Source organism: Streptomyces sp. NPDC046915 (genome assembly GCF_040644935.1).
Classification (GTDB): Bacteria; Actinomycetota; Actinomycetes; order Streptomycetales; family Streptomycetaceae; genus Streptomyces.
In genome coordinates this window covers 167498-217628 of the sequence record NZ_JBEYXB010000006.1, presented here as the reverse complement: position 1 = coordinate 217628, position 50131 = coordinate 167498, and the positions used below count along the sequence as shown (strand labels likewise).

Annotated in this window: 82 protein-coding genes (2 of these 82 cut by a window edge); 10 read left to right on the top strand and 72 right to left on the bottom strand. The window is 69.4% G+C overall.

The window, feature by feature from the left end; genetic code table 11:
- The 12 genes from ABZ915_RS17770 to ABZ915_RS17715 form a co-directional block, all read right to left on the bottom strand.
- Positions 1-46, bottom strand: the 5' portion of a protein-coding gene (locus ABZ915_RS17770; RefSeq protein WP_361803157.1) for a hypothetical protein. Its footprint begins 413 nt before the window's first position; only the first 46 of its 459 coding nucleotides appear in the window; the start codon lies at positions 44-46; its stop codon lies off the left edge, out of view.
- A gap of 1 nt (position 47) precedes the next feature.
- The gene (locus tag ABZ915_RS17765; RefSeq protein ID WP_361803155.1) at positions 48-590 is read right to left on the bottom strand and encodes a head-tail connector protein; all 543 of its coding nucleotides are present in this window, start codon (positions 588-590) and stop codon (positions 48-50) included.
- 12 nt (positions 591-602) lie between these two features.
- A complete protein-coding gene (locus ABZ915_RS17760) occupies positions 603-2741 on the bottom strand; it encodes a hypothetical protein (RefSeq protein WP_361803152.1) in 2139 nt (712 codons plus the stop codon).
- A 48-nt stretch (positions 2742-2789) separates the two neighbouring features.
- The gene (locus tag ABZ915_RS17755; protein WP_361803149.1) at positions 2790-3068 is read right to left on the bottom strand and encodes a hypothetical protein; all 279 of its coding nucleotides are present in this window, start codon (positions 3066-3068) and stop codon (positions 2790-2792) included.
- Complete coding sequence (locus ABZ915_RS17750) at positions 3065-3751, bottom strand: hypothetical protein (RefSeq protein WP_361803146.1); 687 nt, start codon at positions 3749-3751, stop codon at positions 3065-3067. Before ABZ915_RS17750 ends, ABZ915_RS17755 begins: the two co-directional genes overlap by 4 nt.
- Positions 3748-4248, bottom strand: a complete 501-nt coding sequence (locus ABZ915_RS17745) for a hypothetical protein (protein ID WP_361803143.1) — start codon at positions 4246-4248, stop codon at positions 3748-3750. The genes ABZ915_RS17750 and ABZ915_RS17745 overlap by 4 nt, the downstream gene beginning before the upstream one ends.
- 11 nt (positions 4249-4259) lie before the next feature.
- Complete coding sequence (locus ABZ915_RS17740; RefSeq protein WP_361803140.1) at positions 4260-4715, bottom strand: endonuclease VII domain-containing protein; 456 nt, start codon at positions 4713-4715, stop codon at positions 4260-4262.
- A gap of 146 nt (positions 4716-4861) precedes the next feature.
- Complete coding sequence (locus ABZ915_RS17735; protein ID WP_361803137.1) at positions 4862-6250, bottom strand: phage major capsid protein; 1389 nt, start codon at positions 6248-6250, stop codon at positions 4862-4864.
- A 139-nt stretch (positions 6251-6389) separates the two neighbouring features.
- On the bottom strand, positions 6390-7436 hold the full coding sequence (locus tag ABZ915_RS17730) for an HK97 family phage prohead protease (RefSeq protein WP_361803134.1): 1047 nt from the start codon (positions 7434-7436) through the stop codon (positions 6390-6392).
- Positions 7429-8676, bottom strand: coding sequence for a phage portal protein (locus ABZ915_RS17725; RefSeq protein ID WP_361803131.1), 1248 nt, complete (start codon positions 8674-8676; stop codon positions 7429-7431). Before ABZ915_RS17725 ends, ABZ915_RS17730 begins: the two co-directional genes overlap by 8 nt.
- Before the next feature lie 15 nt (positions 8677-8691).
- Entirely contained in the window at positions 8692-10293 is a 1602-nt protein-coding gene (locus ABZ915_RS17720) for a hypothetical protein (RefSeq protein ID WP_361803129.1), read from the bottom strand.
- Positions 10293-10697: a hypothetical protein gene (locus tag ABZ915_RS17715; RefSeq protein ID WP_361803126.1), complete on the bottom strand. Its 405-nt coding sequence runs from the start codon at positions 10695-10697 to the stop codon at positions 10293-10295. Before ABZ915_RS17715 ends, ABZ915_RS17720 begins: the two co-directional genes overlap by 1 nt.
- Positions 10698-10930: 233 nt before the next feature.
- Here ABZ915_RS17715 and ABZ915_RS17710 point away from each other — a divergent pair, with 233 nt between their 5' ends.
- On the top strand, positions 10931-11389 hold the full coding sequence (locus ABZ915_RS17710; RefSeq protein WP_361803123.1) for a hypothetical protein: 459 nt from the start codon (positions 10931-10933) through the stop codon (positions 11387-11389).
- Between the two features lie 306 nt (positions 11390-11695).
- On the opposite strand, the gene ABZ915_RS17705 is transcribed toward ABZ915_RS17710, so the two are convergent.
- From ABZ915_RS17705 to ABZ915_RS17605, 21 genes are all read right to left on the bottom strand, one after another.
- On the bottom strand, positions 11696-12085 hold the full coding sequence (locus ABZ915_RS17705; protein ID WP_361803120.1) for a hypothetical protein: 390 nt from the start codon (positions 12083-12085) through the stop codon (positions 11696-11698).
- Between the two features lie 11 nt (positions 12086-12096).
- On the bottom strand, positions 12097-12324 hold the full coding sequence (locus tag ABZ915_RS17700) for a helix-turn-helix domain-containing protein (RefSeq protein ID WP_361803117.1): 228 nt from the start codon (positions 12322-12324) through the stop codon (positions 12097-12099).
- A gap of 135 nt (positions 12325-12459) precedes the next feature.
- Positions 12460-12645: a hypothetical protein gene (locus ABZ915_RS17695; RefSeq protein ID WP_361803114.1), complete on the bottom strand. Its 186-nt coding sequence runs from the start codon at positions 12643-12645 to the stop codon at positions 12460-12462.
- A gap of 8 nt (positions 12646-12653) precedes the next feature.
- A complete protein-coding gene (locus ABZ915_RS17690; protein WP_361803111.1) occupies positions 12654-13148 on the bottom strand; it encodes a hypothetical protein in 495 nt (164 codons plus the stop codon).
- Positions 13145-13318 carry a hypothetical protein gene (locus ABZ915_RS17685; protein WP_361803108.1) on the bottom strand — a complete coding sequence of 58 codons (174 nt, stop codon included), beginning with the start codon at positions 13316-13318 and terminating at the stop codon, positions 13145-13147. The genes ABZ915_RS17690 and ABZ915_RS17685 overlap by 4 nt, the downstream gene beginning before the upstream one ends.
- A gap of 86 nt (positions 13319-13404) precedes the next feature.
- A complete protein-coding gene (locus tag ABZ915_RS17680) occupies positions 13405-13590 on the bottom strand; it encodes a hypothetical protein (RefSeq protein WP_361803105.1) in 186 nt (61 codons plus the stop codon).
- Positions 13591-13592: 2 nt separating this feature from the next.
- Positions 13593-13784 carry a hypothetical protein gene (locus ABZ915_RS17675; protein WP_361803102.1) on the bottom strand — a complete coding sequence of 64 codons (192 nt, stop codon included), beginning with the start codon at positions 13782-13784 and terminating at the stop codon, positions 13593-13595.
- A 207-nt stretch (positions 13785-13991) separates the two neighbouring features.
- On the bottom strand, positions 13992-14402 hold the full coding sequence (locus ABZ915_RS17670; RefSeq protein ID WP_361803099.1) for a hypothetical protein: 411 nt from the start codon (positions 14400-14402) through the stop codon (positions 13992-13994).
- Positions 14403-14613: 211 nt separating this feature from the next.
- The gene (locus tag ABZ915_RS17665; RefSeq protein ID WP_361803096.1) at positions 14614-16821 is read right to left on the bottom strand and encodes a hypothetical protein; all 2208 of its coding nucleotides are present in this window, start codon (positions 16819-16821) and stop codon (positions 14614-14616) included.
- A gap of 61 nt (positions 16822-16882) precedes the next feature.
- Complete coding sequence (locus tag ABZ915_RS17660) at positions 16883-17461, bottom strand: hypothetical protein (protein WP_361803093.1); 579 nt, start codon at positions 17459-17461, stop codon at positions 16883-16885.
- Between the two features lie 17 nt (positions 17462-17478).
- Positions 17479-17718: a hypothetical protein gene (locus tag ABZ915_RS17655; RefSeq protein ID WP_361803090.1), complete on the bottom strand. Its 240-nt coding sequence runs from the start codon at positions 17716-17718 to the stop codon at positions 17479-17481.
- A 19-nt stretch (positions 17719-17737) separates the two neighbouring features.
- Positions 17738-19078, bottom strand: a complete 1341-nt coding sequence (locus ABZ915_RS17650; RefSeq protein WP_361803087.1) for a hypothetical protein — start codon at positions 19076-19078, stop codon at positions 17738-17740.
- A 28-nt stretch (positions 19079-19106) separates the two neighbouring features.
- Entirely contained in the window at positions 19107-19298 is a 192-nt protein-coding gene (locus ABZ915_RS17645; protein ID WP_361803084.1) for a hypothetical protein, read from the bottom strand.
- Between the two features lie 5 nt (positions 19299-19303).
- Positions 19304-19489 (bottom strand): hypothetical protein, encoded by a 186-nt coding sequence (locus tag ABZ915_RS17640; RefSeq protein ID WP_361803081.1) that lies wholly within the window; start codon positions 19487-19489, stop codon positions 19304-19306.
- Positions 19489-19647, bottom strand: coding sequence for a hypothetical protein (locus ABZ915_RS17635; RefSeq protein WP_361803078.1), 159 nt, complete (start codon positions 19645-19647; stop codon positions 19489-19491). Before ABZ915_RS17635 ends, ABZ915_RS17640 begins: the two co-directional genes overlap by 1 nt.
- Positions 19648-19675: 28 nt before the next feature.
- A complete protein-coding gene (locus ABZ915_RS17630; RefSeq protein ID WP_361803075.1) occupies positions 19676-20020 on the bottom strand; it encodes a ParB/RepB/Spo0J family partition protein in 345 nt (114 codons plus the stop codon).
- Positions 20020-20220 (bottom strand): hypothetical protein, encoded by a 201-nt coding sequence (locus ABZ915_RS17625; protein WP_361803072.1) that lies wholly within the window; start codon positions 20218-20220, stop codon positions 20020-20022. The genes ABZ915_RS17630 and ABZ915_RS17625 overlap by 1 nt, the downstream gene beginning before the upstream one ends.
- 49 nt (positions 20221-20269) lie before the next feature.
- Entirely contained in the window at positions 20270-20653 is a 384-nt protein-coding gene (locus ABZ915_RS17620; protein ID WP_361803069.1) for a hypothetical protein, read from the bottom strand.
- A 245-nt stretch (positions 20654-20898) separates the two neighbouring features.
- Positions 20899-21117 carry a hypothetical protein gene (locus ABZ915_RS17615; RefSeq protein WP_361803066.1) on the bottom strand — a complete coding sequence of 73 codons (219 nt, stop codon included), beginning with the start codon at positions 21115-21117 and terminating at the stop codon, positions 20899-20901.
- A complete protein-coding gene (locus ABZ915_RS17610; RefSeq protein WP_361803859.1) occupies positions 21114-21311 on the bottom strand; it encodes a hypothetical protein in 198 nt (65 codons plus the stop codon). Before ABZ915_RS17610 ends, ABZ915_RS17615 begins: the two co-directional genes overlap by 4 nt.
- 41 nt (positions 21312-21352) lie before the next feature.
- A complete protein-coding gene (locus ABZ915_RS17605; protein WP_361803064.1) occupies positions 21353-21805 on the bottom strand; it encodes a hypothetical protein in 453 nt (150 codons plus the stop codon).
- 639 nt (positions 21806-22444) lie between these two features.
- Between ABZ915_RS17605 and ABZ915_RS17600 the strand changes: the two genes are divergently transcribed.
- The 3 genes from ABZ915_RS17600 to ABZ915_RS17590 are packed head-to-tail and all read left to right on the top strand — an operon-like array spanning position 22445 to position 23641.
- On the top strand, positions 22445-23071 hold the full coding sequence (locus ABZ915_RS17600) for an NUDIX domain-containing protein (RefSeq protein WP_361803061.1): 627 nt from the start codon (positions 22445-22447) through the stop codon (positions 23069-23071).
- Positions 23068-23475 carry an NUDIX hydrolase gene (locus ABZ915_RS17595; RefSeq protein ID WP_361803058.1) on the top strand — a complete coding sequence of 136 codons (408 nt, stop codon included), beginning with the start codon at positions 23068-23070 and terminating at the stop codon, positions 23473-23475. The genes ABZ915_RS17600 and ABZ915_RS17595 overlap by 4 nt, the downstream gene beginning before the upstream one ends.
- A gap of 7 nt (positions 23476-23482) precedes the next feature.
- On the top strand, positions 23483-23641 hold the full coding sequence (locus tag ABZ915_RS17590) for a hypothetical protein (protein ID WP_361803055.1): 159 nt from the start codon (positions 23483-23485) through the stop codon (positions 23639-23641).
- Positions 23642-23687: 46 nt separating this feature from the next.
- On the opposite strand, the gene ABZ915_RS17585 is transcribed toward ABZ915_RS17590, so the two are convergent.
- From ABZ915_RS17585 to ABZ915_RS17420, 34 genes are all read right to left on the bottom strand, one after another.
- Positions 23688-23879: a hypothetical protein gene (locus ABZ915_RS17585; RefSeq protein ID WP_361803052.1), complete on the bottom strand. Its 192-nt coding sequence runs from the start codon at positions 23877-23879 to the stop codon at positions 23688-23690.
- On the bottom strand, positions 23876-24484 hold the full coding sequence (locus tag ABZ915_RS17580) for a hypothetical protein (protein WP_361803049.1): 609 nt from the start codon (positions 24482-24484) through the stop codon (positions 23876-23878). The genes ABZ915_RS17585 and ABZ915_RS17580 overlap by 4 nt, the downstream gene beginning before the upstream one ends.
- A gap of 31 nt (positions 24485-24515) precedes the next feature.
- Positions 24516-24740 (bottom strand): helix-turn-helix transcriptional regulator, encoded by a 225-nt coding sequence (locus ABZ915_RS17575; protein WP_361803046.1) that lies wholly within the window; start codon positions 24738-24740, stop codon positions 24516-24518.
- A 43-nt stretch (positions 24741-24783) separates the two neighbouring features.
- Positions 24784-25053, bottom strand: a complete 270-nt coding sequence (locus ABZ915_RS17570) for a helix-turn-helix transcriptional regulator (protein WP_361803043.1) — start codon at positions 25051-25053, stop codon at positions 24784-24786.
- Entirely contained in the window at positions 25050-25229 is a 180-nt protein-coding gene (locus ABZ915_RS17565) for a hypothetical protein (RefSeq protein ID WP_361803040.1), read from the bottom strand. Before ABZ915_RS17565 ends, ABZ915_RS17570 begins: the two co-directional genes overlap by 4 nt.
- Complete coding sequence (locus ABZ915_RS17560) at positions 25226-25408, bottom strand: hypothetical protein (RefSeq protein WP_361803037.1); 183 nt, start codon at positions 25406-25408, stop codon at positions 25226-25228. The genes ABZ915_RS17565 and ABZ915_RS17560 overlap by 4 nt, the downstream gene beginning before the upstream one ends.
- On the bottom strand, positions 25405-25632 hold the full coding sequence (locus ABZ915_RS17555) for a hypothetical protein (protein WP_361803034.1): 228 nt from the start codon (positions 25630-25632) through the stop codon (positions 25405-25407). The genes ABZ915_RS17560 and ABZ915_RS17555 overlap by 4 nt, the downstream gene beginning before the upstream one ends.
- A gap of 171 nt (positions 25633-25803) precedes the next feature.
- Complete coding sequence (locus tag ABZ915_RS17550; RefSeq protein WP_361803031.1) at positions 25804-26784, bottom strand: hypothetical protein; 981 nt, start codon at positions 26782-26784, stop codon at positions 25804-25806.
- Positions 26785-26873: 89 nt separating this feature from the next.
- Positions 26874-27512: a hypothetical protein gene (locus tag ABZ915_RS17545; protein ID WP_361803028.1), complete on the bottom strand. Its 639-nt coding sequence runs from the start codon at positions 27510-27512 to the stop codon at positions 26874-26876.
- Positions 27513-27554: 42 nt separating this feature from the next.
- Entirely contained in the window at positions 27555-27758 is a 204-nt protein-coding gene (locus tag ABZ915_RS17540) for a hypothetical protein (RefSeq protein WP_361803025.1), read from the bottom strand.
- Positions 27759-27792: 34 nt separating this feature from the next.
- The gene (locus ABZ915_RS17535) at positions 27793-28125 is read right to left on the bottom strand and encodes a hypothetical protein (RefSeq protein WP_361803022.1); all 333 of its coding nucleotides are present in this window, start codon (positions 28123-28125) and stop codon (positions 27793-27795) included.
- A gap of 30 nt (positions 28126-28155) precedes the next feature.
- Entirely contained in the window at positions 28156-28431 is a 276-nt protein-coding gene (locus ABZ915_RS17530) for a helix-turn-helix domain-containing protein (RefSeq protein ID WP_361803019.1), read from the bottom strand.
- Positions 28428-28835 (bottom strand): hypothetical protein, encoded by a 408-nt coding sequence (locus tag ABZ915_RS17525; RefSeq protein WP_361803016.1) that lies wholly within the window; start codon positions 28833-28835, stop codon positions 28428-28430. The genes ABZ915_RS17530 and ABZ915_RS17525 overlap by 4 nt, the downstream gene beginning before the upstream one ends.
- Entirely contained in the window at positions 28832-29449 is a 618-nt protein-coding gene (locus tag ABZ915_RS17520; RefSeq protein ID WP_361803013.1) for a hypothetical protein, read from the bottom strand. The genes ABZ915_RS17525 and ABZ915_RS17520 overlap by 4 nt, the downstream gene beginning before the upstream one ends.
- Positions 29446-30402, bottom strand: coding sequence for a hypothetical protein (locus ABZ915_RS17515; protein ID WP_361803010.1), 957 nt, complete (start codon positions 30400-30402; stop codon positions 29446-29448). The genes ABZ915_RS17520 and ABZ915_RS17515 overlap by 4 nt, the downstream gene beginning before the upstream one ends.
- A gap of 36 nt (positions 30403-30438) precedes the next feature.
- Positions 30439-31530, bottom strand: a complete 1092-nt coding sequence (locus ABZ915_RS17510; RefSeq protein WP_361803007.1) for a hypothetical protein — start codon at positions 31528-31530, stop codon at positions 30439-30441.
- 86 nt (positions 31531-31616) lie between these two features.
- Positions 31617-32411 carry a hypothetical protein gene (locus tag ABZ915_RS17505; RefSeq protein ID WP_361803005.1) on the bottom strand — a complete coding sequence of 265 codons (795 nt, stop codon included), beginning with the start codon at positions 32409-32411 and terminating at the stop codon, positions 31617-31619.
- Positions 32408-33805 (bottom strand): DNA cytosine methyltransferase, encoded by a 1398-nt coding sequence (locus ABZ915_RS17500; protein ID WP_361803002.1) that lies wholly within the window; start codon positions 33803-33805, stop codon positions 32408-32410. Before ABZ915_RS17500 ends, ABZ915_RS17505 begins: the two co-directional genes overlap by 4 nt.
- Positions 33805-34776 carry a hypothetical protein gene (locus ABZ915_RS17495; protein WP_361802999.1) on the bottom strand — a complete coding sequence of 324 codons (972 nt, stop codon included), beginning with the start codon at positions 34774-34776 and terminating at the stop codon, positions 33805-33807. Before ABZ915_RS17495 ends, ABZ915_RS17500 begins: the two co-directional genes overlap by 1 nt.
- On the bottom strand, positions 34773-34919 hold the full coding sequence (locus tag ABZ915_RS17490) for a hypothetical protein (RefSeq protein WP_361802996.1): 147 nt from the start codon (positions 34917-34919) through the stop codon (positions 34773-34775). The genes ABZ915_RS17495 and ABZ915_RS17490 overlap by 4 nt, the downstream gene beginning before the upstream one ends.
- Positions 34919-35044 (bottom strand): hypothetical protein, encoded by a 126-nt coding sequence (locus tag ABZ915_RS17485; RefSeq protein WP_361802993.1) that lies wholly within the window; start codon positions 35042-35044, stop codon positions 34919-34921. Before ABZ915_RS17485 ends, ABZ915_RS17490 begins: the two co-directional genes overlap by 1 nt.
- The gene (locus ABZ915_RS17480) at positions 35044-35412 is read right to left on the bottom strand and encodes a hypothetical protein (protein ID WP_361802990.1); all 369 of its coding nucleotides are present in this window, start codon (positions 35410-35412) and stop codon (positions 35044-35046) included. The genes ABZ915_RS17485 and ABZ915_RS17480 overlap by 1 nt, the downstream gene beginning before the upstream one ends.
- On the bottom strand, positions 35409-35813 hold the full coding sequence (locus tag ABZ915_RS17475; protein WP_361802987.1) for a DUF4326 domain-containing protein: 405 nt from the start codon (positions 35811-35813) through the stop codon (positions 35409-35411). The genes ABZ915_RS17480 and ABZ915_RS17475 overlap by 4 nt, the downstream gene beginning before the upstream one ends.
- A complete protein-coding gene (locus ABZ915_RS17470) occupies positions 35810-36148 on the bottom strand; it encodes a hypothetical protein (protein WP_361802984.1) in 339 nt (112 codons plus the stop codon). Before ABZ915_RS17470 ends, ABZ915_RS17475 begins: the two co-directional genes overlap by 4 nt.
- A gap of 68 nt (positions 36149-36216) precedes the next feature.
- A complete protein-coding gene (locus ABZ915_RS17465) occupies positions 36217-36990 on the bottom strand; it encodes an ATP-binding protein (protein WP_361802981.1) in 774 nt (257 codons plus the stop codon).
- On the bottom strand, positions 36987-37823 hold the full coding sequence (locus tag ABZ915_RS17460) for a PD-(D/E)XK nuclease-like domain-containing protein (RefSeq protein ID WP_361802978.1): 837 nt from the start codon (positions 37821-37823) through the stop codon (positions 36987-36989). The genes ABZ915_RS17465 and ABZ915_RS17460 overlap by 4 nt, the downstream gene beginning before the upstream one ends.
- On the bottom strand, positions 37820-38170 hold the full coding sequence (locus ABZ915_RS17455) for a hypothetical protein (protein ID WP_361802975.1): 351 nt from the start codon (positions 38168-38170) through the stop codon (positions 37820-37822). Before ABZ915_RS17455 ends, ABZ915_RS17460 begins: the two co-directional genes overlap by 4 nt.
- Before the next feature lie 202 nt (positions 38171-38372).
- The gene (locus ABZ915_RS17450) at positions 38373-38609 is read right to left on the bottom strand and encodes a hypothetical protein (RefSeq protein ID WP_361802972.1); all 237 of its coding nucleotides are present in this window, start codon (positions 38607-38609) and stop codon (positions 38373-38375) included.
- Positions 38606-38908: a hypothetical protein gene (locus tag ABZ915_RS17445; protein WP_361802969.1), complete on the bottom strand. Its 303-nt coding sequence runs from the start codon at positions 38906-38908 to the stop codon at positions 38606-38608. The genes ABZ915_RS17450 and ABZ915_RS17445 overlap by 4 nt, the downstream gene beginning before the upstream one ends.
- Entirely contained in the window at positions 38908-39102 is a 195-nt protein-coding gene (locus ABZ915_RS17440) for a hypothetical protein (protein WP_361802967.1), read from the bottom strand. Before ABZ915_RS17440 ends, ABZ915_RS17445 begins: the two co-directional genes overlap by 1 nt.
- On the bottom strand, positions 39099-39872 hold the full coding sequence (locus ABZ915_RS17435) for a hypothetical protein (RefSeq protein ID WP_361802964.1): 774 nt from the start codon (positions 39870-39872) through the stop codon (positions 39099-39101). Before ABZ915_RS17435 ends, ABZ915_RS17440 begins: the two co-directional genes overlap by 4 nt.
- Positions 39865-40050: a hypothetical protein gene (locus ABZ915_RS17430; RefSeq protein WP_361802961.1), complete on the bottom strand. Its 186-nt coding sequence runs from the start codon at positions 40048-40050 to the stop codon at positions 39865-39867. The genes ABZ915_RS17435 and ABZ915_RS17430 overlap by 8 nt, the downstream gene beginning before the upstream one ends.
- Entirely contained in the window at positions 40047-40406 is a 360-nt protein-coding gene (locus tag ABZ915_RS17425; protein ID WP_361802958.1) for a hypothetical protein, read from the bottom strand. The genes ABZ915_RS17430 and ABZ915_RS17425 overlap by 4 nt, the downstream gene beginning before the upstream one ends.
- Before the next feature lie 80 nt (positions 40407-40486).
- Positions 40487-40774: a hypothetical protein gene (locus ABZ915_RS17420; protein ID WP_361802956.1), complete on the bottom strand. Its 288-nt coding sequence runs from the start codon at positions 40772-40774 to the stop codon at positions 40487-40489.
- Between the two features lie 525 nt (positions 40775-41299).
- Between ABZ915_RS17420 and ABZ915_RS17415 the strand changes: the two genes are divergently transcribed.
- The 3 genes from ABZ915_RS17415 (at position 41300) to ABZ915_RS17405 (ending at position 43708) form a co-directional block, all read left to right on the top strand.
- Entirely contained in the window at positions 41300-41737 is a 438-nt protein-coding gene (locus tag ABZ915_RS17415) for a hypothetical protein (RefSeq protein WP_361802953.1), read from the top strand.
- 158 nt (positions 41738-41895) lie between these two features.
- A complete protein-coding gene (locus ABZ915_RS17410; RefSeq protein WP_361802950.1) occupies positions 41896-42339 on the top strand; it encodes a hypothetical protein in 444 nt (147 codons plus the stop codon).
- Between the two features lie 16 nt (positions 42340-42355).
- A complete protein-coding gene (locus tag ABZ915_RS17405; protein ID WP_361802947.1) occupies positions 42356-43708 on the top strand; it encodes a site-specific integrase in 1353 nt (450 codons plus the stop codon).
- Between the two features lie 75 nt (positions 43709-43783).
- Here the strand turns inward: ABZ915_RS17405 and ABZ915_RS17400 are convergent, their stop codons facing one another.
- A complete protein-coding gene (locus ABZ915_RS17400; protein WP_361802944.1) occupies positions 43784-45673 on the bottom strand; it encodes a rhamnogalacturonan lyase in 1890 nt (629 codons plus the stop codon).
- A 37-nt stretch (positions 45674-45710) separates the two neighbouring features.
- Positions 45711-46679, bottom strand: coding sequence for a YafY family protein (locus tag ABZ915_RS17395; protein WP_361802941.1), 969 nt, complete (start codon positions 46677-46679; stop codon positions 45711-45713).
- Between the two features lie 39 nt (positions 46680-46718).
- On the opposite strand from ABZ915_RS17395, the gene ABZ915_RS17390 reads away from it, so the two are divergent.
- Together ABZ915_RS17390 and ABZ915_RS17385 are read left to right on the top strand one after the other, a co-directional pair.
- Complete coding sequence (locus tag ABZ915_RS17390; protein WP_361802938.1) at positions 46719-47198, top strand: hypothetical protein; 480 nt, start codon at positions 46719-46721, stop codon at positions 47196-47198.
- On the top strand, positions 47195-47677 hold the full coding sequence (locus ABZ915_RS17385; protein ID WP_361802935.1) for a hypothetical protein: 483 nt from the start codon (positions 47195-47197) through the stop codon (positions 47675-47677). The genes ABZ915_RS17390 and ABZ915_RS17385 overlap by 4 nt, the downstream gene beginning before the upstream one ends.
- Here ABZ915_RS17385 and ABZ915_RS17380 read toward each other — a convergent pair.
- From ABZ915_RS17380 to ABZ915_RS17370, 3 genes are all read right to left on the bottom strand, one after another.
- The gene (locus ABZ915_RS17380; RefSeq protein WP_361802932.1) at positions 47640-48389 is read right to left on the bottom strand and encodes a class I SAM-dependent methyltransferase; all 750 of its coding nucleotides are present in this window, start codon (positions 48387-48389) and stop codon (positions 47640-47642) included. The two genes, ABZ915_RS17385 and ABZ915_RS17380, sit on opposite strands and share 38 nt — an antisense overlap.
- Positions 48390-48394: 5 nt before the next feature.
- The gene (locus tag ABZ915_RS17375; RefSeq protein ID WP_361802929.1) at positions 48395-48700 is read right to left on the bottom strand and encodes a 4a-hydroxytetrahydrobiopterin dehydratase; all 306 of its coding nucleotides are present in this window, start codon (positions 48698-48700) and stop codon (positions 48395-48397) included.
- Positions 48701-48906: 206 nt separating this feature from the next.
- Positions 48907-49983 (bottom strand): ADP-ribosylglycohydrolase family protein, encoded by a 1077-nt coding sequence (locus ABZ915_RS17370; RefSeq protein ID WP_361802926.1) that lies wholly within the window; start codon positions 49981-49983, stop codon positions 48907-48909.
- A 29-nt stretch (positions 49984-50012) separates the two neighbouring features.
- Here ABZ915_RS17370 and ABZ915_RS17365 point away from each other — a divergent pair, with 29 nt between their 5' ends.
- A protein-coding gene (locus ABZ915_RS17365) for a helix-turn-helix transcriptional regulator (RefSeq protein ID WP_361802923.1) crosses the window boundary here: on the top strand, positions 50013-50131 show its beginning. It continues 748 nt past the right edge of the window; 119 of the gene's 867 nt are visible here — the first part of the coding sequence; it begins with the start codon at positions 50013-50015; its stop codon lies beyond the right edge, outside the window.

Here is a 50131-nt window from a genome sequence, read left to right as displayed (position 1 = left end):
TGACCAGAGCGTCCAGGGCGTCCGGGAGCTTAGAGGCCCATGCCATCTCAGGCCACCCCCGGAAGCTGCGGACCGAGAAGTTCTATGGCGCGCCGCGGGATCGCGAAGCCGCGGCCAGCCACATAGTTGTCCGCGTCGCCGCCAAGCTGCACGCCCATGGTGCCCCGCTGCGTTTCCCACAGATGCTGAATGATGATCAACCCTGCAAGCCGGTAGTTCGCCGGAACCGCCGCCATGCCGGCCTGATAGGCAGCCAGCACCGAGCCCGTGACCGAGGAGCCCGACAGGAGCGTCACCAGCCCCGACTCGCCGTCCACATGCATCGAACCGACGTCCCAGCTCTGCAAACCGTCCAGCGACGTCAGCGACGTCAGTGAAACCGCCGGCACAGACCGCAGCAGGAACGACCGAGCACTGCCCGCGAAGTCCAGCTGGTCGACGACCGTCCGCTGCTCGACAACCTGGCCCAACTGCTCCTCAACGGCTGCGGTGGCCGCATCGATGTAGGTCTGCAGTTCCACGTCCGCCGCCGTGTCCGAGGCGCTGATGTTCAGCTGAGCCTTTGCCGCAGCCAGCGTCACGATCGCCACGACATCCCCCTCTCAGACCGCATACCAACCCCAGGAGGTGCCGTTGTAGAGCGCCTGCACGCGCAGCGTCTGCCCAGTGGTAACCGTGGCCGTGGCGGACCCCGTGCCACTGCTGGTGTAGATCAGCTGGCTGCTCGTCGTCGCCACCGTCAGCGCGTTCGCGCCCACGTTCTTGAGGACGTACTCGACGGGGCAGAAGTCCGCGGCTGGCAGCGTCCCCGTGAACCCGGCCGATGCCGTGTCGCAGACCAGTACCCGGTCAATCGGGCTGCACGTGAACGCGCCCGTCTTCCGCTTGATCGCCCTGGGAACCTGGCCATCGACCAGCTCGATCCCGGTTGGATACTGCGTGCTGACGCCGCCCTCGGTGAACAGACCAGTGAGGACGATCCGGCCGAGCGCGCCGTTCACCGCGCTGCTGGAACTGCCCGCAATGTTCGGCGTGCCCGACTCGGTGCTGATGTTGGCATAGATCGTCGGGCCTACGCCCTGGGAGCCGACACCCATGATGTACAGCTCGTGCGTGCACGCCTCGATGGACGCGCTGATGACGTGCATCGAGTGGACCGAGCCCACCGACCCCGCGTAAGAGCCGACGACGACCAACCCGGCCCAGCAGTACAGCGCCATGTAGCGGTCTGCCATCGTGTGCTCGGTCACGAAACAGGCGTAGGTGTAGCCACCACCGCAAGAGATGTTGCGGGCGATGACGTGGTCGTTGTTGCCCGGCGCTGGCAGCAGCAGCCCGACGGACAGGCCGACACCGAAGGTGCCGGGCGAGGAGTAATCGTTGCCGGGCACGACGCCCGCGGTGCCGTAGCCCACGTTCTCGACGTGGGCGTTGGCGACACCCCACAGGTTCGCAGCGCCGTAGGTGAGGCCGTAGGCGGAGTGCGTGGTCAGGATCGCCAGATCCTTGATCACCGCCTGCATGTTGGAGAAGACCGCGCCGCCCGAGTTTCCGCCGTACCCTGAGGCTTCGTTCGGGCCGCAGATCACGGCCGGGTTGCCGTGCGCGTTGATGTCGGTGGTCTGCGCGCTCGACGAGGAGTACACCCCAAAGCTGATCAGGCAGGACCCGGAGAACTGCGGCGCAGTCTGCTGCCAATGCCGGACCGCCGCGGCGCCGTCGGTCTCGCCGCGGAACTCCAGAATCTTCTTGTTACCGGCGACCGCGTAGGGGCCGAAGACGATCTGCCCGTTTCCGCTCTTGCTGGTGTTCAGCGCCCCGGCGACGATGTACGGCCGCGGGGGCACGTACACCTGCGCGTAGGTGTGCCCGGCCGCCAGGTAGGCCTCCGCCGCGTCCACGGCGGCCTGGATCGCCGAGGTGTCGTCGGTCCCCCAGATGACTACCGCGCCGGAGACGGCGCCGCCGGAGGCGTTCGCTGCGGTGAGGGTAATCTGCGTGGCGCTCTGACGGCTGGCAACAGTGGTGACCAGCGTGGTGACCCCGGTTGGGCCGGCGTTCTTCACCGAGATCGCCTTGCCGACAACCGAGGTCGGCCAGTTCGCGGTCGAACTGGTCAGCACCGCCGACCCAGACGCCATCGCACCATCCGTGACGACCTGCGCATCCCCCGCCGCACCGTAGACGCTGGCGGTGACGTCGAACACCCACGGTTTCGACGACGAGAACCGCGCATCGTCCCCCGCCGCCACCGTGCCCGCCGTTGTGCCCACCGACAGGACGGCCGCGCCCCCAAGCCCAAGGTTCGAACGACCAGCAGCCTTATCTGGAACGTCGCCCAAGTTCTGGGACTTCGCCAAGTAGGCGCCCGCAATGGTCGATGCGTCGATCAGAGTCGAATAGTTGCCCGCCACCGGATCCGGCACCACCACGTCGGCGAGCTTCACACTGAGGCTGGCCTTCGGCAGGCTGATGTACCGCGTCCACGAAGGAGCGTTCGTCAAAACCGCCCGCACCGTATACGTCCACCCCGACGGAGACATACCCGTCGCGTCCGTCGCCACAAGGTCCACGGAGAACGCCCCGCCGACCAACTCGACCGGCGGCACCTCGCCGCCGAGCAGCACATCCTGACCAGCGATGGTGACCACGTCCGGGCCGCTGAAATACAGCTTGCCCTGGATAGCCGTCCCATCAGGAAGCGTCATCGGCTGACCAGAGGAGACGGTGACCTTTTCCACTCCAGCAGGCAGCGCCACAGCACACCTCCGATCAGCCGACGTCGACTGCTACTTGGTGTCGCCCTGCGGCTTCGCCCTCGGGGTGCGCCGCGACTTCGGCTCGGCCGTGTCCTCGGCCGGCTTCTCCGCCGCCGTGTTCTCGGGGAGCGTGGTCGCCAGCTTCGGCTTGTCCTCGCCGCCACCGTCGTCCTTCTTGGCGACGTCATGGTCGTACTGCGCCTTCAGGATGCGGGCCACTTCCTTCGCGTCCTGCGTGCGCCCCGATCGCACATAGGAGTCGTGCTCCTCGATCAGGGCCGCCTTGTACCGGTCGTCGACGCTGCTCATAGCTCCCTCACCTGCTCGATCTCTGGCAGCAGTGCGTAGTAGTCCTGCTTCAGCCGCCTCCGCAGAGGCGACCGTTGACGGGTGCGATGCTCCAGGCGGACATCCCACAGGGCCTCCGCCGGCTCCGCCCGATGCTTGGTGTCGTTGCCGCACAGCACCCGCGTACCGCCCTCGCCCGGGGCGGTCACGACGTAGTGGGCCTGCTGCACGCCGATCCCCGGCAGGGCCCGGAACAGCACGCGGATCGGGAACTGCGAATCGAGGTCGTCGCGCTCCCACATCGTCACCTCGGCGACGTCCTGCTGCGTCGCCGCGAGCAGAGTGCGGGTGTCGGCCGGGACCTGCGTGAGGATTTCGTCGGCGTCGATCCGCAGGAACCAGTCCCCCGGCTCCGCCATCGTCGACCCCAGCCGGAACATGAAGTCACGCTTCTCGACCTCGTTGCCCCACCACGGCTGACGGGGCGTATGAACCGTGCAGCCCATCCCTGCACCGGACGCTGTGTGCGCGATCGTCTCCGCCTGCTCGATCCCACTCGCCGGCTTGCGCACCGCGCCCGGGAAGCGGGCGTAAGGACCATCGACCGCGATCAGGTGGTCGCAGAGCCGGGCCACGGACGCCACGCACTCAGCCAGCCAGGAGGCGGGCTCCTCGTACCACGACAGCAGACCAATGATCCTCATGTGTGCACCCCCAGCCAGCCGCCCCGCGGATTCCTCAAGAAGATGCCGGGCTGTCCAGTCGCAACGCAGGCCGTACCGATGGCGTCATGGACCGTGCCCTCGGCGTGCCCGTTGCCGGCGTCGTGCACCACGCACACCGACCCGCGGGCCCCGACGTCCGCCCACAGCTTGATCTCCGCGAGACGGAACACCGGATCACTGTCGAGGATCACCAGCTGGGCGACCGCCATCTGCTCCGGTGTCGGTGTGGCCTGTTCCGGATCGGCCGGCGGTTGCCGCCACTCGGGGTCAGACTCAAAGCCCAGGTAGGTGCAGGCCGAGAGGTCCAGGTGACCAGTGACGCGGCCGATACCGACCCCGGTCTCCAGAACCTGCACCGGCTGCAGCATCCGCTGCAGGAGACCGACGAAGCGACAGAAGTCCTGTTCCGGCGACCACTCGTCCCAGGAGAGCCAGCCAAGCTCGGCATGCGGGGTGAACTGTTTCTCGTCCTGCATGCAGCCCCCTGTCAGTCGGAGGCTGCGGCCTCCAGGTAGTTCAGCACGCGACGGAACATCTCCGGCGAGTCACCGAAGCGACCAAGGAGCAGATTGTGATCGGGACACAGAAGGCCACGCACACGTCCGCTGTCGTGGCAATGATCGACGTGGAGGTACGTGCGGTACTTACCGGTCGTCAGCTCTTCCGGCTTCACGCCGCAGAGCGCACAACCGCCGCCCTGCGCGGCCAACAGTTGGTCGTACTCCTCGGGAGTGATGCCGTACTTCTTCCACAGGTGTTCCGCGCGGGCACGCCCCGAGGCACTGCGCTCCTTGTCCTTGCAGGCGCGCGAACAGTAGGCGGCTGTTGCCTTCAGGGACTTCGGGACGTACTGCTCACCGCAGTATGTGCAGGTGCGCGGCGCGTGCTCTACCTTCTGCCACCGCACGCCCGGGTTGCGGTGCTCCCGGGCGTACTGCGCCATGCACGGCTTGCACCATGTTCCATTCTTGCCTCGGTAGGAGGGCGAGAACGACTCAAGTGGAAGCCCCTTCTTACAGCGGCCACATCTCTGATTTTCTCCCATCTCCCAAGCGTATCGGAAAATGGGAGAAAGAATCAGAAGATGGGCTAGAACGCCGGGGCGATCAAGCCCGTGCCGCCAATTTCCACGACACTCGCCGGGTAGCGCGCCGCGGTAAAGGCCAGGTAGCCATAGACCTGGAGCCGCACAGTGAGGTTGCCGGAGCCGACCTCCGGCAGCACCCGGGAGCGGATGCCCGACTCGTACAGCAGGATGTCGCTGGCCCGCAGCACGTGGATGACGTCCTCGGTGGTGGACGCACCCAGGTTCGTCGGCATGCTCGGGTCGGTGACCACGGGCAGGCCGTGCATCGAGCCGACGACCTGCTGCGAACCGACGGTGCCGAGCGTGGCGACCGCGTTCTGCGGGTTGCCGGAGTTCGGCACGACCAGCGGACGCCCGTTGGAGTCGGACGCGGCCAGCAGGTACGCCCACCGGCGCGGGTGCATGACGATTACCGTCGGCGCCATGAAGCGCAGGGTGTGGACCCGCTGCACCGCGTCGGCGATCTTGCTGTAGAGCTTCGCCACGGTCGGCGTCGCATCCGTGTACGTCACCGTGGTGATGCCCGAGGTGTTGCGGACACCGGTGACCTGACCGGCCGAGCCGGAACCGGAGATGACCTGGAGGTCCGTCTTGGTGGCGTAGTCGGCGACCAGGTCACGGAAGATGACCTCGTCGAACGACACCGGGGACTGGTCGAGGAGCTGGATGGCCACGTCCTGCTGACCGGCGATCGTGCGCACCGGGGCGTTGATGAACGTGTCCGTCGCGTCCGTCTCCTGCACGGCCGCGTTGTCCGCGGTCTGCGCCGCGGTCGCGGTCCCGGAGGCCACCTTCGGGATGTTGATGCTGTCGGTGCCGGGCGGCAGGGGCTGCATGTTGACGACGTTCGCGTAGGCGCGGCCAGCGCGGGCCAGCTCCACGTACTGCGACATGAGCCACAGCGGCGGGACGAAGTAGCCACCGTTGCCGTCGGTGCGGTTGAGGTCGCGGTACTCGGGGCCGGTGGCGACGTCCTGGGCGTGCCGCTGCAGCCGCTCGCGGGCGCTGCCGTCGTCCATGTTGAGCTGCACCCGGGCCAGGTCCTGCAGGTACGAGCGGCCGTTGCCGCGCTCGTAGGTGCGGGCCTCGGTGACGGACTCCACGCGGGCCGCGGCCCGCTTCACCGCCGCTGCACCGGCGGTGACGGTGCGGGACCGCTCCGCCTCCTCCGACAGCTCGTTGATCCGCTCGTCGAACGACGTCAGTTCGTCGTCCTTGACCTTGACCTGCGCGGTCAGCTCGCGGAACTCGGCGTCCTCCTCCGGGAGGAGGTCGTCGCGGGCCTCCTCCTCGGCGAGGTCGGTGATGGCCTTCCGCTTCGCGATGAGAGTCTCGCGGTCCTTGGCGGCCTGCTCACGTCGAGCGATGAGCCGCTGAAGTCGCTCATTCATGAGCGAGCCTGCCTTTCGTAGGCAAATGGGCATGACGTCGACCCGTGCCGGGCCGGTGAATGCGGTCGTCAGGCCAGTGCCAGGCATGCGACAGCGCCGCTCTCAGTGCCAGAGCGCGGTAAGTGGGTGGGGCCGAGTGCTACTCGGCTTCGTCGAGGTGACGGCGCAGGTGCCGCTCGACGGCGGCCCGCTGGTCCTCGGGGATCGGCGAGTGTGGCAGCATCGACAGGTGGTAGCGCACCGCCGCGATGTGGGCGGGTGCGCCGACGCGGCCCTCGTGGTGGGCGCCCCAGTAGGCGCCCTTGTCGTCGGGCTTGCCGGCCGGGTCGACCCAGGCGTGCATGTAGCGCAGCACCACCTGGTCGCCGGGGGCGGCGTTCAGGGCCGCTCGCCGGTCCATAGGCGCGTCGGTGACCGGCGTCGAGTGGGCCGGGATCGTCGCGGAGAGCGTCACGCTGCGGGTCTCGTCGCCCTGCACGGCCAGCGCCTCGGCCAGTGACATGCTGGTGCGCTTCGACTGCGGTGTGAGCCCGCGCTGCAGCGCGGCGAGGTTCTCTCGGGCGGCGGCCAGGCGATCGATGGCGTTTGTGTCGCCGGAGCGGAGCTCGGCCATCGCCTGCTCGGGGTCGACGTTCACCAGGAGATCCAGCGCCTGCTGCATGCTGTTCAGCTGCGCTGAAGTGTTCGGGTTCGCCCCGAAGTTGACCACCGACACGTCGCCCTTATGCAGGGACACCTCGGTCAGGGTGCGCTCACTGTCGTCGTCCGACCACTTGTCGGCCTTCACCCGGAACGCAAATGACATCTCGTCCATGTCCTTGCGCTTCATCTTCGGCATGAGGCGCTGCACATCCGGGTCGCTCGGATCGAGGGCCGCCTCCACATGAAGCCCTGTCGAGTCCGTCGCCAATTTCAGCGTGCCGCTCTTGGTGCGCGCGAGAGGCATCCCCTCATGGTTGATGAGGAGATGCAGATCGGGCTTGGCCGCCAGGGTGACGTCGAACGCGCGCGGGTCGACGATCTCGCGCCAACCGTAGGGCGGGCCACCAAGGACGTCGTAGGCGTTGTTGAACACGCTCGCGTACCCGGTCAGTTCCAGGTCGCCGCCGACGGCGCGCACCTCAAACTGGCCGCTGGCAATCGCACGCCGCTCAGGCGCGTCGCGCAGCTGATGCCGGTCAACCATTGGTGCCGTCCTTTCGGATGAGGCGCAACGGCCCCGGGTTTTCGCTGCGGATAGCGGGAGGTGAGATCACCGCGTTCGACGCGATCGGCAGGGGCGTGTAGTCCTGGCCGGCACCGTTCGGCAGCGGCGGCTCGTCCTCCAGGGCACGCAGGCCGTCGATGTTGTCCCAGCCGATGAGCCGCTTCTTCTCGTGCACCTCGAAGCGCGTCAGCAGGTCAGCGCGGATCAGCACGTCCGGATCGAACTTCACGTACTGGCCGCGCGGCAGCAGCGCACTGAGGTGCGACTCCAACAGGGCCAGCCACGGCAGCAGAGAGAACTGCACCAGCTCGATCTGCCGCTGCTCCGGGCTGCTGTACGACATCGAACCGCCGGTCTCGCCACCGATCATCTCCGGCGGAATCCCGTAGATCGATGCGATCGTCGACGCTGTCAGCCGCATCGTCTGCACGAACTGCGCCTCATTCGGGGAGACCGTCGTCGGCTCGTACTCCCAGTCCTTGCCGTACACGATGGGCTCATGCGAGCGAATCGCCTGCACCAGACGCCGCTTGATGACATTGGCGTCCTTCTGATCCACCGTCTGCTGCGTGTTCCTGAACCGGCCCGGCGGAACCCCGCCCGACCGGAACCAGTCGTCAGAGAACTGCTGCGCCGACAGCCCGGTCGACACCGTCACCGCATACGCGCCGATCGGCGACAGCCCCCACACCCGGCCCGGCAGCTGGAACCACGGGATATGCACCACGTCCTCAGCCGGCAGCTTCTCCCCCAGGTACGAGAACTTCGGGTTGGTGAAAGAGCCGGGCTCCCCCATCGACGCCAGTCGGTCCTCGCACAGCACGAACGCCGGATCCAGCCACTCGATCGCCGTCGGGTACTCCAGGTAGTCCCTGGCCGTCACCACACCGATCGCGTTCCCGCGGTACGCCAGCGAGGTCACCGCGCGGAACACCCAGTCGTGCAGCGTGCCCTGTGCTGACGGCTGCGTGAACAGCGACGGCAGCGGCAACTCCTGCTTGGAGTCGCCCATCTGCCGGTACACGCACAGCGGCATCCCCGAGATGGTCGCCGCCAGCAGCCGACCGGCCGCCAGGACTGGCCCGAGCCGCAGCGCGCCATCCTCATTCAGGGCCGCCGGAGCGGACAGCGGATCCGCCGGCCACGACACCGACGACGCATCCAGCATCCGCCGCTCGTCACCGCCACGGCGCAGCATCCGTCGGAACGGGTTACGCACAGCCGACCCCCTCCGCTAGAACACGCTGTCGAGTACGTCGTAAGCGGCGGGCATCAGGCCGTGCTCGATCGCGTAGGCCCGTGCCTCATGAGCCAGGACAGCCGCAACCGCGCCATCGATGAGCTGCCCGTCGCCACGCTTGGCCATCTTCAGATAGTGCGTTGCCAGGGCCGTTTCCTCCCCGGGCCGCGGCTTCTTCCGGGCGCCCTTCACGATGACCGCGTTCTTCGCGTGCTTCGTCAAGATCGGATGGCCGTCGTGGGAGATCTCCCCGTTCCCGAAAGCCGTCGTGAACCGCTCGATCGCACGGTCCATGCGCTGCTCCGAGTTCGTCGGGAACTCCACCACCTGGTCCGGCCAGCGCGCCGACCACGAGTCCAGGTAGTCCTGCCAGCGCCACGGGTCCGCGAACATCACCGCCACCCGATAGGCGCCGAACACTTCCGTCAGATGCTTGTCGACCTCCGCCGACGGCACCCGCCAGTCCTCTTTGGCGTCCGCCGGCCGCTCCCAGATCCGCAGACAGAAGAGCCGGCCGTCACTGATACGCGAAGCGATCAACGCCGTCGCATCCCGGTACTTCGAGCCGTCGAAGCCGAGCGCGATCCCGTCACGTGGCCCCAGCGTCTCGTCAGGGCGGGCGTACAGATCCCAGCGTGTCGGATCCACGAACGTCGACTGGCCGACCACCACTTCGTTCAGGAAGAACCGGCGCCGGTCCGCCTCCATGTGCGCGACATCCCGGGCCTCGTCCATGATCCGGCCGCGGATGTTCACCCAGCCGCCACGCTCCCGCGCCGAGTCCCCGTACTGCCGCAGAAGCTCCCGGTACAGGGCCTCGTCGTCGCTCAGATCGTCGACGCGCTCAGGTTCCACGGTGTCGATGTAGACGCGCGGGTTCTTCGACTCCGCGGTCAGCTGCGCCTCGGACGCCTCCGTCGGATCCCAGGCGTTCGTCAGCTCCAGCCAGCGGCCGTCCATACCGGCCACGTTGCGCTTCACCGCGCCCGCCACCTTACGGAACCCGCCTTGAAGCGTGAACAGGTGCGACTCGGTGATCGTCACCGCTGTCAGCTGAGCGCCGAGGCGGGCCCGCGCCGAGCACGTCACCGGCTCGATCTTCCCGCCGCCCGGCAGCGTCACCCGGGTCTCCCCGACGTCCAAGCCGGGCATGTCCGCGAGCGGGCCGCCGCGGGCCATGGCCAGCAGCGGACGCCACGTGTTGTCGGTCTGCTCCTCCGACGTGCCCAGGCAGGCGATCAGCGGAGTCGGATACGGGCGGCCAACCGGCTCGCCGTTGGCGTCCCAGCCGTCGAACTTCGTCGGCCCGAGGGCCTCAGCCCACAGCATCGCCGCACCGAACGGGTCCTTCCCCCACTTCTGCGAGCGCCGCAGCTGGCCGCCGTAGTAGGCGAACGCATCCGGCGCCGGCCACGCCGCCGCATGCTCCACCAGGCGGTAGTAGCGCAGCAGGAACCGCCACATCTCATCCGTCAGCCGGTACGGCTCCCCCTTGCGGTAACCATCCGGGATGACGAGGTGCGACTCGATCCACTCGCCGATCTCGTACCCGAGCGTGGGGAACTCGCCCGGCTCGGCCGGGCCCCGCCACGGCATCAGACAGCCTTGATGCGCTTGCGGACGTTCGTCGCCTGCCGCTGCTCCGCCACCTCGTCGGCGACAACCTCCCACAGCAGCAGGCGCATCGCCTTCGGCGTCAGACCGAGCCGGTCCTCGAGGGCCGTCGCCTGCGCAAGAAGCTGCGCCGACGCGTCCTTCTGCTCGGCCGCCACCATCACGCGGCAGTACCGGCCCACGGTGCGCGTCCAGCCGAGCCGCTCCCACGCCACCGCCTGCGGCGTCCGCCACAACTCAGCCCACGCCCGGCTCTCCGCCGCGGCCGGCTTCCCGGGGAGCGGCCATGCCGGGGGCGCCCCCTTGCGGCCCTCGGCAGGCAACTGCAGCGGGCCGCCGCGCGAATTGCGCCGAACGGGATCGAACTTCGGAGCCGGGCCAGGCATGAGCACCTCCCTGATATCCGAGTGCACGCCGCTTGACCGGGACGTCCGGCAAGAGGAAACTGGGGGTCAGAACGTTGGCGAACTCCCGCGAAGACGGTTGAGATGCCAGCGAATCCCACCAAGATCAGGACCAATTCGAAGCCCCAGTCGGGAAATGCCGGCTGGGGCTCTCTGCTGCTATCTCAAACCCGTACAGATTGCGGGGACCATGGGGGCGGGGTCAGAAGACGATCATGGTCAAAAAACCGACATTCCTGCACAATGTGGTGTTCGCGCAGGTCAGAGCGCTATCCATTGCCCCTCAGCGGCCCGCGGATAGAGTTGCAGCGGCGGCACACGACCTGCACGTCCTCCAGGCTCTCCGCTGGCCACCGCAGATGGTCACCAGTCAGCGGATTGGACGTGGCGACGGCCCGCTCACGGTCAATCCCGCAATCGGTGCACCACGGCTGCGCCTCAACGGCCTGAGCGACGAGCGCCTGCCACGCCGTGCCATAGCCGCGCTGCGACGTCATCCCACGCCTCTGATACCGACGATTGTCGACGGCAAGGCGACACTCAGGGCAGCGACTACCAGTCGAGAGACGACCGCAGTCCAGGCAGGGGCGTCGTGCCACGGCTACCTCCAGGTCCTGGGCTACCGCCTGCTGCTGCACCACTGGTGCCCGCAGTCCACCAGTGCAGGGTTGTAGTACTGGTCCACCAGGTCACCCTCTGCCGGGCTCTGCTCTAGCTCTAGCTCCTGCTCCAGCTGCCTGATTCGGTACTGCGAGGGAGCGTCATGGACAGGGCAGCGCCTGGCTACACGGTGGAGTAGGGAACGCATGACCAGGGTTACAGCCACGCGGCCCGCTGCAGGGACAGTCGCCCATCAGGCAGCCGCTCCCACCAGTAGTGCTTACCGAACAGCACGAACGTTCGGAGCTCCTCGTACCGCATGGCCACCTCCTGGGGATTGAGCCCCGCCGTCCGGGAACGGGTTCGGACGGCGGGACGAACTAGGCGGCAGGGTCGGTGCCGTAGTCGCCGGCAGCGAGACGCTCGGGCTGGCGGCAGATGTTCCAGTCGCACGGGCTCCCGGCCTCGGTGTGCCAGCACTGGACCTGCGGGTCATCGCCCTCGTCGAGGTTGTACACGGTCAGTCCGCCATCTGGGCTGGATGCCGCGTAGTGCCAGGCGAGTGACCGCACACGGACCCCACCAGGCGTGCTCTGGAAGATGGGCTCGACCTTGACGGCACCGTCGGGCACGTAGGGCATGTCGAGCGTGACCATCGTCGTGTAGGCGTCGTTCGATTTCCGGGCCACCTCGGTCGCCTGCAGCAGGGCCAGCGCCTGAGGGAGCTCTTCGAGCAGCTCGTCACTGACGAGCAGGCCAACGTGCGGCACGGCGTCTCCCCTCAGGCGGCGCGGGCTCCGGCCGGCAGCGGCGGCGCCTGCCCTGGCTCCAGCAGTTCCCGCGTGTATTCGTCGCGGCGGCCCTTGGGCAGGTCGTACACGTTGTACCTGGCCTGTTTGCCGCGCCCGGTCTTGCCGATGCGGCCTTCGGATGCCCAGCGCCAGATGGTGCCGACGGGAACGCCCGCGTAGTAGGCGGCATCCGCGGCAGAGACGTAGCCGGGGGACATCGTTCACCTCCCCCGGGAATGGCGAGAGGCCCACCAGTGTGGCGGGCCTCAAAGCGCACGAAGGCTATCTGAGCAGATCGTCGCTTCGGCGGTGGTGATCTGTCAAGTCCTCAACTACCTCGGGTGTCGCACCACTCACCCCCGCTTCGGGTAGCGGTGGCCGGCGGGCGGGTTCTTGGACTGGTTGACGTAGAGGGCTTGGCCGACGACTTCTTCGAACTTGTCGACGGGGCGGTCGGGGTCCATGGATGCGCCGAGTGCGGCGAGCAGGCTCATGGCGCGCTCGCGGTCGTCGTCGGCGGTTTCGCGGCGGATGCTCACGGGTCTCCTTAGCGGTTGCGGGCGTGGGCGAGGTCGGCGGCCCGGTCGAAGGCGATGAGGACGGGCGCGACGGACGGCTGCCGTGCGTTCCAGGACGGGATGGTCTCGGCCTGCCAGTGCCGTTGGATGGCGTCGAGGAGGAGCACGCAGGCGTCGTCGGCCTGGTCGCGGCTGCTCGCTTCGACGCGGATGGCGCCGATGGGGCAGCGCCGGCCTTCCTCGTCGACGAGCGCGTCGCGGATCCAGCCGTCGGTCTGCAGTCGGGTGCGGGCCCGGTGGAGGAGGGCGGCGAGCGGCGTGGTGTAGGGGTTGGGGACGGCGGTCTGCGGCAGGTGCGGGACGGTAATCTCGACGGGCGGCTCGGTGGGGATGTGCGCGGAGTTGATGTCGACGGCGAGGCCGGCGAGCGTGAGCCGCGCGTCCATGACGGCTCCGGCGCGGGCGAGCCGGGCTTCAAGGTCGAGGACGGGCGGGGCTGCGGGCGCGAGGGTGGCGGTGGTCATCGCTTGGCCTTGCCGCTGTTGCACTTCTCGGGGCAGGCGACCGTTCGCTGAACACCGCCGAATGCGGTGTACAGGACGCCGTTGCCGGTACAGCACCAGCACAGGCCCTTGGCGACTGCCTCGATGGGCGACAGGCTGCCGTTTTGGGCTTCCCACTGCTCGTCGGTCATGATGGTGATCTCCTGTCTGCTTTGGTGGGTGGGAGACCGGGGCGTCCCTGGTCGCTTCCAGGCATTCGAGGGGCGCCCCGGCTGAACTACTTCGCGGCCATGGCTGCCGCGTAGACCTCGGCGTCCGTGAATCCGGCGGCGGCGGCTGCATGGAGTGCGGGCATCACTGCCGCGTAGTCCGGGTGGGATTCGTCAGCTCCGGCGGCGAGCAGTTCGTTGCCTCGGCGCAGGGCGGCGACGGCGCGGTTGAAGGTCTCGTCTCGGTTGGGCATGGTCAGGCTCCTTCGCTGAAGGTGACGTGCATCGAGGCGTGCAGCAGCTGGGCGGCCTCGCTGCCGTCGGTCTTCCGGGTGGCGAAGCGAGCCTGTACCTCGGCGACGATGCGGTCGGTGGTGGCGCGGTCACCGCGCTTCTTCGCGGCGATGTAGTCGCGCACGGACTGGTGGGTGATCTTCAGGTCGGACATGGCTTTCTCCTTTGGCTGGTCAGGACGAGCCGAGCGGGATAGTCGACTCGACGTCGGAGATGGTGCGGATAGCACTGAGTGGGCCTTCACTCATAGGGAGTGCTCGGTGCTGGGCCCATGCGATGTCTTTGATGCGGCGGGCGGTTTGGGTGTCGCCGTGACGCCAGGCGGAGACGAACTCTCGGATCAGTTCGCTGTTACTGATCATCAGGCGCGCCAGCTGCCGAGGCGGCGGCGGGTGCGGGGGTCGCTGCCGTCGGCGACCTGCTTCTCCAGGCCGCGGATCTCGGCCTCGTCGAGGACGCCCTCGTAGCCAGCGGGCAGCGGGCCGGCGACCTGGGGTGCGGGGCCGGCGATGTTGCGGATGCCGGCCGGGGGCTTCTCGTAGACGGTGCCGCACTGGCTCAGGAGGGCCTGGACGGACATGTGGCCGGTCATCCACAGGCCGGTGACGCGGGACTGCCGGTCGAAGGTGTGAGCCGAGTAGGTCTGGGCGTCCTCGTAGGGTGCGAGGTTGCGAGCCATGCGGTTGATCGTGTAGACGGTTTTGCCTTTGCTGAGGTAGGCGTTGAGGTCGCGGATGCCCTTCTTGCTGGGCTCCCAGGTACGTCCGGCCATGCGTGATCTCCAGTCTGGTTTGCGGTGGTTTGTCTTCACTGGTCAAGGCTGCTATGCCGGTGAAGGTGCAGGTCAGGGCTGCTATGGGTGCTGCTATGCGGCTGCTACGACCGAGCGTTGACCAGCGGCCGACCAGCGGGGCTAGCAGCTCTGACCTGCGACTTCGCATGCCGACCAGGGGCTAGCGGCGCCGACATATAGAACATATGGGTCACAGAACCCGCTTGAGCCGATCGAGCTTGTAGCCGCGCGGGTTCTTCTCTCCGTCGAGCGAACCAAGCTGCACCGGCATCCCGATGCCCGCGTTGTCCATGAGCGTCTTCAACTCGTCGACGGTCATCTCCAGGTAGGCGTCCTCGTCGTAGTCCCGCAGGGCCAGGAGGAGCTTCTCGGTCTTCATCCGGTCGACGCCCAGCTTCTCCATGACGGCGACCGCGTCCTCCACCACGCTGCGGGCGGGCCCATCGGAGAGCGCCATGCCTTCGGCTGGTTCGGCGCCGCAGAGTCGGAGCAACTGCTCCCAGGTGAGGAGCTTCGGCAGCGGCATCCCGATGTCGGGGAGGTCAACGTCGGCCATGGCAAGCAGCGAGTCCATGTCGGGCTCGACTAGTCCGGCTTCCCTCCGCTCCTCGGCAAGCTTCCGCAAGATGACGGACGGGGTCTCGTGGATGGCGTACTCGATCGGCTCGTCGGCCTTGCCGGGGACGCCCTGGATGTAGATGTGGCCGGCATCCTTCGGGTCGGTGTCGGTGGCCGGGGACAGCTTGTGCGGCAGCCAGCCCTCGGCTACGGCGCCGTCACCGAAGACCGCCCGGGTGTCGCCTACCTTGCAGGGGCCTACCGCCTTGAGGGCGATCATCTGGGCAATGTTCTCGCCCAAGTACAGCTTCGTGCCGCCCTGCGAGGCGATGAACAGGGTGACGGCTTCCTTGCGGCCGACGAGGAGGAGTTCGAAGGCGAGCCGCTTGGCCAGCTCGGAGCCCTTGGGGAACTCGTCGAAGATCACGACGATGTGGGGGTGCTTCTTGCTGACCTTCCACTTCTTGCCCATGCCGAGCTTGGCCCGCAGCCGGGCTCGCCCCTTGGACAGCATCAGCAGGAACAGAAGCACGGCCTCGATCTGCTGGTGGCTCCGGGCGGTCACCCGGACGGCGTCGTGGAGGTCTTCCAGGCCGTCGCCGTGCGGGTCGAGATCGAAGGTGATGTTGTCGTAGCAGGCTGTGGTGACTTCGCCGATGGCCTGGAGCAGGCCGGTCTTGCCGCCACCAGAGGCGGCGACCAGCAGACCCATAACGCCGGCCAATGCGGCCTCCAGCGCATCGCCGCCGACCGATGTGCCGAGGCGGGACTTCTCTGTGATGGAGACCGACTTGGGTGCCCGGTATGGCAGGCCGGGCGCGGTGGCGAACGGATCGCCCTCCACAAGTCGGAGGATGGAACAGGCCCGCCGCTCGGCCATGGGCTGCGGGCGAACACCGTTGGTCTGCAGGTCGAATCGGGTCTCCAGCGCTCCGCTCTTGGCGATGATCGCCTCGGGGGTACCTTCGCCAACGCGGACGATGCACTGCCAGCCCCACGGCTGCCGCACCACGTCGGATACCTCTACGACCGGCACGCCCTCGGCAACCATGGCCAGCAGCACGCACTGGGCGGCTTGGTCAGGGGTGCGCGCGTTGCGCAGCGGGAACGGCTTGGCGCCTTCGGGCAGCTGCTCGACGGACATGACGACGCCGCTGATTCCGGGCATCACCGCTCCCCCGGCCGGGTCCGCCTGGAACGTGGCGGGCAGGCTGCCGGTCGGGGTCGTCACGAAAGGGACCTCCACCCCCTCGGCGGTGCGGGCCGTGAACGGGCGGGAGATGAGGTGCCATCCATAGCTGAGGCCGGCGCCGAGGGCTGTGAGCACCAGCGGGTGTCCGTGGACGGCCTGGTCTATGCCGGTGCCCAGGGCGGAAAGGGAGGCGAGACCGCCGCCGATGATCAGGGCGGCGCGCCCGGCCCGCTTGCTGTGACGGACGTTGTCGATCTCGCGGTCGGTGGGCGGCAGTACCGGCTGCGCTTCGAGCCCGGCCAGCTTGGCTTCGGCATGCGCGACCTGGCCGGCGAGGCTGGACAGCTGGCTGCTGTTGCCGCCGTGTTCGGCCTGCGTCTTGGCGACGTGGAGGCGGGCATGGAGCTGGGCGACGTGCCGCTGCTGCTGCGCGATCCGCTCGGTGTGCTTGCGCTGCTTGCGTTCGGTGGCGGCTTGGATGACGTCGACGTGGTCGAGGTCGCCGCCGGCCAGCCAGTCCTTGGTGCGGGCAGCCGCGTGGCTTCGCTGGACGGCGAACGCTGCCTTGATGCGCTCGCCGCGGGTGGGCTCGGCGCTGTCCTGTTCGACGGTCTGCTCGACCTGCTCCGACTCGACTTCGGTGGCCACGAGGCTCTTCCTTCCTGGGGTCGGGGGGCGGGGCCAGGGGTGGGCCCCGCCGATGGGGTGGCTAGCCGAGGCCGCCGAGCATGCTGCCGAGCGAGCCGACGAGGCTGTTGGTCATCTGGGCGCCCATGGAGCCGATGACGGTGCCGGACAGGGCGAGACCGAAGAGGCCGCCGATGATGGCGTCGCTGACCTTGAGGCCACCGTGCTTGACCTTGTAGAAGACGATGATCGCGAGGATGAGGATCGCGACGACGCTGACGCCGATGACGCCACCGCTGGCGGACTGGGTGGTGATCTGGCTGTAGCCGGCCGGGCTCTGCGGGGTGTTGAGCGGGTTCTGCAGCTGGGTGCCGACACCGCCGTTGTCGGGGGTGACGCCGGTGGTGGTGTCGCTGGTCTTGTAGGAGGCGACGGTGGCGACGTGGTCGACGGTGGCCTGGTGGCCGTAGCCGCCCATGCCGGTGACCCGGATGGTGCGGCCGTCGGGCAGGTTCACGGGGGCGGTGACGGCACGGTGGGCGACGGTCTGGGTGGCCGCGGACGCGGGCACCGGGGCGGCGGCGGTGATCGCGGCGGCGCCTCCGAGGAGGGCTACGGCCGCACCGCCCGAAGCGGCGATCTGACGGAAGCTGATGGTCATGGTGGTGATCTCCAAGGTCAGGTGTGAAGGTTGAAGTTGAAGGTGTTGGCGGCGTGCTGCGGGATGCCGAGCTCGGTGGCGCACTTGGCGCGGACGTGCTCGTGGATCTCCAAGGCGGTGACGGTGTCGCCGGCGCCGACGCGGTAGGCGCCCTCACAGGGGAAGCGGACTTCGCGGCCGTTCGGTCCCGGACCGGCGAGGATCATGCTCCAGCGGTAGACGCCGGACGGCAGGGGCTTGTTCGCGGGGTACGGCATGTCTCTCCTGGGGGGTGAGCTAGTCGGCGTTCGGGCGGCTGTTCTTCACGAAGTTGCGCAGTCGGACGGCGTACTCGTTGGAGCCTCCGCCGATCACTTCGCGGACCTTGCGGGCGGAGAGTCGGTCGACGTCTCCGAGGGCGTCAGCGAGCTTGCGGACCTTCTCGATGTGGGCCGGGTCGAGTGGCCGTTCGGGGGTCTTGGCGGAGGTTCGGCCAGAGGGCTGCTTCCCTTTACGCCCAAGGGCTTCAGGCCCTTCGGAGGCCTTCCGGGAGCGGGCCCGTGACCCTCCCCCCACAGGTCCGCCAGAGCCGCCTCCTGCGGGCGTTCCGGACGGCCCGTCGTCACCGCCGTTCGGGTTGAACGCGTGCGACAGGAACAGGTCCACGGCAACGCTTTCGGGGCTGCGGTCGGCGTCCTCGAGGAGGGCCTCTATGGCGACCCGAGCCACCTCGCGGGCGGCCAGCGAGCCAGCGGTCACGGATAGAGGGAGTGCGTTGCAGGTGTCCCAGGCGCGCTCCCAGGCGACCTCGCGGCTGATCGCACCCGTGGGGTGGGCGATCATGATGCGGCGAAACTCCTTGAACTCGTCCGGGAACTCGTCCTCCCGATCCCGGTCCTCGGTCGCCCAGACCTCTTCCTGGGCACGCCGCGCCTTCACCTCTTCACGGGCGGCCCGCCGGTCCTGGGCCCGCTGCTTCAGATCCCGCCCGTCCTCAGCGGCCTTCGACTCCAGGAACTGGCGGACCTCCGCCAACAGCGGGCCGATCACCGAGGTTGCGGCGAGCGCCCAGCCGGCGACCGGACCGTACTCGCCGCGGCCGTGGGCGAGGTTGATGTAGCCGGCGATGCTGGCGAGGGCGCCGGTGAGGATCCAGAACGGCCAGCGGGGCAGACCCTTGCGGTGCGCCCACCGGGTGCCCATGACACCGACCCAGGCGAGGAGCTCGAGGAAGAAGGGGATCGGGGCAAGCGTCCAGGCCGGCCCGGAGTTGGTGTCGTCCTTGCGGTGCAGGCCGAGGAAGTAGCTGATCTGCGCGGGAAGCGCGGCGAGCAGGCCGAGCGCCATGACCACGTTCACGAGGATCTTGAAGGTGGTGCCGTTGTCGTCGCGCTGCTCGCGCCGCTTCTCCCTGCGAGCCGCCTTGTCGTCCTTCGCCGTGTCGGTGACCGCGGCGAGCTGGTTGGCCAGCTTCGCCTGCTTCACCTGCTCGGCAAGCAGCGCTGTCTGCGTCTGCGCGGCCCCGGCAGCGGCGGCCTGCTTCATCCCCTCCGCTTCGGCCTTCGTCTTCTCGGCCTGGGCGCTGGTCAGTGCGGCGTCGGCGTCACGCTCCTTCCAGGAACGGTATTCGCTGCTCATCGGAGTGTCCTTCCAGGACTAGTGAGGGTCAGCTGGCGGTGACGCGTGCGCGTCGGTACATGCGGGAGTCCTCGCCCTGACGGGGCGACGGCTCGGGAGTGAGCCCGTTGGTGTGGTTCTCGCCGGGGCTGGTCGGCTGCCAGGCCCGGGTCGGCTTGGGGCCGCGGCTGTCGCTGCTGCGGCCGGCGCCGCCCTCGACCTCGTTGCGCCACTCGGCCACGGCGATCACCTCGTGTCCGCGACGAAGCCGCTGCCGCGGCGCCGGATCGTGAACCCGAGACCCTGCACCTGGGCGGCGACGGCACCGGGCGCGATCTGCTCCGCCTCGTTCAACAGGGCGGAGATCTGCCGGCCGATCTCCTGAGAGCGGGCCGTCTTGGCGCGCAATTCGTCGGCGCTTCCGGTGTGCATCACTGGCCACGCCCCTCGTGCTTGCGGGCCGCGGCCGTCGCCGCAGCGTTGCTGCCGTAGCTGCCGCCCTGACGGCCACAGGTGCACTTGAAGGTGTACGAGTAGCGGCCGTTACCCCGGCCGGTGCTGGAGACGTAGGCGCGGTGACCTTCGGTCATGACGGGTCCTTTCGAGGGATGGGGCGGGTCACAGCCCGAGGAAGTGGTAGGGGAACGGCTCGGAAGCGATGCGAACGGCCGACCACGTGATCCAGTACCAGCGGAAGGGGAATCGCTCGACGCCCAGCTCGGTGAGGGCGATGGCCCGGTGGTGCCCGTCGCCGATGTACACGTCCGGGTACCGGTCCGAGACGCCCAGCAAGATCGGAACCTTCAGGCCGCTCAACGCGATCGACTTCTTCAGCTCGTCGACCTTCAGGCGGTCCCTGCCTCGGGCGAACTTGCCGCGGCAGTGCTCCCACTTGTGGAAGTCCCGCGCCCGGATCTGCGAGTCGGTGAAGAGCGCCGTCGGCAACTCGCCTTGGTACCTCATCAGGCGACGTCGCCGAGGCCGGAGGCGATCAGCTCGTCAGTCAGCGCGGCGCCCGGGTTGGCCTCGTCGTAGCGGGCGGCCTCGGCGAGCACGGCCAGCTCGGTGAACTCATCGCTGGCGGCCACATAACGGCGGATCAGGTCGGTGCGATAGGCCGCGTCCGACGACGGGGCGGAGGTGATCAGGGTGAGCGTGGGCATGACGGTGTTCCTCACTGGTCAGATGGGGCTGGGGCGGGGTGGGGGCGGGTCAGACCATGTCGCGGTACTCGTCGACCATGTCCGTCACGAAGTTCAAGAGCTTCCGGGCGCGGTCGATGAGGACGGCCTGCGCGTCGCCGGTGAGGCTGGCGGCGTCGTTCAGGTAGGTCGCCGCCGTCTCCAGGTCCTCGGCACCGTTGATGCCGGCGTCCTCAAGTCGGCTGCCCGCGGTGCCGAGCTGGGAGATGAACGCCTCCGCGGTGGCGGCGGGCGTCTCCTCGGTGACGAAGGCGAGGTCGTCGGCGTACCAGGAGATGAGGGTGGCCACGTCGGGGTGGCAGTGGCCGTCGCATCCATCGCCGTCGTGGATGGTGCAGGTGTAGCGGTGCACGCGCTCGCTGTCCTGCTGGGCGGTCGGGGTGGAAGAAGGCATGACTGATCTCCTCGGTTGGTCATTCCGGGATGGGATGGGGGTGCCGCTGGCGGTATGGGCGTGGGTGGCACCGCCAGCGGCGGTCAGGAGGGGCCCTACTTGGGCAGGGGCTTGGAGGCTCGGCCGTTGGCTTCGGCGACCTTGCGCTTCAGCTCGGCGCGCTTCTCGTCGGTCACGACGTCACCCCTGCGGGTGCGGGCGAGTCCGGACGGACAGCGGCTCCTTCGCGCGCTCGTGCTCGGCCATCACCGCTCACCGCCCTTGGCCGCGGCCTCCTCGTCGCGCATCTTGCGGCGCAGGTAGTCGGCGTGCCACGCCACGTCACCCTCTTCCAGGGCGCCCTTCAACGTGGTGCACACCCACCCGGCCCGGTTGACGAGCCGCCGCTGGTAGCCGTCGACGCTGTACGGCAGCGTCAACGCCTCCAGCACGGCCTGCAGCAGCTCACGCTCGTCGCCGGTCACGACGCCACCTCGACGATGACGAGGAAGCTGTCGCTGTCGAGGTCCATGACGACCCGGGCCGGGATGCCGTTGCGGCGCTGCTCGGCGGCGTAGCCCTCCGCCGGCCACACGCCCCGCGGGGCACCGGCCGGGAACCGCTCCAGGATCCGGCGCTGCGGTTTGGCCGGCTCGACGGTGCGGCGGTAGGTCGCCAGGTCGCGGGCCGCCTGCTCGGCAGGCGAGTACGTAACGGCGGTCATGCCGCACCTCGCATGTCCGCGATGAGCTCGCGCACGGCCGCCAGGCGGACGATCGGGTCCTGGCCCTGCGGGACGACGACCAGCCGCTGCTTCTCGTGGTGGACCATCGCGAAGGCGACGAACCGCGAGCGGAGCTTCGGGTCGAGGGTGGTGGTGTCCCACTCCTCCATCTGCACGCCGTGCTCGGCGAGGAGCGCGTGCAGGGTCTCGCGGGCCTCGTGCTCGTCGGCGAGGCGCTCGAACTCGACCAGGCGCTCGCGGGCCGCGGCCACCATCTCGCGGAGGCGGGCCGGCGACACGTCGCTGAGGTCGTGGAGCTGCGGGTCGGTCGAGGTGACGAGGGACGGGATGCCGGTGTCGGCGTCCGTCATCACCTCGGCCTCGAGGGTCAGGCTCACCGCCCGCTCAGCGGGCAGTACGGCGGTAAGGCTAGACTTTCGCTCAGCCATGAGGGGAACCCTTCAGTGATTCCTCGTGGTAGGGCCGGCCTGAGAGGTAGGAGTCTCGGTGTCCGGCCCGATCTTCTTTTGTGCAGCGCCCGCGGACTGGGTCCGGTAGGAGTGGGCGCAGCTAGTAGGCCGCGAAGCCGGGGGCTTTGCGTCTACTTTGTTGCAGGACCACCATGGCACGGAGATGCCCCAAGCCGCAAGAACTGGCGCAACAAAGTAGACGCGGAATCTGGCCGATCGACGCGCCCGCGTGAGAACATGCAGCACATGGCAGCGAAGACCCCGACACCCGATACCGCCCAAAAGGCAGCCGCGCTCCGCAAGGTCGACAGGGCCGCCGCTGCGCACGAGAAGACACGCAAGCGTCTCGAGGAAGCCGTGGCCGAAGCTCGCGGCCTCGGCTGCTCCCTGACAGTCGTGGCCGAGCATGCTCGGTACAGCAGGGAGTGGGTACGGAAGGCGACCTCCCGAGTTAACGAAGAGTGGGGATCCACGCTCGGTGGGGACGACGGAATGGGCCATGCCCCTGAGTGAACCCCGTATGCCGCACCGTGACCACGCGCGCTTAGTGCAGCGCCGATGCAGCAGGAGTGCAGCCGTAGTGCAGAACGCCCGAGACGATCAGGCAAGGGGCGCAAAGTGGACGTCGTGACGTGGACCGGCCGCACCGCATGCGCCTTGCAGCAGGCCCTCCGAATGACGAATGACGCCTTCGCCGATCACCTCGGCGTAGGCGTTCGCACGGTGGCCAGCTGGCATTCGTCGCCGGACATCGTGCCGCGGGCTGAAATCCAGTCCGCCCTGGATACCGCCTACGAGAGGTCGACCCCATCGGTGCAGCGCCGCTTCAGTCTCCTGACCCGCCCCAAGCCGAACGCCGTCGAGGCACAGGCCCTGCGTGTCGCCATCGCGATTGTCACCCGCGACGACGAGGTACTCCTCGTCTGCCGCCGCGGATCGGACTCGCTGTCCTGGCAGTTCCCGGCCGGCGTGGTGAAACCAGGCGCCTCCCCCGCGGTTGTAGCGGTCGAGGAGACACACGCCGAGACCGGCATCCGGTGCAGCGTCCGTGAGCAACTCGGCTCCCGCATCCACCCGGTGACCGGCGTGGTCGCCGAGTACCTGAGCTGCGAGTACCTGCTGGGCGAGGCCGCGAACAAGGATCCGATCGAGAACGCCGAGGTGGCCTGGGTGCCGCGCGCGCAGTTGACCCGCTTCATCCCCGAGCAGTCCATCTATCCGCCGATCCTGGAGGCGCTCGCATGACCGACACCACCGACCAGCCCGCGCTCTCCATGGCGGTCATTGTCAACGACGGCAAGCTGCTGATGATCCGCAGGAGCGAGCGCGAGGGCGACCTACTCTGGGCGCTGCCCGGCGGAGGCATTGAGGCCGGCGAGACGCCCGAAGAGGCCGCGGTCCGCGAGGCGCTCGAGGAGACCGGCCTCAAGGTCGAGGCGATCACGGTGATCGGGCAGCGCATCCACCCCAAGACCGGCCGGGACATGAGCTACACGGCCTGCCGCGTCATCGATGGCGAGGCGCACGTCGCCGACGCCGACGAGTTGGACGCCATCGAATGGATCACGCTCGACGAGATCCCAGGGAAGGTGCCCTACGGCCTGTACGGGCCGGTGCAGGCGTACCTCGAGAGCACCCTGAGTCGTTAGGTGGATCATGACGGATGAGCCGATGCCGGGCCCCGCGGACACGGAGATGCGGTGGGCAACGCTGCCGGACGGGACGCGGATGCTGATCTCTACCAAGCGGGGCCTGCCGCAGGAAGAGGTGGATCTGATCGCGGCGAAGCTGTGGCAGGAGATGCCCGAGGAGTAGCCCGGACATGCGTGAAGGGCCCCGGCCGGTTGGCCGGGGCCCTTCGTCACGCGGTGATCCACTCCCAGTTTTTGGGTTCGATGCTTTCGTCGTTGTCGGCGGTGTCGAGCCAGTCGTCGAAGTGGTGCTGGCAGAGCGCGGTGGTGCCGCCGTGGTGGTGGGTGAGGCGGGCGACGGCCGGCGGGCACTCGGGGCGGGTGCCGTTGATGCTGATGCCGTCGTACAGCTGGCAGTTCACGCCGCTGCCCTCCGGGTGGGGACGAGATTGAGCATGGCCCGGTGGTCGTACTGCTGCTGGCAGCGGGTGCAGCGGATGCCGTCCATGTCGAGGGAGACGCGGAGGATGTTGCCGCAGCCTTCGCAGGCGACGGGGACCTTGGTGGGTTTCTTCTCCCCGGTGATGATCCGTTCGGCCTGGCCGCGTATGGCCGCCAGTTCGTGGGCAATTTCCTTGACAGCCTCGTGTTCGTCGCAGATGACCTTGAGGTTGGCGAGGAGGATACGACACGACCAGTCGACGATGGCCTGCACGGACTGGTAGGCGGGGATGTCCCACCCCTCCTGCTCGCACAAGATCCGAGCCCAGCCGCCGACGACGCCTTCGATGCCGCCGCGGGCCCGCAAGTCGAGGGCGTCGCCGCCGGGGAGTCCGCGGCCGGGGGTGCCGGAGACCGCCGGCCCGTCGCCACGCCGGGCCGGCAGGAGCGCGTCGCCGAGGTCGCGGTACAGCTGCGGGAGTTCGCGCAGCGCGTCGGCCATGCGCTCCCGGCAGCCGCGGTGGACGCGTTCGCGGGCGGGCTTGTCGCAGACGGCGCAGGGGATCGTGTCGTCGTCGAAGGTCACGGCGGTGCTCCTTGCGTGGTGCGGGCGGGGCTCAGGGGCGGGGCTGCGTGTCGTGCTGCAGGCCGATGACGAGGCGCATTCCGGTGAGGGCGAGGATGCGTTCGGCCCACGGAATGGTGAGGACGGCCCGGCCGGTGAGCATCTGGTTGAGGTGCTTGTTGGAGAGGCCAAGACGCCGGGCGGCTTCCGCTTGGCTGATGTCGTGGGTGAGAAGCGCGGCGGCTACCTGGACGCGCAGGTCCGCCTCCGCGCTCACCGCTCGCCGCCCTTCTCGAGCGGCCAGCGCCGGTCGTGGTCGCTCATGCGGCGTTGTCCTTCCGTGCACGGGGTGGGAGGAGTTCGATCTCGTGCGGGTGGATGAGTCCGCGGACGAGGCAGATGGCGATGGCGTGGGCGCGGTCACGGGCGCCGAGCTGCTCGTATGCGAGGCGCATGTGGGATTTGACGGAGTCTTCGGCGATCCACAGCGTCTTGGCGATCTCGGCGTTGGTGTGGCCGTTCGCGGCGAGCTTCAGCACCTCGAGGCGGCGGGCGGTGACCAGCGACCGGTCGGCGGGGAGGCCTCTCACGGCTGCCTCCCCTGCCGGGGCACCTGTCCACGGCCGTTCAACACCCCGTCGGCGCGGGCGAGGAGGAGCAGGGCGCGACGGATGACGTTGCCGGCGCGTTCCCCGCGGCGGGCGTAGGCAGTGAGGATCGCGGCGGAGCCGTCGTCGGGCTGCCAGCGGATCGGGGGGCGGGTCATAGGTAGCTCCCAACGGTCGTCACAGTGGTCATGCGGTGGATCTCCCAGGCGGTCAGGCCCTGCCCGCGGAGGTCGCGCCAACGGGGGTCGTGGGGGTCGTAGAGGGCTGCGAGGGTGTGGTCGGCGAGGTCGCTCCAGGTGGGGTCGCAGACGTCGAGGGCGAGCTGCTCGCCGGTCACGACTCCCCCTCGGTGCTGGGCGGTTCGAGGCCGAGCTGGATGGCGGCGAGGGCGACGGCTTCCCGGATCGACAGGCCTTCCTCGGATGCGGCTCGGAGGGCGAGGGCTCGGGTGTGGAGGTCGTCGGCGAGGGCGAGTTGTTCGGGAGTGAGGGCGCCGCGTCCGGTGCGCCTGTGGGGCTTGGCGGGGCGGCTGGGTTCCCATTGGGGTTCGGTGTCGGGCATTTGGGCCTCTTCCGGGGGGCTGTGTTGGCGTGTGGCGGCCGTTCGGGGTGGAGTTGGGGTGAGCGTCGTAGGTGGGGGGTCGAAGCCGTCAGGGAGTTAACGGGCGAGTAACTTCACGGGAGGCCCGTCGTGGGGTCGCGCACGGGCACGACCCACACGGCAGGCGACGACTCAGATGGCGAACGGCTCGTCTCCGGGGCAGTGCCACAACCCCTTGCCGGGGTACGGCTCCCAGTCGTGCGGCGGGTGGACTTTCCCGGCCATCGCCTGGTCGCAGCGGGCAATGGCTCCCTGCTGTCGCGCCTCGTCCGCCGTGTGCTGCTCGTCAGCCACCAGCCCCCGCAGCACTTCTGCCACCATGCGCGGGCTAACGAGGCGGCTGCTGGGCCATCCATCGGGGCCCTGCTCGTGCACGCGCATCTCGGCGAACTGGTTGCCGAGCTCGGTGAACCGCTTCGTAAGCACAGCTTCCAGCGCCTCCGGCAGATCGGCGGCCGGGGCTGCGGACTGCTGCCTGACGATCTGTGCCAGTCGCCTGATCTCCTCGAAGGCAGCCAGGGGTTCCATGCAGTCGCCGCAGTCGCAGTCGGCGATGAGGCAGGCGTCCTCGAAGTGCTGCCGTACCGGGTGCCCGCAGATGCAGTGCGCCTCGGTGTCTGTCGCGTGCTGCCCGCCAGCCAGCCGACGCAACTCGGCGGCGGCGTCCATCACTCCGCCGTTCCAGGCGTCGCGGAACGTGTCATACCCGTAGTCGTTGCTGTCCGTGTCGTAGTCCATGCGGCCCAGCTCGTCGGCGGCCTGACGGAACACTGCCGCCCGTTCTGCACGCTCGGACAGCGCGGCCAGCACGGCGGCCACGATCTCGTCCAACTCGCCAGTGATCTCGGTGGGGCCCTGCTTGCTGCTCAGCGAGATCGTCGGTGCGGTGGACATGGCGTAGCGAATGCGGTCGCGGAGGGCGGCCCGGTCGGCGGGCGGCTGCGCGGCGTCACGCACGATAGCGATCACCTCGCGGGCGTGGGCCAGGTAGTCCGCGCGGAACGAGGCGCTGCCGTGGTCCCAGTGGTCCTCGGTGGTGAGCCAGTCCTTCGCGGCAAGGTGACGGGCGACGCGCTCCTCGACGGACATCGGCTTCGGGTCGGGCTGGTTCATCGGGGCTCCAGGGGTGTGGTTGGCTTGGGGCTGGCGGCGTCCGCCCCTGTTTGCGTCAGGGACGGGCGCCGTTGTCGTGTGGTGCCGGCTCACCCGGCGGCGGGGGCGGTGGCGATCGGAAGGTCGGGGCGCAGGCCGCGCAGGTCTTCGTCGATCACGACACGGTTCACGCTGCGGATCGCGGTGAAGCGGGCACCGCAGCCACCGCCGGGCTTGGGGTCGTAGCCGGAGACGTTGGCGTGGGTGAGTGCGCTGGGGAGGGTGGGCTGCCCGCAGCCGCCGCAGGTGGATGACGTCGTGTCAACGAGGAGCGTTGCGGTCTGCTCGGGCGCTGCTGCGCCTGCCACGTCGACCAGCTGCTCCTCGGCGTTGCGCACGTGTGGCGGGTCGCAGTCCTGTGCGCCCGCGAGACGGGCCGTCGGGCACGGGTACGGCATCAGCCCGTCCCGGCCCTCCGCGAGGGCGTCAGCGTCGATGCAGAGCGGGCAGGGGCCCATCGGAGAGTCCTTGTGCAGATGCCGGATCTCCTCCATGGCGGCGCGGAGGCGGTGGACTTCGGCGAGCAGCGCGCGGACGTCCTTCTCCAGCATTTCCTCCACCCGTTCCAGGGCGGCCTGTCCGGGCTGGGGCGAGTAGCGGTCGATCCACTGGGTGAGGTCGGCATGGCGGGCCTGGGCACGCTCGGCGATCTTGTTGAGGTCAAGCTGCTGGTCGGTGATCGGGTTCATGGGTGCTCCTTGTCTGGTGTCCGGTGTGCTGGCCAGCGCAGGTCAGGCGGTCGGCTGGGCTGCGGCGGCGAGGCGACGGAGCGCCGTGATCAGTTCCTCGATGCGGTCGACCGGGACGTGGACGGGCTCGGTCGCCGTGTAGAAGCTGATCGCTGCTGAGCCGTTGGCCGGGGTGGCGGGGATGCCGATGTGGAGGAGGTCGCCGTCTGCGTCGACGAACTGGTAGGGCTCGGTCGGGCTGGTCATGTGTGCTCCTTGGCGGTGGTGGGGCGGGCGGCGGTCAGACAGCGGGGCGGGTGTCGAGGTCGTGCAGCCAGGCCTGGATCACGGCGGCGCACTGGATCAGCTCGGTGCGGAGGGCGGCCGGGTCGGACTCGGCGAGGGCCTCGTAGACCTCCTCCAGGAGGATCAAGTCCCAGGCCGTCATGCCGTCGGCGGCGGCCAGCTGGCAGTTGCGGCGGGCGGCGACGGCCCGCTTGGCGTAGAAGGTGCTGCCGGTGTTGTCGGGGTGGTGCTGCTCGCCCCACTTGGCGAGCTGCGCCTGCCGTTCGGCGTCGATCTCCTCGGCGAACTGGCGGACGCCGGGGGTGGTGAAGATCGTGGGGTAGGACATGGGTTCTCCTTCGGGTGGTTGGTGGTTGGGTCAGGCGGCTTCGCGGAGTGCGGCGAGGAGCCGTTCCCGATTGGCTTGCTGCTGGGCGGGGCTGAGGGGCATGCGACCGTCGGCGGGCTTCCAATCGCGGACGCGGCCGGTGGGTACGGCTTCCGCGTAAAGCCGGCCGAGCCTGTCGGCGGGCGGGTAGCGGAGGGCCTCGCGGGCACGGGCGACGGTGCGCGGGTCGCAGCGGAGACGGTGGGCGATCGAGGTGTTCGTGTGGCCCTCGCGGATGAGGGCGGCGATGTCGGCGCGGACTTTCATGCGGCGGTCTTCTCGGCTTCCTGGTAGCGGGCGGCGTGGACGGTGGTTTGCGGCAGCGGGGTGCCGTCGATGTGGCAGCGCTCCCCCGGCGTGGCCTGGCAGGTGGGGCAGCAGGCGACGGTCTGCGCCCAGACGGCGAGCCGCTGCGCGTGCGACTCAGGAAGCGTCTTGTCGCGGGTTCGGAGGTGGCAGCGCTGGTCGGGGCCAGCACCGCAGTGCGGGCAGGTGACGCCGCCGATGTCGCGGCGCCTGCCACTGGGCCAGTCCTTGACGACGATCTCTCCGAAGCGGGCCTTGCCTTCGCTGATCTGCTGGCGGAGCTGGGCACGGAAGCTGCCATTGCGGCGGGTTTCCCGGGTGGCGGCGATGTCGCTGGGCTCGGGCTTCCAGTCGGCGGCGGTCACGATGCGGCCTCCTCGTCCTGGACGCGGGCGAGGTGTCGGGCGGAGGCTGCCTTCCGACGCTCGGTCTCGGCCTGCTCGTCCGTGGCCGTGCCGCCGTTCTGGCGGGCAGCGTGTGCGGCGCGTTCCTTGCCGCCCGGTGTCCGGCACGGCCGGCCTATGGCCGCACCGCAGTTCGGGCATTCGATGCCGAGCGGGCCGGGCCGCTTCACCGCAGCCACCTCGCCGGGCACCTCTCGACCGACGCTTTCGAGGAGTGCGGCGATCGGTCGCTTCTTCATCTCCAGGCCGTCGGCGGCTCGGGTGCGGAGCCCACGGAGGGCGGAGAGGTAGGCCTGCACGTCGTCCGGATCGGCATCCGGGATCTCGGCAGACAGGCCGGGCCCCTGGAAGCCATCGGCTCGCGCGTCGCGGATCTTGCGGATCTCGTCGATGATCTCGGCGGGGCTGACGAACGGCTGCTTGCGAGCCACGGCGGCAGCCGCGGCGCGGGCGTCGGCGAGGGCGAAGTCGGCGAGGACGTCGTGCCAGGCGTCGGGGGTGTACTCGTCGAACTTCTGGCCGGGGCACAGGGCCCGCACGTAGCGGGCGAGCACCACAACTTCGTCGGGGGTCATTGATCCTCCTGCATGCGGGACTTGGCGCGCTGCATGGCGCGGTCGAAGAGGTCGTTGGTTTCTTGCTGCTGACGGGAGGCGGGTCCGACCTGCCCGACGGCTGCGGGGAGGTAGGCGATGCCGTCCTGTTGTTCGGGGGCTTCGAGGGAGCGCCAGCCCTGGACCCAGGCGGAGGCTCCGGCGGGCTGGCCTTTGAGGCGGGCGGAGTTGACGGCGTAGGCGACCATCGCGGGGACGCCGACGCGGTCGATGGCTTGCCGGGTGTACTCCCAGCTGGACTCGCGGAGGTCCCAGGCGACTCCGGTGAGGCCGGCGGTTGCGATGCCGCGCTTCAGGTCTGCGAGGGGGTCGGGGAGGCCGGCCGATCGCTGCTCGCTTGCAGCACCAGTACTTCCGTAGGAAGTACTGGGGTATGGAGTGGCACCGGCATGGATACCCGTGACGGAAGCGTCACGCCGTGACTCACTGCTCTGACCTGCGGTAGCGTCTGAACTCTGCGATTTTTCCGAAGCACTTTCACTTTTTTTCGAGGACGAATCGAAGGTAAAGTCCCTCGTTTTCTCGGCGTTTTCTCCGCCGTTCTGGGCTCCGCGGGCTCCCTCGCGGTGCTTCGCCTGGCGGTCCCGGGCCTTCTTTTTCTCGGCCTCGTGGCGGGCTCGCGAGGTGTTGCGGCCGTCCTCGAGGAAGTCGTGGAACGCGTAGTCGCCGGGGGTCGGGTTCGGGCAGCCGGCGGGGCAGGCGTGGTCATGCTCGTGCCAGAGGCCGGCCTTGACGAGCTTGGCCGCTTGGGGCTTGGTGCCGTACAACTCGGCGACGACGCCGGGCACGATGCCGTCGGTGAGGTGCTGTGCGGCGTAGGCGCCGCAGCGCAGCCACAGACCGAGCGCAGCGTTCCCAGCCTTGATCAGCTTCGGGTGGGAGTGTGCCTTGTCGTCGATCCTGAACCAGGGCATCGGGACTTCTTTCCGAGGTGCGGAGGCGGTAGGTGGTCAGCTGCCGAGCTGGGCTTCGGCGCAGGTCTTGTGCGAGGGGCGGCCGTGGTCGTCGCGGAGGTTCGTGAGGCCGCCGCAGTAGCGGCAGGGCATCTCGAGCGGCGACCAGTGCGAGCCCTCGCGCCAGTTGAGGCAGGGGCCGCTGATGACCTCGATGCGTGGCCTCGCACGGCAGGTGGGGTCGCGGTCGGAGGAGCCGCTGGCTGGCTTCTGCGGCTTGGGGCCTTCCGGCCGGGTGGAGCGGCCGATCGTGTCCTCGTACCGCTCGAGCTCGACGGCTGTCGTCCAGAAGTGGAAGGTGATGCGGAACTCCTTCACCCCCGCCTGGACGACCTCGCCTGCTGCGACGCCGCGGACGAAGTCGTCGTAGGAGATCTGCCGCACCGAGGAGACGGGGTGCCACTTGTCGCACTTGCCGGTCTTCTTCGTCAGGCAGGGGCGGGCGCGGCGCTCGTCGCACTTCTCCATCTGCAGGTAGCGGTAGCCACCGCGGATGTTGAGGTGCTTTCCGTCCCGGATGGCGCGGGGCGGCAGGTTGCCGTCGGTGCGGGTCCAGGCGACCTCGTTGCGGTTGAACATCACCGCGTCGTCGGTGTGCCAGGCTGCGAGGATCCCGTGGTCGAACGACGTCTTGTTCCGGCGGCGGATCGCGCCCTCGGGTTCGAAAGAGCGCTGGATCTCGAAGCCGGTCGGCAGGTCAGTGGCGCCGTAGACAAGAACGTCGCTGCGGACCTTGCCGTCCTTGGTGCGCACCTCGGCTTCGGCGCGGTGGCCGGCTTCGGTGGCGACCCGGACGGTGCGCTCCTTGTATGCCTGGTGCTCAGGGCTTTCGTTGGAGACGTGCCGCCGTTCGGCCGTCTTCGCCTCGTGAGCTGCGACGCGTTGGCCCTGCCGCTCGTAGACGTACATCCACTCGACGTAGCCCTGCTTGCGGCAGACGTCGCCGCACTGCAACTGGCGCCGGGAGAGCGGGGTGCGCTTGTCGGCGAGCAGGAGGGCCCACAGGTCGGGGAGTTCGGGCCGACCGAGGTCGGGCTTACGGATGTCGAGCTCGCCGAGCTCGGTGTGCCAGAGCTTGTTGTTGACCACGGTCGGCTCCTCTCTTCCCTGGCTGTTGCGGATGGGATGCTGGTGTGCTGCTGGTCAGGGCCGGTCGCGCGCCCGGCGGCAGGCGGTCACGCGGCGAGGGCCTGTCCGGCCGCAGCGTGCGCTTCGCGGCAGGGCCGGCAGACGGGGACTTTGATCCGGTAGTGGATGGCACGGCCCTTGGGGGTACCGCAGTGCCCGGTCCAGTCCGGGTACGCGTTCGGGTCGTCGATCACGTCGTCGTCCCAGGCGCCAATGGGCGCCCAGCCGCGGGCCACCGCAATCTGCCGGGCAGCGGCTGCCCGAGAGGCCGGCACGCCTGCCCCGACGGGCTCGACACGCCATAGCTCGTCGTACAGAGCGCGCGTCGTCTTGAGCGTGCCTACTGCGACCAGGGTGCTGACGATGGTCTTGCCGAAGTTGGCGCGGTTCATCTGCATGCGCCGGGCCAGCTCGGACTGGGTCCAGCCTGCATAGACCAGGGCCTGAAGCCGGCGCCGGGTCCCCGTGCCGTCAATCGATGTCCGGTCTCCCAGGTTGTCGAGGGTCGGCTCGACCGCCAGCAGCTTCAGCGCTGTTTCGGGCCGCACCCGCTTGGATGGGGCGAGTCCGCGAGGCCGGTCCCCGTACAGCAGCTTCGACACGCCGCCGGTGGACACGCCGGCCAGCTTGGCGGCGCGGATCCAGCCGATGCCGAACTCTCCGAGCGCGCGAACGTGCTGACGGACGGGTCCGGCGTCGACGAAGGGCTGCCAGCGTCCGTAGGCGATGGCCCGGTACCGGTTGTTCTCGTAGTCGCGGGCGGCTTGGGTGCAGACCGGGCAGCGGCAGTGTTCCAAGTGGTATTTGGCGTTGCCGTGCGAACGGCCAGCGGAGGCGGTCACGCGGCGGCCCCTGCGGTGCGGTTGAGGGCGTGCCAGACGCGGCTGCCAACCCACTGGGCGACGTTGCAGCTGACGGCGTTTCCGGCCTGCATGGTCTGCTCGGGGCGGGTTCCGTGGACGACGTAGTCGCGCGGGAACCGCTGGGCGTACAGCTGCTCGCGCGGCTGGACCATCCGGTAGTGGCAGTCCTCGAGCTCCGGGGCGGGCCGCAGGAGTCCGGCGGAGTCCTTCGTCGCCACGGTGTGCAGCGGCTCGGCAGTCGTCTTGGTGGCCGCGTTGCGGTAGGGGATGACGAGGCCGTGGTGGTTGCCGCGGGCCGACAGTGTGGACAGCGGGTGCGCGACCGGGTCGGCTCCTCCGTTGCGCCGGTATCGGACGATGAATGCCGACTGAGCCGCGGCAGGCGGGGTAAGTACCGCGTCGCCGATCTTCACGGTGCGAGCGGGAAGCGGACGCAGGTCCGCGGGGAACGCGCGCCCGTCGTGGCCGCCGTGGTTGACGGTGAGGACCATGGCCTTCTCGCTGCCGAGCTGGTCGAGGCCTGCCTGGATCCGCTTGATGGTGTTCGCTGCGAGGGGGCGCAGCTTGTGGTCGGCGCGCTCGCCGATCTTCACGCCGAGGTTGGTCCAGTCGATGATCGAGGCGGCGGGCCGGATGTACGGCTCGACGATCGCGTGACGGCACTTGGTGTTGGGGCACCGGTAGTCGTACTGCTGCTTGTACTTGCCGATGCGGCGGCCGTTGCGCCACGACTGCATGGCGGGGACGTCGTGGCCGCACTCCGGGCACCAGGCGAGCGGGGTCGGCTTCAGGTCCGGCAGGGGGATGTCCTTGCGGGTGAAGACGATGTAGATGCGGTCCCGCCACTGCGGGGCGGGGTCGTTGTCGTCGCCGCCGATGTGGGCGGAGGACGCGGACACGATCTGGCTGTTGTAGCCGAGCATCTCCATGCCCTTGCGCCACCAGTCGAACAGCTCCCAGTCGACGGCGAACTCGACGACGTTCTCGCACAGGACAGCCTTGTAGCGGTGGACTTCGGTGGCGCGGATGACGTCGTAGGCGGTGGCCCTGGTCCGCTCCCAGGCGGCGGCGGGGACGCTGCCGAACTCCTCGAGTTCGAGGGCGATCTGGCCGCGGGTGCGGCGGCGTCCGCCAGCGGGGCTGATCTCGGTGCAGATCGGGGAGGCCCACAGGATGTCGGTCTTGGGTAGGCGCCGCATGTCGTAGTTGTTGATGTCGGCGCACAGGTGGTCTGCGTCGCGGTGGTTCGCGGCGTGGGTCTCAATGGCGCGGGCCCAGTGGTTCGCGGCCAGCTTCAGCTCGTATCCGGCGGCGACGAGCCCGGTGCTGGATCCGCCGGCACCGCAGAAGATGTCGGTGAAGGTGAGGCTCATCAGGCGGCTGCTTTCTCGGTTTCGGGGTGGCGGATGAGGGCTTGCTGGAGGTGTTGGCGGGTGACGCCGAGCCGTTCGGCGGCCTGCTCGACGGTGACGCTCAGGCGCATCAGCTCGCGGGCGTCTGCGGCGAGGTCGGCCTCGCGGGAGGTGGCCACAGCGCGGGCCCGGAACAACTCGCGGTTGCGGTCCTGCGGCGTCAGGTGGGCATGGTCGGCAAGCCACTGCTCGTGGGCGGCCTCGCAGCGGGCGCACATGGGCAGCTGCTGGTTGCGGTGCACCCAGTAGCCGCGGTCGGTGCCGCAGTAGCCGGTCCACTCGGATACGGCTGCCGGGTCGTCGATGTCGTCCCAAGCTCCAGGCGGGGCCCAGCCGTTGGCGATGGCGTGCTTCTTAGCCCGGGTGGCGCTCCGCCCGGCGGGGGCTGGGGTGCCGGCGAGCTCGATGTAGACGGCGCGGATCTTCGTTGCGACAACCCCGCGGACGGCGGGCTGGCCGTTGCAGATCCGCTCGATCACGGAATCCCCCGTGCCAGCCGCCGTGGCGAGGGCGTTGGCGGACCAGCCGATAGCGCGGAGGGCCTGGATGCGGCGGCGGGTACCGGTGGCGTCCAGGTACGTGCCCCACGTCGGGGCTTCCGGCTTGAGGCTCAGGATGCGATCGAGGGTGTCGCGGCGGATCTGGGTACGGGTGCCGTCGATGATCTGGCGGAGGTTGCAGTCGTCGCAGCCGGTGGCTGCTTTGATCTGCATCAGGCTCATGGTGCGCTGCAGCTGCTGCAGGCGTTCCCGGGCGGGTCGGGCGTCGATGAGACCCGGCCGGCCGCGTTCGCGGCTGACCCGGTACCGCTTCTTGGCGGTGAGGAGGGTGGCCCGGCACGTGTCGCAGGGGCAGGGCTTGCGGTAGCCGGGGCTTCCGTTGGCGCGGGCGTAGCTTCCGTGTGGCGGCAGGGGCTTGGCGGCGGTGGTCACGGCTGCGGCTTCTCCTTCCGGGGCTGGTGGAAGTCGTCGAGTACGGCGCGGGATCCGGGGTGGTCGACGTACTGCTGGAGGCGTCGGATGCCGCGGCGGGGGCGGCGGGCTTTGGTGCGGAACCAGAGGGCGAGGCGGTTCATCACCGCCTCCCGAGGACGGCGCGGACGGCCAGGTCGATGGCGGCGCACGCTCCCCCGCCGATGGCTCCGGCGGTGACGACGAGGAGGGCGAGGAACCAGGGCGGCATCTCGATCACGCGGGCCATCACGCGGCGGCCTTCCGGTAGGCGGCGGTGCCGATCCACTGCCGGCAGAGGCTGCGGTGCACGGTCGACCGGGCGGAAGCAACGACCCCTGCGTGCTCGATGACCCCGGCCCGGGCGGCGATCCCGAACTGGGGTCCCCACATAGCCGGGCGATCGGGCTCGTCGACGAGGCCCTCGCGGATGAGGTCGGCGGCCTGGAAGGGGAGGCCGCGGCGGGCCATCTCGCGTATGCCGTTCTGGCAGGCGGTCGCCCAGTCGATCGGCGTGGCCGCCTCAGCGCGGGCCATCCCGTCGGCCTTCGCCGCCTCGCCGGCTGCGGCGGACACCGTGCCCTGTACCGGCTCCATGGGGATCTGCAGCTGGGTCATGACACGGACTCCTCGTTGGCGATGGCCAGCAGCAGGTCGGCGTGGCAGGGCTGGTCGGCGGGGCACCAGCACATGAGGTCGCGGCCAGCGAGTTCGGCGCGCGCCGCCTGTGCCAGGTCGGGGCGCTGGTCGAGCCAGCGCCGGTACATGGCGACGGCCTGCTCGCGGGTGGCGTCCTGGACGAGGTGCCAGGTGACGGTCTTGTCGGGGTGGACGAAGGCGTGGCTCTGGCCGGAGGCCTTGCCGAGGCGGCCTTCGCGCTCCCACGCGGAGCCGTCGAGGGCGGGCATACGGACCTGGGTGCAGGGATTGCCCCAGCGGCTGCCGCGGCCGACGTAGACGACGCCTTCGGGCTTGCGCCAGCCCTTGATGCGGCGGCGCTGGATGCGGACGGGACTCATCGCGCCGCCTCCTCGAAGACGGCCTCGACCAACGCGTTGTTGGCGTCGGCGGCGGCGTTGTAGCAGTCCATGCAGAGGAACGTGACCGGGTGCTCGACGCCGGGCTCGTCCCACGGCTGGGCGGGCGGCTGCCAGCGGAACAGCCGCTTCTGCCGGGTGCAGTCGGGGCACTGGCCGTCGCGTGAGCTGCCGACGATCAGGGCCTCTTCCTGCTGGAGCAGTTCGGCCTGGTGCTCGTTGTAGGTGATGCCGCAGCCGACGCAGGGGCCGGGCCGGAAGATCGAGCCGTGCGGCGGCTGGCAGGGGAAACTGTGCTTGCAGAGCGAGACCTTCATGACGTGGTTTCCTTGTCGGGTGATGGGGCCGCCCGCACTGCCCGCGGGCGGCCTCCGCTGTTTGCTGGCTACTGCTCGGTGGGCTCGGGCTTGCTGTTCAGCCAGGCGAGGAGCGGGGCGGCGATGTCGCGGGCGCCGACGGGCCGCTTGATGACCTTGCGGTGGAGGTCAGGGCAGCGGGACTTGAGGACTTCGAGGGTGTTCTCCAGGTCCATCGCGACGGCGACGTCGAACTCGTACTCGATGCCCTTCCGCTGCTCGGGACGCATCCCGACCCGCTCGGGCTTGCCACCGTTCAGCACCCACTCGGTGTAGGAGCGCATCGAGCAGACGACGTGGCCGGGGTAGGCGAGGATCGCGGCGACCATGTCGTTCTGGATGGGGGTGCCGTCTTTCCAGCCGGCGAACTTGTTGCCGCCGTACCGGCTGCTGGCCTTCTCGACCTGGTCGAGGGTTCCGTCGGTGCCCTTCCAGAAGTGGGAGAGGCTGTCGACGAACACGGTGGGGTAGCCGGCCTGGGCGGCGGAGTCGAGGATGCGGACGAGGTCGCGCGGGTCGTAGCGGTCGATGGAGACTGCGTCGAACTGGATGCCGCCGATCCCGGCGTAGAGGCTGGCGGCGCCGCTCTCGGTGTCGATGACCGCGAACTTGCGGCCTTCGGACAGACCCTGGGCGATGCTGAGCCCGGTCCAGGTCTTGCCGGAACCGGACATGCCTTGGATGGACAGGCGCGCCTTGCGGCCGGCCTTGCTGGCGGGCCGGAACGCGAACTGGTCGGAGGCTGCGTCCTGCTGCTGGGGGGCGGGGCGGCCGGTGCGGACGGGCGGGGGAAGCTGGGTCACGAGGTCTCCTCGGCGTACTTGCGCTCCACCCACTTGGGGAGCGAGAGGTAGGTGACGCCTTCGCTGTAGGCGGGCCAGTAGCCGGTCTCCCGGCACATGGCGTAGGTGTAGAAGGCGCGGTCGTTGAGCTCGCCGCCGATGACGCGGGCGGGGAAGTCGAGTTCGACGACGGTCACCAGGTAGGGCGGCTGCTTCTCCTGGCAGATGAACTTGAACGAGCCGTTCGGCGGGATGAGCCCGAGGTGGATGGCACCGCGCCGGTAGAAGTCGTCTTGCTGGTGGTAGCCGTACTCGTTGACGGCTTTCTGCAGGTGGTCCGGGTGAACGGACCGGGCCGACTTGTAGTCGACGATCTCGTCGGGGCGGAGCCAGTCGATGCGGCTGCGGAGCCAGATGCCGCCCTCTTCCCAGAACATCGACTGCTCGGCGAGGCCACTGCCCGGGGTGAGCAGGTCGGAGGCTTCAGCGTGATTGGCGAGCACCTCGGCCATGTCGTCGATGCGCTGCCGGGCCTCCGGCTTGAGCGGCACGCCGCCGGCCGCCCGTATGGCGGCGACCCGAGCCTTGGTCTCGTTGGTGTCCCAGCGGGCCTCGTCGACGACGACGAGCTCCGGGCCATTGCCGAGGATCACGGTGTGGGCGGCGGTGCCGAACTCGAACTCGGGCTTGTAGGGCTCGGGGTGGTCGAGGAAGTACTTGAAGCGGGCGGGGCAGTCGGTGATGCGGCGGGCGCCGGTCGACGACAGGCTGCCGCCGGGGATCGGATCGGCGTGGTAGAGCTCGGCGGGGATGTCGTACAGGCCGGGCTCGACCTCGACCGGCGCCCCGCTCACGCGACGCCGTCCAGCGGCATCGGGCGGGCGCAGGGCTCGCACAGCTGCTCGTCGGTGAACGGGCCGTCCTCGCCCTGGCAGCGGGTGCAGCGGAGGGGCGCCGCCTTGATGCCGGCCGCCTCCTTCAGGCGGGTGATGCCGTCCCGGTAGGTGCAGGCGAGGACCATCGCGTCGACCAGCTCGGGGTAGACGACGCGGAGGCGGGCGGTGTGCACGACGTCTGCCGCGGCGACGGCCTCCATGAGGCGCTGCGTGAAGCTGCCGGGCTGGTAGCCGCCCTCGGCGCCGTAGTGCCACAGGACGTGGCGTGCGGTCTCGGCGGAGATGGTGGGACTCGTGAGGCTCATGAGGTCTCCAGATGGGTGTGCGAGGTGATGGCCGCCGCCCCGGGCAGGGGGGTTGCCGCGGGGCGGCGGCCTGGGTGGCGGCGCGGAGCGGGGGACTCGACGCACCGCCGGATTCGGTTGTCAGTAGCGGCCGACGTAGTAGGAAGGCCGCGTTGGTCTGTTCACCGGTCGCCCGTACCTGTCCGGCCGGGCGACCGGGAGTTCATGCGGCCGGGCCGGGTTCGGCCATCGGCGACTGGTGCAGCGGTACCGGGACGATGACCGAGTCGAGGTCGAGGTCGACGTGTCCCGCGGCGTGGCTGGCTCGGAAGTTGCGGCTCGTCTCGGTGGCTGCCTGGAGTTCGAAGTTGCGCCTCTGCTCGGCGACCAGTTGGGCCTCCAGGTAGGTGATCCGCTGCTGAAGGCGGCCGATCACGTCCTGCGGGTCGGAGGCGGTCACGAGGCCACCGCCTTTCCGGCGGCGCCGCGGAGTGCGGCCTGGATCTCGTCCTGCTGCCTCTCGGGCTTCCGCTCCCAGTCGCCGGGCCAGCCACCGAGGTGCGCGGCCAGCAGCTCCCAGGCGGCGAGGGTGGCGGCTTCGGCGTCCGGGGTGCCGCTGCCCGGCGTGTAGCCGGCGGCCCGGTCGATCGCTGTCAGCAGCGGGTTCAGGTACGGCTCCCACGGCTCCTCATCGAAGCCGTCAGCGGCGGCGTTCAGGACGTCGGCGACACGGGAGCGGGTCACGGACAAGGTCACCATCACGCCTCCTCGGGCGGGCACTTGCAGGTGTTGGGGTGGGTGCAGGCGAGGAGGTCGAAGACCCGCTCGTACCAGTCGGCCGGCTGCGGCACCTCGGTGTGCCCGGACGGCGGGTCGGCGAGCAGGGCCTGGAGACGGACGTCGTCCTGCACGACCGACAGCGGCACGTCCAGGCGGGACAGGTCGACGGTCATCGGGCCACCTCGGATCCCTCGGCCGTCTGGTCGGCGAGCTTCTCCAAGGTCTCGGCCGCGTCCTCAAGGGCGTCCGAGTAGCCGTCGCGGTAGGACTGCGAGTGTTCGGCACGCTCGTCCGCCGGGCGGATGTCCATCTCCTCGACTACCTTCGCCGCCTCGGAGAAGACGCTGGAGCGGAAGGCGCGCGGCTGAGCGAACGGGTCGTTTGCGTGCGGCATTGCCTGGTGGTACAGCCACTGGGCACCCAAGGCGTCGGCGCCCGGGTCGTCCGAGTCGAAGATGAAGGACGACAACGACCGGCCAGCCGCCGCCAACGCGCGCTCCAGCTCCCCGATCCGGGAGTGGGCGGCGACGAGCATCCCGCGCAGCTGCCTCACGTCCTGGGCGAGCTGGTCGACCGTGAGGCCCTTCGGGATCGGCGTGTTCCACGAGTAGGTGCAGCCGTCGACGACCGCGCGGTGGTTCCAGCCGTGGCCGTACCGCTCGGTGCAGCGGACGGTCGGGGAGTCGCCGATGGTGCTGACGAACTGGTCGTTGCAGAATCCGCCCGGCGGGGGGATCTCCAAGTCGTGCCACTCGCCGTGGTGCAGCTCCTCGGTGCGGTACACGCCCGAGCGCCGGTAGCGGAGACGGTTGCCGGTCTGCGGGTGCCAGGCCTCATGCCAGTTCTCGCGGTGAGAGCGCGGCAAGACGCACTGCACGGGCAGGTTCCAGTGGACGGAGATGCAGCGGGACTTGTCGGACAGGTCGGGGGTGATCTCAGGCATTGGAGGCGCCCCCGTTCTCGGTGTCGGTGGGGATGTGGGCGCCGCCGTCACGCCAGGCGTAGGCGGCCAGGGCGCCGACGGTGTACGGCTGGCGGACGATCGCCATCACGTCGTCGTCCCAGTCGCCGAGGAGGGCCTCCTCGATGTCGGCGATCAGCTCCGGGGGCAGGTCGGTCATCGGGCACCGCCCCTCGCCGTTGCGTCGATGGACCAGCCGGCCATTCCGGTGGGCCGGAAGTCCTCCGGAGCGTCGACGTCGCGCGGCATGTGGTCAGCGACGATCTGGTTCAGCCAGTCCGGCATCTCCGCGACCGGCGGCCACAGCTCGGCGGCGTTGCCGTACTCGACGGTGATGTCGACATGGGCGATGTCCCTGCGCAGGCCGTAGGTGATACGGAGGCCGACCGGCTTCCTCGTCCTGCCGATGATGTTCGTCAGTGCGGGAGCGTCTGTGAGGTCGATGCGGACCTCGTGGCGAATCTCGCGCACCGTGGCGATCACCGGCTGCGCAGTGGTCTGAGATGATGTAGGCATAGGTCTGCCCTTCTCTTCACGGATGGTGTGGGTGGATCTGGCCGTTCCCGTCTGCAGCGGGGGCGGCCTCTTTGCTGCCGTCAGGCGGCGGCGCGGGCCGGCTCGGGGGACCGGGAGTCGTAGATGACCTCGTCGTCCGGCGCCGGCCCGGTCTGGCTCAAGAGCCAGTTCTCGATGTCCGCGATGCGCCAGGCGGCCTTGCGCGCGCCGATCGTCACGGATCGCGGGCCGTGGCTGTGGCCGCTGCGCTTCTGCTCTTGACGGTCCTTGTAGAGCTGTTCGATGGAGCGACCCGTGAGCCGGGAGGCTTCGTCGGCCCAGACGTGTCCGGGCGGGGGCGGCTGGTTGAACGTGGGGGTCCGGGGCACTGATTCACTCCTTTTGAGTGGGGTCTGTAGTGGGGGTGACCTGTTTTGGTGTCGCTGGAGGCGCGAAAAGGACCAGGACGGCGACACCGCCGGCCTCCGCGATGGCGTGGGCGTCTTGCAGGTCTGCGGTCTTTTGGCGGCCGGTAAGCAAACCCCCTATGAGGGCGGGGCTGCATCCGGCCGCTTCGGCGAGACTTCGCACCGAGTAGGGGACGCCTCGGCCGGGGTGATCCATGACCCATCTGAGGATTTCTGGGTTGCGCAGGGCGTAGCGACGGCTCAATGGATCTCCAGTGGTACGGAGTGGCCTTGACTGGCTCCATGTAAGCACGGTGGAGTCACTCTGTCTACAGATTGGGTCGCCCGGGTGCTGAGTATCGGCAAAGATCATGGCGGGATAACATTGATCTGTAGACGATCCGTCTCCAAACCGGGATGGTTGTACGGACTGGCCTGCTATTTTTCCGGCATCCCGGCCCACCAACAGAGACAGTCGGTGACAGAGTGACGCGAGAGGACGAGGACATGACGGCGGCGGCCCCCACCTCCGACGCTGGCTCGACCGCGCCCACCACTCCCTTGGGCGCGCTGTCCCAGCTCGTCCAGGACGCACTCGACGCCGGCACCTCCCTTCGGCGCCTGGGCGAGCGGGCAGTCGATCCAGAGACCGGTGAGCCCATCTCGTGGCAGTACTTCCAGAAGCTCGTCAAGAACCCGCCCGCCAGCCCACCCGACCCCAGGCAGATGCGGGCCCTCGCCGCCGCGTTGAACAAGCCGTACCGGCGCATCCAGGAAGCCGCAGCCAAGCAGTGGCTGCAGTTCGAGGCAACGGAGTTTGCGGGTTACGGCGAGGACGTGAAGCTCATCGTTGCCCACCTCGCCGGGAAGTCGCCTACCGATGTCCGCCGCTGGCTACGAATGATCGAGGCGGAAGAGCGCGCGATTCGCGAGCTCGACGAGTAGAGCGGCCGTCAACCGCCTCCCGCCTCCAACCGCAAATGTCCGTAAGTAGACTTTTCCGCAACCGCTTGTTGACGACTTTCGGTAGACGTACTCTTCACCAACCGTGTACATCCGGCCGTTCTGGCTACATGTGCACCGTTGCAATGCGGGGAGGGTTCATGCTGCACGTCACCTACGAAGCCGTCAAAGACCTCCAGCCAGGAAGACTTGCACGGATAGACGAAGACCGCGGCAGGATCCGGGTCCTTCTCGACGAGAACGAGCCCCTCGCAGTCGTGATCCAGCAGCTCAACATAGAGATCGACAAGCTGCTGGCGAACCTCAACTGGTTTCAGCTGTGGGGTGATGAGATCATCTCCCGCGCCACCCCCAAGGCGCCCCTGCGGATCAAATACCTGCTCCAGCGGGAAGAGGAGGACGTCGCAGTCGTTGGCGAAGTCAAGGGCCTCGTACTGGTCTTCATCGACCCTGGCCTGACCACCGAGGAGTTCGCCGTGGCCATGAACCGGGCCACCAGGAAGTTCCTTGCGAGCGGACGCTGGTTCCAGCTGTACGGCGGTGAGATCGTCGACAATGGCCCGGAGAGCATGAGCAAGGTCTGAACGAACGGGGGCGTCGATGGCGGGCTACATCGAAGACCGCTGGTACAAGAAGGGCCCCGACGGCAAGCGCAACGTGCCGACTGAGCGTCACGGCCAGGGCAAGCGGTACAAGGTCGCCGGCATCCCCGGCGTGCGCGCGAGATCCTTCCCTGACAAGCAGCTCGCCGCGGCGAAGGCGTGGCTGGCGAAGGCGCAGACGGACAGCGGCCGGGGAGAGTTCTACGACCCGCGGGATGGCTCCATCACGCTCGACGACTACGTGCGCAACCACTGGTGGCCCACCACGCGGTATCCGCCGACCACGAAGGCCTCCGTGAAGTCGAAGGTGTTCAATCACATTCTTCCGCACATCGGCAGTCTCCCCCTGAACCGGATCGGCTTTGAAGAGGTCCGCTCCTGGCAGACGCGCGCCGAGCGGAACATCGACGCCAGCACCCTCGTCGTCACGTGGGCCCACTTCTCAACGATCATGCAGGCGGCGTACAAGGCCAAGCGCATCCCCGCGAACCCCTTCCGCGACGAAGACCTTAAGGCTCCGCGCCTGCCCAAGTCGAAGGCGCTGGCGTGGACGCAGGAGACTGTGCGTTCGGTGCGGCTGGCCCTGCCAGAGCGCTACCGCATCCTCGCCGACCTCGCCGTGGGGTCAGGGCTCAGGCAGGGCGAGGCCTTCGGCTTCTCCCCGGATGACATCAATGGCGAGGACATCAGCGTCGTCCGGCAGGTCATCAAGGTGAACGGGCGGTTCGGGTTCGCCCCTCCGAAGGGGAACAAGGAGCGCATCGCCCCGTGCCCCCCCGAGCTGGCTGAGGCCATCAAGGAGCACGCCAACCGATTCCCGACCCTGGACGTGACGCTGCCCTGGGTGGACCCGGACAGGCCCAACCTCGCGTGGGAGGACCGCCCCCGGAGGACCGTGCGTCTCCTCGTGACGACGCAGTTCACGAACGGCCTTCACGGCGGAGTCATCATCCGGGACTCATTCAACGACCGGCATTGGAAGCCGGCGTTGCTGGAAGCTGGGCTCATCTCACCGCCGGAGGTCACCCTCGTCGAGCCGAAGCGGGGGAAGAACCCGTGGCGCAAGGAGAAGTGGAACATGCCTCGAGAGTTCGGCTTCCACGTGCTGCGCCATACCTTCGCTAGCGTCGTCCTGGCCGAGGGTGAGACCATCACTCAGCTGGCTGCGTGGCTCGGGCACAGTGACCCGGCGTTCACGCTCAGGACTTACGTCCACTTCATGCCGAAGTCCGGCAGCCGCGGCCGGGCCGCTCTGGGACGGTTCATGGCCGGGGAGTTGGCCGAGACGGATGAGGCCCCCGAAGATGGCTCTCCAAGTGGATCTCCCCAGATTCTCCCCAACGCTGATTGATCATAGGTGAGGCGGCCGTTCCAGAGCGCTGGAAGGCCGCCTCTACCTGAACAGCCAAGAGGGCATCAATGCAGCTCAGGGGGTGTAGACGATAGGCCTCGGTGCCGTCGCCATCCCGTCGCCTATGAAGAAGCTCGGGTGGGGCGGTTGATTGTATGCGGTGTTCTGCCATGCGAGTGCCGTGCGGTACTGGGTGTCGTGCAGCAGCGTCGTGATGCGCGTGCCGGTCTCGTACGGCGTGGAGTAGATACGCAGCGCCGTGTTGTCGGTGGTGGGCCAGACGACCTCCTCGCGCCAGTCACCGAGGATGTCCCCGGACAGGGACGGGGTCGCCTTGGTGCTGTTGTTGGAGTGGACGCCGGATCCGGTCAGCAGCCGGGTGTCGGACGAGGTGCCGTACTTGTCGATGTGGGTGTCGTCGAGGAGTTCACGGACGGTGTCACCGTCCCACCAGCTCAGGAAGTTGGTGCTGCCCGGTTTGCGGCTCGTCACCACCGTGCCCTGCGGGTTGCGCACCCCGTCGGCGTGGGACGACCAGGACTCGGCGCCGGGGCTGCCCGCCCAGACGTCTCCCGAGACGCCCCTGCCGTTGTCGCCGTTCGCCGCCGTCGACCACAGGATCTGTCCGGTCTTCGCGTCCGCCATCCAGGACGCCGGCTTCGAGGAGTCCTCGTCGACCTTGAACTCCTCCAGGCCGGGCCGGGACGGGTCGAGGTCGCCGACGTGCATGGCGTCGCCGTGGCCGTTCTTCGTCGTCCACAGACCGTAGCCGTTGTCGTCGACGGCCATCGCCCCGTAGACGATCTCGTCCTTGCCGTCGCCGTCGACGTCCGCGACGGACAGCTGGTGGTTGCCCTGTCCGTCGTAGCCCTTGCCGCTGTTGGTGGAGGAGTTGGTGTCGAAGGTCCAGCGACGGGTGAAGGTGCCGCCCCGCCAGTCCCAGGCCGCGATCACGGTCCGGGTGTAGTAGCCGCGGGCCATGATGAGGGAGGGGCGGGAGCCGTCCAGGTAGGCGGTGCCCGCCAGGAAGCGGTCGACGCGGTTGCCGTAGGAGTCGCCCCAGGAGGAGACCGTGCCGCGTGCGGGGACGTAGTCTACGGTCTGCATCGCCTTGCCGCTCTGCCCGTTGAACATGGTCAGGTACTCGGGGCCGGAGAGGACGTATCCGCTGGAGTTGCGGTAGTCGGCCGCCGCGCTGCCGATGACGGTGCCGGTCCCGTCGACGGTGCCGTCGGCGGTCTTCATGGCGACCTCCGCCTTGCCGTCGCCGTCGTAGTCGTACACCTGGAACTGCGTGTAGTGGGCGCCGGAGCGGATGTTGCGGCCCAGGTCGATGCGCCACAGGCGGGTGCCGTCGAGCTTGATGCCGTCGAGGACGGTGTCGCCGGTGTATCCGGACTGCGAGTTGTCCTTGGCGTTGGTCGGCTGCCACTTCAGGACCAGGTCCAGCTGCCCGTCACCGTCGAGGTCGCCGACGGAGGCGTCGTTGGCCTCGTAGGTGTAGGCGACGCCGTCCGGTGTGGTGCCGCCGGCGGGCGGGGTGATGGGTACGTCCTTGTAGCCGGTGCGGAGTTGGAGGGCGTGCTCGGAGTCGGCCTGCTCCACGCCGTTCACGATGGCGCGGACCGTGTAGTCGGCGGAGGCGGGGGCGCCGGAGTGGAAGTAGTTCGTGGAGCCCGTGACCGGGCTGGAGTTGACCTTCGTGCCGGCCCGGTAGACGTTGAAGGAGATGGTGTCCGGGTCGGTGCCGAGCCAGCGCCAGCTGATCAGGTTGCCGCTGTCGGTGTGGACGCTGACCAGGCCGCGGTCCAGCTTCTCGACCTGCCGGGCGGTGGCGGCCTCGGCGCTGCCCGGGGTGAGGGCGGTCAGTCCGGCGCCGATCAGTGACGCCGCGGCCACCACGGCGGCGAGGACGGCACGGCGGCCACGCTGCCGGTGCCGTGTACGGGGGTGCGGGTGCTGCATGAGACGAACCTCCTGCGGAGAGGGACGGGTTCGCTTCTCAGTCGCCGCCGTGCGCCCGGGAGTTGCCGTACCGCTCGGCCAGCTCGGCCGCCGTCCGGGCGATCCGCTCGCGCAGTTCGGCGGGTTCGAGCACCTCGATGTCCGTGCCCAGGCGCAGAAACTCCCCGTGGGCGTGTTCGACGGACTCGATGGGGACGGTGGCCAGCGTCCAGCCGGACTCGTCCGTACGTCCGCCCGCGGCGACCGCCGCCGCGCCGGGTCCGGTGAGCCGGGCGCCGGGAGCGAGCCGGATGAGGGCCTCGGCCCGGTGCAGGCGGTCGTGGAAGTCGCGCTGGTACGCCGTCCAGTACGCGGCCAGGTCGAAGTCGTCGGGGCGGGTGAACTCCTCGTCACGGGCGGTGAGCCGGAGGATCTGGTCGACGCGGTAGGTGCGCGGGCCGGGGCCGGCGACGACGTACCAGCGGCCCGCCTTGAGGACGAGTCCGTACGGCTCCAGGCGGCGCTGCACGTCGGTGGGTTCCCGCCAACGTCGGTATACGACATCCAGTATGCGATTGTTCCATACGGCGTCGGCCACCATCGACAGGTACGGCGCCGGGTCGGCGTCCGCGTACCAGCCGGGCGTGTCGAGGTGGAAGCGGCCGCTGATCCGGTCGGCGTGGACGCGCAGTTCCGGCGGCAGGGCGGCGCGGACCTTGAGCTGGGCGGCGGCCAGGACCGGTCCGAGGCCGAGTTCGGCGGCGGGGCCGGGCGCCCCGGCGAGGAAGAGTGCCTCGGTCTCACCGGTGGTCAGGCCGGTGAGGCGGGTGCGGTAGCCGTCGAGGAGACGGTACCCGCCGGCGTGGCCCGCGTCCCCGTACAGCGGGACGCCCGCCGCGCTGAGCGCCTCGACGTCCCGGTAGACCGTGCGCACCGACACCTCCAGTTCCGCGGCGAGCTGGGCGGCGGTCATCCGGCCGCGGGTCTGGAGCAGCAGGACGATCGAGACGAGGCGGCTGGACTTCACTGACACAGGATGTCAGTGAAGCCGTCCTAGCGTCCGGTTATGGCCTTCACGGAGAAACTGCTGACCGTGCCGCCGCCGGTCGAGGTGGCCGGGCGGCGCGTCAAGCGCTACCACGTCACCGCCGACCCGGCGGGCATCGCGCCCGAGGTGGAGAAGGCGGCGTACGCGATCCTGCCGGAGCTGCTGCCCGAGCCGGACGGTACGCCGCCGGCGACGTTCGTCGTCCTCCACCGGGGAGGGGACGACGGCGCCTATCTGAACGCGTACAGCTGGGTGTGGGACAACGTGCTGCACTTCGGCGGCGCGGCGGCCGGCCAGCCGGTGCTCGGCTGTCCCGACGACGACCCGACGCACTTCGTCCGGCCCGGCATGCCGTGGATCGGCTGCGTCTGGGAACTGCCGCCCATCCTGCACGAACGCGACGCGTGGGTGCGCCACATGCTCGCACCCGAGCACCCGGACCTGGCCGCCTATCTGGCCGACACCCTGCCCCAAGGAACTACAGGAGACCGCTCATGAGCAGCCCGCACGACTTCGACTTCTTCCACGGCGAATGGACCGTCCTCCATCGCCGCCGCACGGACTTCCTCGATCCGGACAGCGGCTGGGAGGAGTTCCGGGCGACGAGCCGCTGCTGGCCCCTGTTCGGCGGGGCCGCCAACATCGACGAGATCGACATGCCGCACCTGGGCTCCAAGGGACTGACCCTGCGGCTGTTCGACCAGGAGAGCCGTCAGTGGTCGCTGAACTGGTCATCCAGCCGCAGCGGGAAGCTGTTCCCGCCGGTCGTCGGCCGGTTCGCGGACGGCCGGGGCGAGTTCCACGGAGACGACACGCACGACGGGAAGGACGTGCGGGTGCGGTTCGTGTGGTCGGGCACCTCCCCCGCCGCCGCCCGCTGGGAGCAGGCCTTCTCGGTGGACGGCGGGGAGACCTGGGTGACCAACTGGATCATGGAGTTCACCCGGCCGGAGGCTTCCGGAACGAGCGCACGCTGAAACAGGGGTCGGCCCGGGGCCGGTCCTGGTCCGGGAGGGCCGCCAGCCGCTCGGCGAACCGTTCGGTCAACGGATCGCCGGGCGGCAGTACCGTGAACCAGCCGCGGCGCAGGTCGGCGATGGTGCCGCGGGGGCTGCGGCCCTGTCCGAGGCCGCGGAAGGACGTCTGTCCGGCTGGGCGCAGACCGTGCCGGGCGGCATTCTCGGCGACCGCGCCGGCGGCGTCCCGGGCGGGGCGGCGCGGGCGCGGGGCGAGGACGGCGTCGACGTCGCTGCCGACGTCGTGCGCGGCCGCCTTGTCGACGGTGGTGACGTAGACGCCGCCGGGTCTGAGGACGCGGGCGCACTCCGCGACGACGCGGTCGGCGTCGGCGGGGTGATCCAGCAGGTGCAGCAGCCACACGCTGGTCACGGCGTCGAAGGTGCGGTCGGGGAAGGGCAGCCGGCGGCTGTCGGCCCGGACCACCGCGCCGGGCAGCCGGGCGGCGGCCATCCGGGTCATGCCCTGGGCCAGGTCCGCGCCGGTGACCCGCATGCCGGGCCGGGCCGCGGCCAGCCGGCGGGTGACCAGGCCCGTGCCGCAGGCGACGTCGAGGAGGCGGCGGGCGCCGTCGGGTATCAGCCCGAGGACGGCCTCGGCGGCCTCGGCGGCACGGGCCTCGCCGCCGCGCGTCGCGTCGTAGGCGTCGGCTTCTTTCTCGTAGTCGAGCACGTGGCTCAGTGTGCTTCGTGACCTGCGGCGAGTTCCTCGACCCGGCGGGCGAGTGCGAAGTCCTTCTCGGTGACGACGCCGCCCGCGCTGTGTGTGTTCACGGTGAGCGAGACCGTGTTGTATCCGAGGGTGAGGTCGGAGTGGTGGTCGAGTTCGTCCTGGACCTGGGCGATGTGCACGACCAGCGCCGTCGCCGCGAAGTGCGAGCCGAGCCGGTAGGAGCGGGCGAGGCGGTCGCCGTCGAGAGCCCAGCCGGGCAGTTCGGCCAGCTGGTCCTCGATCTCCTTCTGCGACAGCGGTTCGACGGCCATCCCTGGCTCCCTTCCTGGGTGTCGGGTACCTGTTCAGCCTGCCACAGGCGGGCCGTCGGGGCGCTGGTCAGGAAGGTGTTGCGGGGTGGCGTCGGAGTTCGGAGTGCTGATCGTCGACTGTGGACGATGATTGCAGACAATCATCGTCGACAATCGACCGTCATCGTCGACAATCGCCCGCCGAGGTCGACAGTCGACCGTCGGCGTCAGCCCCGTACACACTCCGCCGCCAGACCGTCCGCCAGCGCCGCGATCCGGTCCCGCCCCTCCACCTGCTCCACCCACGCGTGCGGCAGCCCGTGGTCGCCGTATCGGGCGCCCAGGATGTTCCCGCAGACGGAGCCGGTGGAGTCGCTGTCGCCCGAGTGGTTGACGGCGAGCAGCAGGGCGTCCTCGACGCGTGGTGCGGCGAGGGCGCTGTAGACGCCGATGGCGAGGGCCTCCTCGGCGATCCAGCCGGCGCCGAGTCTCTCCACTTTCTCGGGGGTGCCGTCCCCGTCGGCGGCCAGGTCGAGGGCCCGGGTCAGGGCGGCGGTGGTCTCCTCGTGGCCGGGGTGGCGGGCCAGCAGGCGCAGAGTGCGCAGGACGGCGCCCTCGACGGAGTCCCCGGCGACGATGTGGGACACGATCGCGGCGAGCGCGCCGGCCGCGTAGTAGCCGGTGGGGTGGCCGTGGGTCATCTGGGCGCAGCGGGCGGCGAGGCCGAAGGCGCTGCCGGCGTCGGCGCGGGTGAGGCCGAAGGGTGCCGAGCGCATGACGGCGCCGCAGCCCTTGGAGTCGGGGTTGACGGGTCCGGGCGGGCCGAGTTCCGCCCAGGGCTCGGGCACGAAGTCCTGGGCGAGTCCGGACAGGCAGGCGTTGCCGGGGGCGCGCCGGGCGTACAGCCAGGGTTCGGTGACGAGGCCGCCGCGGGAGCCGTCGTACGGGCCGCCGGGGCCGGGTTCGAGCTGGGTCTCCAGCCAGCGTGCGTAGGCGCGGCGCAGCAGGTGGGTCCAGCCGCCGCCGATGCCCTTGAGCCGTTCGCGTTCGACGGCCTGCCGGATGCCCTCGACGGTGAAGAGGGTCATCTGGGTGTCGTCGCTGATGCGGCCGGTGACGCCGTCGGTGTCGGGGAGGAGTCCGGTCACGCCGCGCGGGCCGTGTGCGGCGCGGATGGCGTTCAGGGAGCTGAACTCGACGGGGTAGCCGAGGGCGTCGCCGAGTGCTCCGCCGAGGAGGCAGCCGCGGACTCTGGCCCGGTACACCGCCGTGGCCTCCCAGGACAGCTTCCGGGGGTCGTTCATGCGCATGCTCGTCGACTACGGTCGTACGTATGACCATTGCGTCCTCGCGTCGTCCCACCGCCCCGGCCGGGCCCCCTGCCGTGTCCGGCACCGCGACCGCCGTGCTCCCCGCCGACAAGGGAGTTGGGCCGCTGCTGCGGGCCTGGCG

Bases quoted from the DNA above. Each gene is read 5' to 3' on its own strand.
- ABZ915_RS17405 (WP_361802947.1), top strand. From the start codon at position 42,356: ATGGCGGGCTACATCGAAGACCGCTGGTACAAGAAGGGCCCCGACGGC.
- ABZ915_RS17590 (WP_361803055.1), top strand. From the start codon at position 23,483: ATGACGGATGAGCCGATGCCGGGCCCCGCGGACACGGAGATGCGGTGG.
- ABZ915_RS17745 (WP_361803143.1), bottom strand. From the start codon at position 4,248: ATGCAGGACGAGAAACAGTTCACCCCGCATGCCGAGCTTGGCTGGCTC.
- ABZ915_RS17605 (WP_361803064.1), bottom strand. From the start codon at position 21,805: ATGGCTGAGCGAAAGTCTAGCCTTACCGCCGTACTGCCCGCTGAGCGG.
- ABZ915_RS17545 (WP_361803028.1), bottom strand. From the start codon at position 27,512: ATGAACCCGATCACCGACCAGCAGCTTGACCTCAACAAGATCGCCGAG.
- ABZ915_RS17640 (WP_361803081.1), bottom strand. From the start codon at position 19,489: ATGCACACCGGAAGCGCCGACGAATTGCGCGCCAAGACGGCCCGCTCT.
- ABZ915_RS17445 (WP_361802969.1), bottom strand. From the start codon at position 38,908: ATGGTGACCTTGTCCGTGACCCGCTCCCGTGTCGCCGACGTCCTGAAC.
- ABZ915_RS17735 (WP_361803137.1), bottom strand. From the start codon at position 6,250: ATGAATGAGCGACTTCAGCGGCTCATCGCTCGACGTGAGCAGGCCGCC.
- ABZ915_RS17680 (WP_361803105.1), bottom strand. From the start codon at position 13,590: ATGCCCAACCGAGACGAGACCTTCAACCGCGCCGTCGCCGCCCTGCGC.
- ABZ915_RS17715 (WP_361803126.1), bottom strand. From the start codon at position 10,697: ATGCCTGGCCCGGCTCCGAAGTTCGATCCCGTTCGGCGCAATTCGCGC.
- ABZ915_RS17390 (WP_361802938.1), top strand. From the start codon at position 46,719: ATGGCCTTCACGGAGAAACTGCTGACCGTGCCGCCGCCGGTCGAGGTG.
- ABZ915_RS17520 (WP_361803013.1), bottom strand. From the start codon at position 29,449: ATGACCCCCGACGAAGTTGTGGTGCTCGCCCGCTACGTGCGGGCCCTG.
- ABZ915_RS17370 (WP_361802926.1), bottom strand. From the start codon at position 49,983: ATGAACGACCCCCGGAAGCTGTCCTGGGAGGCCACGGCGGTGTACCGG.
- ABZ915_RS17485 (WP_361802993.1), bottom strand. From the start codon at position 35,044: ATGGCCCGCGTGATCGAGATGCCGCCCTGGTTCCTCGCCCTCCTCGTC.
- ABZ915_RS17670 (WP_361803099.1), bottom strand. From the start codon at position 14,402: ATGGCCGGACGTACCTGGGAGCCCAGCAAGAAGGGCATCCGCGACCTC.
- ABZ915_RS17555 (WP_361803034.1), bottom strand. From the start codon at position 25,632: ATGCCCGACACCGAACCCCAATGGGAACCCAGCCGCCCCGCCAAGCCC.
- ABZ915_RS17385 (WP_361802935.1), top strand. From the start codon at position 47,195: ATGAGCAGCCCGCACGACTTCGACTTCTTCCACGGCGAATGGACCGTC.
- ABZ915_RS17685 (WP_361803108.1), bottom strand. From the start codon at position 13,318: ATGACCGACGAGCAGTGGGAAGCCCAAAACGGCAGCCTGTCGCCCATC.
- ABZ915_RS17400 (WP_361802944.1), bottom strand. From the start codon at position 45,673: ATGCAGCACCCGCACCCCCGTACACGGCACCGGCAGCGTGGCCGCCGT.
- ABZ915_RS17535 (WP_361803022.1), bottom strand. From the start codon at position 28,125: ATGTCCTACCCCACGATCTTCACCACCCCCGGCGTCCGCCAGTTCGCC.
- ABZ915_RS17750 (WP_361803146.1), bottom strand. From the start codon at position 3,751: ATGAGGATCATTGGTCTGCTGTCGTGGTACGAGGAGCCCGCCTCCTGG.
- ABZ915_RS17480 (WP_361802990.1), bottom strand. From the start codon at position 35,412: ATGACCCAGCTGCAGATCCCCATGGAGCCGGTACAGGGCACGGTGTCC.
- ABZ915_RS17710 (WP_361803123.1), top strand. From the start codon at position 10,931: ATGGTCAAAAAACCGACATTCCTGCACAATGTGGTGTTCGCGCAGGTC.
- ABZ915_RS17625 (WP_361803072.1), bottom strand. From the start codon at position 20,220: ATGCCCACGCTCACCCTGATCACCTCCGCCCCGTCGTCGGACGCGGCC.
- ABZ915_RS17755 (WP_361803149.1), bottom strand. From the start codon at position 3,068: ATGAGCAGCGTCGACGACCGGTACAAGGCGGCCCTGATCGAGGAGCAC.
- ABZ915_RS17440 (WP_361802967.1), bottom strand. From the start codon at position 39,102: ATGACCGTCGACCTGTCCCGCCTGGACGTGCCGCTGTCGGTCGTGCAG.
- ABZ915_RS17565 (WP_361803040.1), bottom strand. From the start codon at position 25,229: ATGACCCGCCCCCCGATCCGCTGGCAGCCCGACGACGGCTCCGCCGCG.
- ABZ915_RS17410 (WP_361802950.1), top strand. From the start codon at position 41,896: ATGCTGCACGTCACCTACGAAGCCGTCAAAGACCTCCAGCCAGGAAGA.
- ABZ915_RS17730 (WP_361803134.1), bottom strand. From the start codon at position 7,436: ATGGTTGACCGGCATCAGCTGCGCGACGCGCCTGAGCGGCGTGCGATT.
- ABZ915_RS17530 (WP_361803019.1), bottom strand. From the start codon at position 28,431: ATGAAAGTCCGCGCCGACATCGCCGCCCTCATCCGCGAGGGCCACACG.
- ABZ915_RS17475 (WP_361802987.1), bottom strand. From the start codon at position 35,813: ATGAGTCCCGTCCGCATCCAGCGCCGCCGCATCAAGGGCTGGCGCAAG.
- ABZ915_RS17720 (WP_361803129.1), bottom strand. From the start codon at position 10,293: ATGCCGTGGCGGGGCCCGGCCGAGCCGGGCGAGTTCCCCACGCTCGGG.
- ABZ915_RS17455 (WP_361802975.1), bottom strand. From the start codon at position 38,170: ATGAGCCTCACGAGTCCCACCATCTCCGCCGAGACCGCACGCCACGTC.
- ABZ915_RS17700 (WP_361803117.1), bottom strand. From the start codon at position 12,324: ATGTCCCCCGGCTACGTCTCTGCCGCGGATGCCGCCTACTACGCGGGC.
- ABZ915_RS17470 (WP_361802984.1), bottom strand. From the start codon at position 36,148: ATGAAGGTCTCGCTCTGCAAGCACAGTTTCCCCTGCCAGCCGCCGCAC.
- ABZ915_RS17635 (WP_361803078.1), bottom strand. From the start codon at position 19,647: ATGACCGAAGGTCACCGCGCCTACGTCTCCAGCACCGGCCGGGGTAAC.
- ABZ915_RS17415 (WP_361802953.1), top strand. From the start codon at position 41,300: ATGACGGCGGCGGCCCCCACCTCCGACGCTGGCTCGACCGCGCCCACC.
- ABZ915_RS17620 (WP_361803069.1), bottom strand. From the start codon at position 20,653: ATGCCTTCTTCCACCCCGACCGCCCAGCAGGACAGCGAGCGCGTGCAC.
- ABZ915_RS17430 (WP_361802961.1), bottom strand. From the start codon at position 40,050: ATGACCGACCTGCCCCCGGAGCTGATCGCCGACATCGAGGAGGCCCTC.
- ABZ915_RS17655 (WP_361803090.1), bottom strand. From the start codon at position 17,718: ATGCCGTACCCCGCGAACAAGCCCCTGCCGTCCGGCGTCTACCGCTGG.
- ABZ915_RS17690 (WP_361803111.1), bottom strand. From the start codon at position 13,148: ATGACCACCGCCACCCTCGCGCCCGCAGCCCCGCCCGTCCTCGACCTT.
- ABZ915_RS17660 (WP_361803093.1), bottom strand. From the start codon at position 17,461: ATGACCATCAGCTTCCGTCAGATCGCCGCTTCGGGCGGTGCGGCCGTA.
- ABZ915_RS17540 (WP_361803025.1), bottom strand. From the start codon at position 27,758: ATGACCAGCCCGACCGAGCCCTACCAGTTCGTCGACGCAGACGGCGAC.
- ABZ915_RS17650 (WP_361803087.1), bottom strand. From the start codon at position 19,078: ATGAGCAGCGAATACCGTTCCTGGAAGGAGCGTGACGCCGACGCCGCA.
- ABZ915_RS17740 (WP_361803140.1), bottom strand. From the start codon at position 4,715: ATGGCGCAGTACGCCCGGGAGCACCGCAACCCGGGCGTGCGGTGGCAG.
- ABZ915_RS17490 (WP_361802996.1), bottom strand. From the start codon at position 34,919: ATGAACCGCCTCGCCCTCTGGTTCCGCACCAAAGCCCGCCGCCCCCGC.
- ABZ915_RS17550 (WP_361803031.1), bottom strand. From the start codon at position 26,784: ATGAACCAGCCCGACCCGAAGCCGATGTCCGTCGAGGAGCGCGTCGCC.
- ABZ915_RS17425 (WP_361802958.1), bottom strand. From the start codon at position 40,406: ATGCCTACATCATCTCAGACCACTGCGCAGCCGGTGATCGCCACGGTG.
- ABZ915_RS17675 (WP_361803102.1), bottom strand. From the start codon at position 13,784: ATGTCCGACCTGAAGATCACCCACCAGTCCGTGCGCGACTACATCGCC.
- ABZ915_RS17435 (WP_361802964.1), bottom strand. From the start codon at position 39,872: ATGCCTGAGATCACCCCCGACCTGTCCGACAAGTCCCGCTGCATCTCC.
- ABZ915_RS17500 (WP_361803002.1), bottom strand. From the start codon at position 33,805: ATGAGCCTCACCTTCACCGACATCTTCTGCGGTGCCGGCGGATCCAGC.
- ABZ915_RS17515 (WP_361803010.1), bottom strand. From the start codon at position 30,402: ATGCCCTGGTTCAGGATCGACGACAAGGCACACTCCCACCCGAAGCTG.
- ABZ915_RS17630 (WP_361803075.1), bottom strand. From the start codon at position 20,020: ATGAGGTACCAAGGCGAGTTGCCGACGGCGCTCTTCACCGACTCGCAG.
- ABZ915_RS17375 (WP_361802929.1), bottom strand. From the start codon at position 48,700: ATGGCCGTCGAACCGCTGTCGCAGAAGGAGATCGAGGACCAGCTGGCC.
- ABZ915_RS17595 (WP_361803058.1), top strand. From the start codon at position 23,068: ATGACCGACACCACCGACCAGCCCGCGCTCTCCATGGCGGTCATTGTC.